At 42.9% G+C, this 56,731-nt stretch carries 65 protein-coding genes (2 of these 65 cut by a window edge); 2 read left to right on the top strand and 63 right to left on the bottom strand.

What is annotated here, in order from left to right; all coding sequences use genetic code 11:
* The 44 genes from flhA to AC4CV5_RS09145 all read right to left on the bottom strand — a co-directional run.
* Positions 1 to 146, bottom strand: the beginning of a protein-coding gene (gene flhA / locus AC4CV5_RS09360) for a flagellar biosynthesis protein FlhA (protein ID WP_166852942.1). Its footprint begins 1,888 nt before the window's first position; the window shows 146 of its 2,034 coding nt (coding positions 1–146); the start codon lies at positions 144 to 146; its stop codon lies beyond the left edge, outside the window.
* A 32-nt stretch (positions 147 to 178) separates the two neighbouring features.
* Positions 179 to 1,261, bottom strand: a complete 1,083-nt coding sequence (flhB, locus tag AC4CV5_RS09355; protein WP_222142832.1) for a flagellar biosynthesis protein FlhB — start codon at positions 1,259 to 1,261, stop codon at positions 179 to 181.
* Positions 1,261 to 2,040: a flagellar biosynthetic protein FliR gene (gene fliR / locus AC4CV5_RS09350; RefSeq protein WP_166852946.1), complete on the bottom strand. Its 780-nt coding sequence runs from the start codon at positions 2,038 to 2,040 to the stop codon at positions 1,261 to 1,263. The genes flhB and fliR overlap by 1 nt, the downstream gene beginning before the upstream one ends.
* Positions 2,041 to 2,047: 7 nt before the next feature.
* The gene (gene fliQ, locus AC4CV5_RS09345) at positions 2,048 to 2,317 is read right to left on the bottom strand and encodes a flagellar biosynthesis protein FliQ (RefSeq protein ID WP_166852948.1); all 270 of its coding nucleotides are present in this window, start codon (positions 2,315 to 2,317) and stop codon (positions 2,048 to 2,050) included.
* Between the two features lie 14 nt (positions 2,318 to 2,331).
* Positions 2,332 to 2,997 (bottom strand): flagellar type III secretion system pore protein FliP, encoded by a 666-nt coding sequence (gene fliP, locus AC4CV5_RS09340; protein WP_003245692.1) that lies wholly within the window; start codon positions 2,995 to 2,997, stop codon positions 2,332 to 2,334.
* Entirely contained in the window at positions 2,990 to 3,649 is a 660-nt protein-coding gene (gene fliZ / locus AC4CV5_RS09335) for a flagella biosynthesis regulatory protein FliZ (RefSeq protein WP_166852951.1), read from the bottom strand. The genes fliP and fliZ overlap by 8 nt, the downstream gene beginning before the upstream one ends.
* Before the next feature lie 14 nt (positions 3,650 to 3,663).
* Positions 3,664 to 4,026 (bottom strand): chemotaxis protein CheY, encoded by a 363-nt coding sequence (gene cheY / locus AC4CV5_RS09330; protein ID WP_014476812.1) that lies wholly within the window; start codon positions 4,024 to 4,026, stop codon positions 3,664 to 3,666.
* A 25-nt stretch (positions 4,027 to 4,051) separates the two neighbouring features.
* A complete protein-coding gene (gene fliY / locus AC4CV5_RS09325) occupies positions 4,052 to 5,185 on the bottom strand; it encodes a flagellar motor switch phosphatase FliY (protein ID WP_166852953.1) in 1,134 nt (377 codons plus the stop codon).
* A complete protein-coding gene (gene fliM / locus AC4CV5_RS09320) occupies positions 5,175 to 6,173 on the bottom strand; it encodes a flagellar motor switch protein FliM (RefSeq protein WP_003220879.1) in 999 nt (332 codons plus the stop codon). The genes fliY and fliM overlap by 11 nt, the downstream gene beginning before the upstream one ends.
* A gap of 33 nt (positions 6,174 to 6,206) precedes the next feature.
* Positions 6,207 to 6,629, bottom strand: a complete 423-nt coding sequence (fliL, locus tag AC4CV5_RS09315) for a flagellar basal body-associated protein FliL (RefSeq protein WP_166852955.1) — start codon at positions 6,627 to 6,629, stop codon at positions 6,207 to 6,209.
* Positions 6,626 to 6,841 (bottom strand): swarming motility protein SwrD, encoded by a 216-nt coding sequence (gene swrD, locus AC4CV5_RS09310; RefSeq protein WP_003220876.1) that lies wholly within the window; start codon positions 6,839 to 6,841, stop codon positions 6,626 to 6,628. Before swrD ends, fliL begins: the two co-directional genes overlap by 4 nt.
* 39 nt (positions 6,842 to 6,880) lie before the next feature.
* Positions 6,881 to 7,675 (bottom strand): flagellar basal body rod protein FlgG, encoded by a 795-nt coding sequence (gene flgG / locus AC4CV5_RS09305; RefSeq protein WP_166852957.1) that lies wholly within the window; start codon positions 7,673 to 7,675, stop codon positions 6,881 to 6,883.
* Positions 7,676 to 7,696: 21 nt separating this feature from the next.
* The gene (gene flgD, locus AC4CV5_RS09300; RefSeq protein WP_166852959.1) at positions 7,697 to 8,119 is read right to left on the bottom strand and encodes a flagellar hook assembly protein FlgD; all 423 of its coding nucleotides are present in this window, start codon (positions 8,117 to 8,119) and stop codon (positions 7,697 to 7,699) included.
* Complete coding sequence (locus AC4CV5_RS09295) at positions 8,116 to 9,579, bottom strand: flagellar hook-length control protein FliK (protein ID WP_490922589.1); 1,464 nt, start codon at positions 9,577 to 9,579, stop codon at positions 8,116 to 8,118. The genes flgD and AC4CV5_RS09295 overlap by 4 nt, the downstream gene beginning before the upstream one ends.
* Positions 9,580 to 9,591: 12 nt before the next feature.
* The gene (locus AC4CV5_RS09290; RefSeq protein WP_326220512.1) at positions 9,592 to 10,206 is read right to left on the bottom strand and encodes a MotE family protein; all 615 of its coding nucleotides are present in this window, start codon (positions 10,204 to 10,206) and stop codon (positions 9,592 to 9,594) included.
* An 11-nt stretch (positions 10,207 to 10,217) separates the two neighbouring features.
* Complete coding sequence (gene fliJ / locus AC4CV5_RS09285; RefSeq protein WP_003238536.1) at positions 10,218 to 10,661, bottom strand: flagellar export protein FliJ; 444 nt, start codon at positions 10,659 to 10,661, stop codon at positions 10,218 to 10,220.
* Between the two features lie 2 nt (positions 10,662 to 10,663).
* Positions 10,664 to 11,980: a flagellar protein export ATPase FliI gene (gene fliI / locus AC4CV5_RS09280; protein ID WP_222142828.1), complete on the bottom strand. Its 1,317-nt coding sequence runs from the start codon at positions 11,978 to 11,980 to the stop codon at positions 10,664 to 10,666.
* Positions 11,977 to 12,729, bottom strand: a complete 753-nt coding sequence (fliH, locus tag AC4CV5_RS09275; RefSeq protein ID WP_490922586.1) for a flagellar assembly protein FliH — start codon at positions 12,727 to 12,729, stop codon at positions 11,977 to 11,979. The genes fliI and fliH overlap by 4 nt, the downstream gene beginning before the upstream one ends.
* Entirely contained in the window at positions 12,722 to 13,738 is a 1,017-nt protein-coding gene (fliG, locus tag AC4CV5_RS09270; RefSeq protein WP_003220860.1) for a flagellar motor switch protein FliG, read from the bottom strand. The genes fliH and fliG overlap by 8 nt, the downstream gene beginning before the upstream one ends.
* A 12-nt stretch (positions 13,739 to 13,750) precedes the next feature.
* Entirely contained in the window at positions 13,751 to 15,361 is a 1,611-nt protein-coding gene (gene fliF / locus AC4CV5_RS09265) for a flagellar basal-body MS-ring/collar protein FliF (protein ID WP_490922584.1), read from the bottom strand.
* Between the two features lie 45 nt (positions 15,362 to 15,406).
* A complete protein-coding gene (fliE, locus tag AC4CV5_RS09260) occupies positions 15,407 to 15,727 on the bottom strand; it encodes a flagellar hook-basal body complex protein FliE (RefSeq protein WP_166852971.1) in 321 nt (106 codons plus the stop codon).
* An 11-nt stretch (positions 15,728 to 15,738) separates the two neighbouring features.
* The gene (gene flgC / locus AC4CV5_RS09255) at positions 15,739 to 16,191 is read right to left on the bottom strand and encodes a flagellar basal body rod protein FlgC (protein WP_490922581.1); all 453 of its coding nucleotides are present in this window, start codon (positions 16,189 to 16,191) and stop codon (positions 15,739 to 15,741) included.
* Positions 16,191 to 16,580 carry a flagellar basal body rod protein FlgB gene (flgB, locus tag AC4CV5_RS09250; protein ID WP_222142825.1) on the bottom strand — a complete coding sequence of 130 codons (390 nt, stop codon included), beginning with the start codon at positions 16,578 to 16,580 and terminating at the stop codon, positions 16,191 to 16,193. The genes flgC and flgB overlap by 1 nt, the downstream gene beginning before the upstream one ends.
* A 381-nt stretch (positions 16,581 to 16,961) precedes the next feature.
* Positions 16,962 to 17,741: a GTP-sensing pleiotropic transcriptional regulator CodY gene (gene codY / locus AC4CV5_RS09245; RefSeq protein ID WP_003220850.1), complete on the bottom strand. Its 780-nt coding sequence runs from the start codon at positions 17,739 to 17,741 to the stop codon at positions 16,962 to 16,964.
* Positions 17,742 to 17,780: 39 nt separating this feature from the next.
* Positions 17,781 to 19,184, bottom strand: a complete 1,404-nt coding sequence (gene hslU, locus AC4CV5_RS09240; protein WP_166852976.1) for an ATP-dependent protease ATPase subunit HslU — start codon at positions 19,182 to 19,184, stop codon at positions 17,781 to 17,783.
* 16 nt (positions 19,185 to 19,200) lie between these two features.
* Positions 19,201 to 19,746, bottom strand: a complete 546-nt coding sequence (clpQ, locus tag AC4CV5_RS09235) for an ATP-dependent protease subunit ClpQ (RefSeq protein ID WP_166852979.1) — start codon at positions 19,744 to 19,746, stop codon at positions 19,201 to 19,203.
* A 12-nt stretch (positions 19,747 to 19,758) separates the two neighbouring features.
* Complete coding sequence (xerC, locus tag AC4CV5_RS09230; RefSeq protein ID WP_490922577.1) at positions 19,759 to 20,673, bottom strand: tyrosine recombinase XerC; 915 nt, start codon at positions 20,671 to 20,673, stop codon at positions 19,759 to 19,761.
* 66 nt (positions 20,674 to 20,739) lie between these two features.
* A complete protein-coding gene (gene trmFO / locus AC4CV5_RS09225; protein WP_166852985.1) occupies positions 20,740 to 22,047 on the bottom strand; it encodes an FADH(2)-oxidizing methylenetetrahydrofolate--tRNA-(uracil(54)-C(5))-methyltransferase TrmFO in 1,308 nt (435 codons plus the stop codon).
* Between the two features lie 75 nt (positions 22,048 to 22,122).
* Positions 22,123 to 24,198 carry a type I DNA topoisomerase gene (gene topA, locus AC4CV5_RS09220; protein ID WP_490922574.1) on the bottom strand — a complete coding sequence of 692 codons (2,076 nt, stop codon included), beginning with the start codon at positions 24,196 to 24,198 and terminating at the stop codon, positions 22,123 to 22,125.
* A gap of 184 nt (positions 24,199 to 24,382) precedes the next feature.
* Positions 24,383 to 25,276 carry a DNA-processing protein DprA gene (gene dprA / locus AC4CV5_RS09215; RefSeq protein WP_490922572.1) on the bottom strand — a complete coding sequence of 298 codons (894 nt, stop codon included), beginning with the start codon at positions 25,274 to 25,276 and terminating at the stop codon, positions 24,383 to 24,385.
* 60 nt (positions 25,277 to 25,336) lie between these two features.
* Positions 25,337 to 26,239 carry a succinate--CoA ligase subunit alpha gene (gene sucD, locus AC4CV5_RS09210; RefSeq protein WP_024572248.1) on the bottom strand — a complete coding sequence of 301 codons (903 nt, stop codon included), beginning with the start codon at positions 26,237 to 26,239 and terminating at the stop codon, positions 25,337 to 25,339.
* 28 nt (positions 26,240 to 26,267) lie between these two features.
* A complete protein-coding gene (gene sucC, locus AC4CV5_RS09205) occupies positions 26,268 to 27,425 on the bottom strand; it encodes an ADP-forming succinate--CoA ligase subunit beta (protein WP_166852996.1) in 1,158 nt (385 codons plus the stop codon).
* Positions 27,426 to 27,598: 173 nt separating this feature from the next.
* Complete coding sequence (locus tag AC4CV5_RS09200) at positions 27,599 to 27,880, bottom strand: FlhB-like flagellar biosynthesis protein (RefSeq protein WP_222142821.1); 282 nt, start codon at positions 27,878 to 27,880, stop codon at positions 27,599 to 27,601.
* On the bottom strand, positions 27,877 to 29,607 hold the full coding sequence (locus AC4CV5_RS09195; protein ID WP_490922569.1) for a hypothetical protein: 1,731 nt from the start codon (positions 29,605 to 29,607) through the stop codon (positions 27,877 to 27,879). The genes AC4CV5_RS09200 and AC4CV5_RS09195 overlap by 4 nt, the downstream gene beginning before the upstream one ends.
* Before the next feature lie 29 nt (positions 29,608 to 29,636).
* On the bottom strand, positions 29,637 to 30,404 hold the full coding sequence (gene rnhB, locus AC4CV5_RS09190; protein ID WP_490922567.1) for a ribonuclease HII: 768 nt from the start codon (positions 30,402 to 30,404) through the stop codon (positions 29,637 to 29,639).
* A gap of 70 nt (positions 30,405 to 30,474) precedes the next feature.
* Positions 30,475 to 31,323 (bottom strand): ribosome biogenesis GTPase YlqF, encoded by an 849-nt coding sequence (gene ylqF, locus AC4CV5_RS09185; protein ID WP_009967235.1) that lies wholly within the window; start codon positions 31,321 to 31,323, stop codon positions 30,475 to 30,477.
* Between the two features lie 144 nt (positions 31,324 to 31,467).
* The gene (gene rplS / locus AC4CV5_RS09180; protein WP_003220825.1) at positions 31,468 to 31,815 is read right to left on the bottom strand and encodes a 50S ribosomal protein L19; all 348 of its coding nucleotides are present in this window, start codon (positions 31,813 to 31,815) and stop codon (positions 31,468 to 31,470) included.
* A gap of 139 nt (positions 31,816 to 31,954) precedes the next feature.
* Positions 31,955 to 32,686 (bottom strand): tRNA (guanosine(37)-N1)-methyltransferase TrmD, encoded by a 732-nt coding sequence (trmD, locus tag AC4CV5_RS09175; RefSeq protein ID WP_490922564.1) that lies wholly within the window; start codon positions 32,684 to 32,686, stop codon positions 31,955 to 31,957.
* Positions 32,683 to 33,207: a ribosome maturation factor RimM gene (gene rimM / locus AC4CV5_RS09170; RefSeq protein ID WP_326220532.1), complete on the bottom strand. Its 525-nt coding sequence runs from the start codon at positions 33,205 to 33,207 to the stop codon at positions 32,683 to 32,685. The genes trmD and rimM overlap by 4 nt, the downstream gene beginning before the upstream one ends.
* 4 nt (positions 33,208 to 33,211) lie before the next feature.
* Positions 33,212 to 33,598, bottom strand: a complete 387-nt coding sequence (locus AC4CV5_RS09165) for a YlqD family protein (RefSeq protein WP_014113772.1) — start codon at positions 33,596 to 33,598, stop codon at positions 33,212 to 33,214.
* Positions 33,599 to 33,720: 122 nt separating this feature from the next.
* Entirely contained in the window at positions 33,721 to 33,966 is a 246-nt protein-coding gene (locus AC4CV5_RS09160; protein ID WP_075746093.1) for a KH domain-containing protein, read from the bottom strand.
* Positions 33,966 to 34,238, bottom strand: coding sequence for a 30S ribosomal protein S16 (gene rpsP / locus AC4CV5_RS09155; protein ID WP_003220815.1), 273 nt, complete (start codon positions 34,236 to 34,238; stop codon positions 33,966 to 33,968). Before rpsP ends, AC4CV5_RS09160 begins: the two co-directional genes overlap by 1 nt.
* A gap of 105 nt (positions 34,239 to 34,343) precedes the next feature.
* Entirely contained in the window at positions 34,344 to 35,684 is a 1,341-nt protein-coding gene (gene ffh / locus AC4CV5_RS09150) for a signal recognition particle protein (RefSeq protein WP_166853017.1), read from the bottom strand.
* A gap of 13 nt (positions 35,685 to 35,697) precedes the next feature.
* Entirely contained in the window at positions 35,698 to 36,030 is a 333-nt protein-coding gene (locus AC4CV5_RS09145; RefSeq protein ID WP_166853020.1) for a putative DNA-binding protein, read from the bottom strand.
* A gap of 178 nt (positions 36,031 to 36,208) precedes the next feature.
* Here AC4CV5_RS09145 and AC4CV5_RS09140 point away from each other — a divergent pair, with 178 nt between their 5' ends.
* Positions 36,209 to 36,694, top strand: a complete 486-nt coding sequence (locus AC4CV5_RS09140; RefSeq protein ID WP_490922559.1) for an Ig-like domain-containing protein — start codon at positions 36,209 to 36,211, stop codon at positions 36,692 to 36,694.
* Between the two features lie 35 nt (positions 36,695 to 36,729).
* Here AC4CV5_RS09140 and ftsY read toward each other — a convergent pair whose 3' ends face one another.
* The 13 genes from ftsY to AC4CV5_RS09075 form a co-directional block, all read right to left on the bottom strand.
* Positions 36,730 to 37,719, bottom strand: coding sequence for a signal recognition particle-docking protein FtsY (gene ftsY / locus AC4CV5_RS09135; RefSeq protein WP_166853026.1), 990 nt, complete (start codon positions 37,717 to 37,719; stop codon positions 36,730 to 36,732).
* 19 nt (positions 37,720 to 37,738) lie between these two features.
* A complete protein-coding gene (gene smc, locus AC4CV5_RS09130; protein WP_490922556.1) occupies positions 37,739 to 41,299 on the bottom strand; it encodes a chromosome segregation protein SMC in 3,561 nt (1,186 codons plus the stop codon).
* A 101-nt stretch (positions 41,300 to 41,400) separates the two neighbouring features.
* Positions 41,401 to 42,150: a ribonuclease III gene (rncS, locus tag AC4CV5_RS09125; RefSeq protein WP_014113767.1), complete on the bottom strand. Its 750-nt coding sequence runs from the start codon at positions 42,148 to 42,150 to the stop codon at positions 41,401 to 41,403.
* 139 nt (positions 42,151 to 42,289) lie between these two features.
* Positions 42,290 to 42,523 (bottom strand): acyl carrier protein, encoded by a 234-nt coding sequence (gene acpP / locus AC4CV5_RS09120; protein ID WP_003154310.1) that lies wholly within the window; start codon positions 42,521 to 42,523, stop codon positions 42,290 to 42,292.
* 84 nt (positions 42,524 to 42,607) lie between these two features.
* The gene (gene fabG, locus AC4CV5_RS09115) at positions 42,608 to 43,348 is read right to left on the bottom strand and encodes a 3-oxoacyl-[acyl-carrier-protein] reductase (protein WP_326220540.1); all 741 of its coding nucleotides are present in this window, start codon (positions 43,346 to 43,348) and stop codon (positions 42,608 to 42,610) included.
* A complete protein-coding gene (fabD, locus tag AC4CV5_RS09110) occupies positions 43,341 to 44,294 on the bottom strand; it encodes an ACP S-malonyltransferase (RefSeq protein ID WP_326220542.1) in 954 nt (317 codons plus the stop codon). Before fabD ends, fabG begins: the two co-directional genes overlap by 8 nt.
* 18 nt (positions 44,295 to 44,312) lie before the next feature.
* A complete protein-coding gene (plsX, locus tag AC4CV5_RS09105) occupies positions 44,313 to 45,314 on the bottom strand; it encodes a phosphate acyltransferase PlsX (protein WP_166853038.1) in 1,002 nt (333 codons plus the stop codon).
* Between the two features lie 13 nt (positions 45,315 to 45,327).
* Positions 45,328 to 45,894, bottom strand: coding sequence for a transcription factor FapR (gene fapR, locus AC4CV5_RS09100; RefSeq protein WP_166853041.1), 567 nt, complete (start codon positions 45,892 to 45,894; stop codon positions 45,328 to 45,330).
* 108 nt (positions 45,895 to 46,002) lie between these two features.
* Complete coding sequence (recG, locus tag AC4CV5_RS09095) at positions 46,003 to 48,051, bottom strand: ATP-dependent DNA helicase RecG (RefSeq protein ID WP_490922551.1); 2,049 nt, start codon at positions 48,049 to 48,051, stop codon at positions 46,003 to 46,005.
* A complete protein-coding gene (sdaAA, locus tag AC4CV5_RS09090; protein ID WP_166853047.1) occupies positions 48,029 to 48,931 on the bottom strand; it encodes an L-serine ammonia-lyase, iron-sulfur-dependent, subunit alpha in 903 nt (300 codons plus the stop codon). The genes recG and sdaAA overlap by 23 nt, the downstream gene beginning before the upstream one ends.
* Before the next feature lie 23 nt (positions 48,932 to 48,954).
* A complete protein-coding gene (gene sdaAB / locus AC4CV5_RS09085; RefSeq protein WP_490922549.1) occupies positions 48,955 to 49,617 on the bottom strand; it encodes an L-serine ammonia-lyase, iron-sulfur-dependent subunit beta in 663 nt (220 codons plus the stop codon).
* A 138-nt stretch (positions 49,618 to 49,755) separates the two neighbouring features.
* On the bottom strand, positions 49,756 to 51,414 hold the full coding sequence (locus AC4CV5_RS09080; RefSeq protein ID WP_166853050.1) for a DAK2 domain-containing protein: 1,659 nt from the start codon (positions 51,412 to 51,414) through the stop codon (positions 49,756 to 49,758).
* A 15-nt stretch (positions 51,415 to 51,429) separates the two neighbouring features.
* Entirely contained in the window at positions 51,430 to 51,792 is a 363-nt protein-coding gene (locus AC4CV5_RS09075; protein ID WP_166853052.1) for an Asp23/Gls24 family envelope stress response protein, read from the bottom strand.
* A gap of 278 nt (positions 51,793 to 52,070) precedes the next feature.
* On the opposite strand from AC4CV5_RS09075, the gene rpmB reads away from it, so the two are divergent.
* The gene (rpmB, locus tag AC4CV5_RS09070) at positions 52,071 to 52,259 is read left to right on the top strand and encodes a 50S ribosomal protein L28 (RefSeq protein ID WP_003221548.1); all 189 of its coding nucleotides are present in this window, start codon (positions 52,071 to 52,073) and stop codon (positions 52,257 to 52,259) included.
* Positions 52,260 to 52,331: 72 nt separating this feature from the next.
* On the opposite strand, the gene spoVM is transcribed toward rpmB, so the two are convergent.
* From spoVM to prpC, 6 genes are all read right to left on the bottom strand, one after another.
* A complete protein-coding gene (gene spoVM, locus AC4CV5_RS09065) occupies positions 52,332 to 52,412 on the bottom strand; it encodes a stage V sporulation protein SpoVM (RefSeq protein WP_003221545.1) in 81 nt (26 codons plus the stop codon).
* A 70-nt stretch (positions 52,413 to 52,482) separates the two neighbouring features.
* The gene (locus tag AC4CV5_RS09060; RefSeq protein WP_166853054.1) at positions 52,483 to 53,127 is read right to left on the bottom strand and encodes a thiamine diphosphokinase; all 645 of its coding nucleotides are present in this window, start codon (positions 53,125 to 53,127) and stop codon (positions 52,483 to 52,485) included.
* Positions 53,128 to 53,196: 69 nt separating this feature from the next.
* The gene (rpe, locus tag AC4CV5_RS09055) at positions 53,197 to 53,850 is read right to left on the bottom strand and encodes a ribulose-phosphate 3-epimerase (protein WP_166853056.1); all 654 of its coding nucleotides are present in this window, start codon (positions 53,848 to 53,850) and stop codon (positions 53,197 to 53,199) included.
* Positions 53,851 to 53,854: 4 nt separating this feature from the next.
* Positions 53,855 to 54,751: a ribosome small subunit-dependent GTPase A gene (rsgA, locus tag AC4CV5_RS09050; RefSeq protein WP_166853058.1), complete on the bottom strand. Its 897-nt coding sequence runs from the start codon at positions 54,749 to 54,751 to the stop codon at positions 53,855 to 53,857.
* Positions 54,752 to 54,765: 14 nt separating this feature from the next.
* A complete protein-coding gene (gene prkC / locus AC4CV5_RS09045; protein WP_373923568.1) occupies positions 54,766 to 56,712 on the bottom strand; it encodes a serine/threonine protein kinase PrkC in 1,947 nt (648 codons plus the stop codon).
* Positions 56,706 to 56,731, bottom strand: partial view of a protein-serine/threonine phosphatase PrpC gene (gene prpC, locus AC4CV5_RS09040; RefSeq protein WP_222142811.1) — the final stretch only. The gene runs 739 nt beyond the window's last position; the window shows 26 of its 765 coding nt (coding positions 740–765); its start codon lies beyond the right edge, outside the window; it ends in the stop codon at positions 56,706 to 56,708. Before prpC ends, prkC begins: the two co-directional genes overlap by 7 nt.

Below are 56,731 nucleotides of genomic sequence, written 5' to 3'. Positions count from 1 at the left end.
ATATTCATTGTGGTGAGAAGCACGATCAACGCAAGAGAAATATTAATAATGATCAAAATACTTAACAGCCATGGAGGAAATGGAATCACCAGCATCGCCACAATGAGGACAACACTTATTAAAACGGATAAATCTCTTGTTGACATGCTGTTTTTTCTCTCCTTTTAAATCGAAAAATTCAATATACTTTTTGTTTTGTTTTATATACGTAAGCTAGAATTTCTGCTAAAACTTTAAAAAATTCTTCCGGCACTGTCTGGTCGATTTCTACCTGATCATATAACGCACGGGCAAGCGGCCTGTTTTCTACCATCATGACATCATGCTCTTTAGCAATTTTCCTAATTTTTAACGCTAGGTGGTCTACACCTTTTGCAACAATATAAGGAGCGTCCATTTTTTCTTCATCATATTTTAGGGCAATCGCATAATGGGTCGGGTTTGTGATAATGACATCTGCTTTTGGAACTTCCTGCATCATCCGCCTCATCGCCATTTCCCGCTGCCTTTGTTTAATTTTAGACTTGATAATCGGGTCTCCTTCAGATTTTTTGTACTCATCTTTTATATCCTGCTTTGACATTTTGATATTTTTCTCATAGTCAAATCTCTGATATAAATAGTCGAGACCAGCAAGTATCAACAAAACCCCCGCACCGCTCAGTCCCATCCACAAGGTGAGTTTTGAAACAAAAGAAAGTGCCTCTTCGGGTGTCAGGAGCGGGAGCCGGAGAATTTCTCCATAATGCAGCCAAAGCACAGCGAAAGCTGCAAAACCGACAATTGTGATTTTCAATATGGATTTAATCAGCTCTACAATCGCCCTCATACTGTATATTCGTTTAAAGCCTTTGATCGGGTCCAGCTTTTCAAGCTTAGGCTGTATCACTTCAGTAGAAAACAAGAACCCTACCTGCACATAGTTGCTGACGACCCCTGCAACAAGGGCTACAAGTAAAATCGGTGCAAGTATCATGCCCATATCCTTTAATAAGCTGATAAACAGTGTATGAACATTGGATTCTGAGAGCTTCATTGTGAGCGACTCGGTATAAAATGTTTCTAAAAATGACAGCAGCCTGTCTCTCATATACGGGCCAATGGCAATAAACGAAAGGAATACTACTAGTAAAGAAATAGCGGTATTGACATCCGAGCTTTTGGCTACCTGCCCTTTTTTTCGCGTATCCTTCCGTTTTTTCGGAGTGGCTTTCTCCGTCTTCTCTCCCGCAAAAAACTGCAGGTCAATTCTAAGCTTCATTAAGAAACACCGACCAATGCTAAAAGATTCCGCATCGTTTCAATCGTTAAACTGAAGACATTCCGCACAACGACGAACATAACGGACATACACACAATGAGCATGATGAAACTGACAGCGATCTTTAAAGGCAGACCGACCACAAATACATTTAATTGCGGAACAGTTCGAGCCACGATACCTAATGCTAAATCAACAAGAAACAAACTGGCCACAACAGGCGCTGACATTTGAAAAGCGATAATAAACATCGCATTAAAGCTTTTCGCGATAAAATAAGCAAACTTTTCATCGCCGAAATTCGGAAATGCCTGATCAACAGAAATATACTGAAAGCTGTAGTAAATACCGTCCAGCAGCAAATGGTGGGCATTGACACTCAGCATAAACAAAAGTGCCATCGTATAGATAAACTGGCCGATTAATGGACTTTGTGCACCGGTTTGCGGATCAATAACGTTCGCAATTGAAAATCCCATTTGAAAATCAATAAACGAGCCGGCAATCTGCACTGCAGCAATCATCATATAAGCTATTAAGCCTAGACAGAGACCAACCAAAGCTTCTTTAAACGTCAAGAGCATATATTGCCCATCTATCTCCAAAGAGGGAGGTTTATCAATGGTGCTGAAACAAATGACCGCGAGAAAAAAAGCAAATCCAATACGATGAACAGCTGGAACATTCCGGTGTCCAAATAACGGAATCGTTACAAAAAAAGCAGAGATTCTAATAAAAACCAATAAAAAAGCAGGAAATAAGTCAATAATTGAATTCATCTCTACATTACCCTGCAAAACGATTTAAATTAGAAAAGAGCTCTGTTGTAAATGAAAGAATGGTGGACAGCATCCATGGGCCAAAAAAAATCAGGGCCAGGAGAACCGCCACGATTTTTGGAATAAACGCCAAAGTCTGTTCCTGGATTTGAGTTGTTGCCTGAAATACGCTGACGATTAAACCGACCAGTAAAGCAATAGCCAATAATGGCCCGCTGATCATCAGCGTTACGTATACAGCTTTTTCCGCCATAGAAATTACAAATTCTGAACTCACGTTTAGCACCTACCCTAAAAGCTCTGAAGTAAAGATTTCACAATTAAATACCAGCCGTCTACTAAAACAAAAAGTAATATTTTAAAGGGCAGAGAAATCATAACTGGAGGGAGCATCATCATTCCCATTGACATTAAGACGCTCGCCACTACCATATCTATAATTAAAAATGGGATAAAAATCATAAAACCTATTTGAAACGCTGTTTTGAGCTCCGATATGGCAAAAGCGGGAACCATTGTAGTTAGCGGAATATCCTTTAATGATTCGGGTTTATCCATTTTCGCGTAATTCATAAACAGCGCCAGATCCTTCTGCCTTGTGTGTTTACTCATAAATTCTTTAATCGGTTCCTCAGCTTTCGTATACGCTTCGTCCAAGCTGATTTTGTTGTCCATCAATGGAGTTAGCGCTTCTTTATTAATCTCTGAAAAAGTAGGAGCCATAATAAAAAACGTTAAAAACAGCGCAAGTCCGATAAGAACCTGGTTTGGCGGCATAGATTGCGTCGCCAGTGAAGTCCTGACAAATGATAGAACAATGACGATGCGAGTAAAACAAGTCATAAGGATCAATATTCCAGGCGCCACTGAAAATACAGTTAACAATAATAGTAATTTAACAGTTGAACTTACGTTTTCCGGATCACTTGAACTGAAAATATTTATAAACTCATTCATGATGACGTGGGCCTTTCTTCTTTCCTTCAGAACGGTTTTGTTTTAACTCTTCAAGCTGCTCTTTTAATGCTTTTGAAAATGAAGGCAGTTTTTGCTGCGGCTGATGTTCAGAACCCTTCAGCGGTTTCACAAATTTTTGCCACTCTATTTTGCTTGACATCGCCTCTTCATGCTGGCTGAGAATCACTTCAATCTCTGTTTCATCCTCAATTTCTTTCAGCAGTTGGATCGTCTCTCCTACACCGACGACGAGCACGCTTTTTCCAACTTTGATCAATTGGATGGATCTGTTTTGGCCGACCGATGTGCCGCCAATATTTTCAACATATTGAAAAGGCTTTAGGAGCCTATTTCTTTTGTTCATGAGCTTGACCAACCCGTAAATCAGCACGATAACAAACAATAAAGCGAAAATCATCTTCACAAAATCAAAAGCTGAGACAGAAGGAGCAGCCGCTCCCTCCGTCTCATCAGCAGTTTGTGTTGTTTTTTCTTCCTTTTGCTCTGACTTATCTGCAGTTTTTTCATCTTTCTTTTGAAACCATTCGTTTACAGTTGAATTATCAGAGTCTGCCGCGGCAGCAGCAATCGGATGTACACTGGATAAAACGAAAAAACAGATAAAAGCGATGAAATATTGACTCTTTTTCAACAGTCGTACACCCTTTAACTTAATGTTTTGTTGATTGCTTCAAGCACACGGTCTGCCTGGAAAGGTTTTACGATAAAATCCTTAGCGCCTGCCTGAATAGCATCGATAACCATTGATTGCTGTCCCATAGCAGAACACATAATGATTCTTGCCTGTGCATCAATTTGTTTAATTTCTTTTAATGCTGTAATCCCATCCATTTCTGGCATTGTAATATCCATAGTAACGAGGTCAGGAGAATGCTCTTTATATTTTTCTACTGCTTGTGCTCCATTTTCAGCTTCCGCTACTACTTCAAAACCGTTTTTCACCAAAATATCTTTAATCATCATTCGCATAAATGCTGCGTCATCTACAATTAAAATTCTGTGTGCCATACTCTATCTCTCTCCTTGTATTTCGTTATTTTAAATTATTAATGCGCTCTGCCTGGCTTAAAATGTCAGTGACTCTTACACCGAAGTTTTCTTCAATGACAACGACCTCGCCTTTGGCAACGATACGCTGATTAACTAGAATATCTACCGGCTCACCGGCTAATTTATCAAGCTCAATAATACTTCCGGCAGAAAGCTCCAAAATCTCTTTTACGCTTCTCTTCGTTCTGCCAAGCTCAACAGTGATCGAAAGCGGGATATCCAAAAGCATATCCAGATTGTTAATAGGAGCTTGTGAAGCCTCGTTTGGGTCAAACGCGGAAAATTCAACCGGTGAAACCTGAACTGGCGCTGTTTTTTTCGGTGTTCCCTGCCTTTTTGGCGGCTGTTGCTGCTGTGGTTCAATACGTGGCTCTGGCGTCACAGGCTCTTTCGGCTGCTCATATGTAACATCAGGCTGCGGCTTTGTTTCTTCCTCTGCATTTCCTGTATTCATAAGGCTTGAAATTAAATCTTTCGCAAATGTCAGCGGGTAAAGCTGCATAATGCTGGAGTCTATTAAATCTCCCACCTTTAAGTTGAAAGAAACTTTCACCAGCATTTCATCATCAGGAATACGGTCAGTTCCCTTTTCTTCAGTGACATCAAGCAATTCAACCCGAGGCGGTGAAATATCAATTTTTTTACTGAATACAGTAGACATTGATGTAGCTGCCGAACCCATCATTTGGTTCATCGCTTCTTGAACCGCGCTTAAATGGATTTCACCCAGTGAAGGGTCCGCGCCTTTTCCGTCTCCCCCAATCATTAAGTCAGCAATGATTGCAGCGTCATTTTGTTCCACGACCAACAGATTGCTGCCGCTGAAGCCCTCCGTATAATTCACTTCAATCGCTACATACGGTTCAGGAAACGCATCGCTGATTTTACTTTTAGGAATGACAGTTACGCTCGGAGTCGTAATATCGACCTTTTGATTTAATAACGTTGACAGTGCTGTCGCAGAACTGCCGAATGAAATATTTCCGATTTCACCGATCGCGTCACGCTCCATTTCCGATAAGTCATGTATTTCCGGAACCTCTGGCTCATCCGGCGTGCTGCCTGTGCCGTTAAGAAGCGCGTCAATCTCATCTTGAGATAATCTATTATTCTCCATCTTGTTCACCTCTTATGTCGTGATCTAATATTTGCACTGCCTGTTTTCGATTCACCCGGCCGGCTTGTCCTAAAAATTTCGGCTTATCTCCGACCAATACAGTAAGAGGATCCGTGACTGATTTGTCCAAAGTTATGCAGTCTCCGACTTCTAAACTTAAAAACTCTTCTATTGTCAGTTCAGATGTGCCGAGCTCGGCCACGACAGGTATTTGTGCTGTCATGATACGTTTTTCAAGCGACTTTGTTTCCTCAGGCTTTGGCTCATTTCTATCTGATTGCATCCAATAGTGGACTGAAAGCTTCGGTATGAGCGGCTCGAGGACGATATGCGGGATACAGAGATTTATGACACCGCTGATTTCACCGATTTGGGTATTGAGTGAGATTACCACGACCGTTTCATTAGGAGATACCATCTGAACGAATTGCGGATTCACTTCAAACTCAGTCATTTCCGGTTCAATATCAGCAATTGACTGCCAAGCCTCTTTATAATTTCCCAGTGCATTTTCAAATAAATTAGAAATGATTTTCGTTTCAATTTCTGTCAAGCTGTCTACCTTATTATGACTGATTCCTATTCCGCCCATTACCCGATCCATCATCGTATATGCAATCGTCGGATTAACCTCCATCATAATTCTGCCTTCCATCGGATGGACGTCAAACAGATTTAAAATCGTCATGTTCGGGATGGATCTGATAAATTCCTCATAAGGGACCTGGTCAACAGAGCTGACAGATATGTGAATATAGGTTCTGAGCTGAGCAGAAAAGTGAGTAGTAAGAAGTCTTGCAAAATTGTCATGAATTCTCGTTAAACTGCGGATCTGATCCTTAGAAAACCGCAGCGCACGTTTGAAATCATAAACTTTCACTTTCTTCTCTTTTTCTTCTTTTTTCAGCTCTTCAGCGTCCATTTCACCAGTTGATATTGCAGAAAGCAGTGCATCTATTTCATTTTGGGAGAGAACTTCTCCTGACATTTTCCTCACCTCCGTATTCTGTCAAATTATTGTTTATTGCAGATTAAAGGAGGTAATATACACTTTTTCTACTTTTCCTTCTTGGAGGTAGCTATTTATTTTATCTTTTAGTTCCTTCTTAAAGGCTTCTTTTCCCTTGTCTCCCTCAATCTCATTAGCATTCGTATCAGCCAGCAGTGATATTACAGCGTCCTTTACTTGAAAATCCCGCTTTTCAAGTTCTTCTTTTGATTTATCAGAGTCAGTTTCAAGTTTAATAGCAAGCCGGATAATGTTATCAGACTTTAAGTTTGTTGTGATCTCTTCTACATCAACAGAAGATGCAACGATTTCATCAATACTTTTTTTCGCTTCACTTTTTTCGGACTTTCCGCCTAAAACAAAATAAGCCGCCGCCCCGAGACCACCAATTACAATAAGAATAATTAGTAAAATGATCATTAATTTTTTCTTCATTCCGGTTCCTCTATTCCTTGATCCATTGAAAATATTTGTATTTTTCGGTAGAAAGATGCGATCTTTTCCAGAACAGCTTCTTCATCTTCTTTTACTACAAACTTCTTACCGTTTGACAGAGTGATTGTAGTATCCGGAAAACATTCAATCTGTTCAATAAATAACGCATTCAGTGTAAAAGGCTGCCCATTCAAACGGGTTACTTTAATCATAAAACAGCGGAGAAGCGATTACTCGCCTCCCCTCCCTCCTTAACGTTTAAGGTTAACCAGTTCTTGAAGGATTTCATCAGATGTTGTAATAATTTTTGAGTTTGATTGGAATCCACGCTGGGCAACGATCATTTCAGTAAATTCGTCAGTTAAATCAACGTTAGACATTTCGAGAAATCCTGATTTAAGTGAACCTGTACCTCCATCACCTGGCTGGTTGGCTGGACTGGCAGTCCCAGAGTTTAAAGATTCACGGTATAAGTTACTTCCGATTTTATCCAAACCGTCGCTATTTGCAAAAGTAACAATCCCGATTTGTCCGCCGTCTTGTGTTTGACCGCCTGCGTCAACAATTGACACCTTTCCATCAGAACCAATACTAAAACTTTGTGCATCTGTAGGAATTTGAATAGTTCCACCATCCATATTTAATACATGGTAGCCATCACCTGTAACCAATGTTCCGGTATTATCTAAATAGAAGTTTCCTGCTCGTGTATAAGCCGTTCCGTCGCCTGTATCAATTCTAAAGTAACCATCGCCGTCAATCGCTAAATCAAGTGTTCTTCCTGTGCTTTGTGTTGCGCTTGTTGAATGAATTGTATCGATTGTGCCTGAAGATGAACCTAAACCGATCTGCTTAGAGTTCGTACCGCCTATAGTTGCACCAGCCGCAGAACCGCCGGCAATCGTTTGGCTTACCATATCTTTAAAGGTAACACGGCTCTTTTTGAATCCTACTGTATTCACGTTGGCTATGTTGTTGCCGATAACGTCAAGCTTTGTTTGAAAGTTTTTCATACCGCTGATTCCAGAATAAAGTGAACGTAACATTATAAATTCCCCCAGATTTTTTTATTTAGAAGACTGTGCTACAGACATTACATTCCACGGGTTGATCTCGGTCCCATCATCAAGAATGAGATAATAGTTTCCTTTAGAATGTTTAACAGAGCATACAGTGCCAGTTTTATCTGTTGTACTTTGACCATCAGTCCAAGATACTTCTTTTCCCAACCAATCAACATACGAAGTAAACGGATCTTGATTCTCAACGAATTGAGTCATGGTCTTATTCATGTTCATCATTTGCTCCAAGCTTGAAAAAGTCGCCATCTGACTGATAAATTCTTTGTCATCAACCGGGTTGAGCGGATCTTGGTTTTGGACTTGGGTCATTAATATTTTTAAGAACTCATCTTTCCCCAAGCTGCTATTGCTAGTCGTCACAGTGTTTGTTTTTTCAGGCAGTTTATATTCTGAACTTATAGAAGTCATTCTTCTTCCTCCAATTCAACCATCGATACTTCATCGAGGATATCGCCGAAATCATTTGATTGCTTTTTCTGTCTTTGCTGTCTCTGCCCTTCTTGCTGCTGTTTCTGTTCATCTGCAAGCTGGCCATAGATCGGCTGATCCCCGTTTTGGACAGGGAGAGTAAAACGGTCAATTTGGACGGCCATATTTGGTAATGATTGCTTCAGCTGAGGAAGATGCTGTTCAAGCAGTTCTTTTGCTGATTGGCTCGATGCGATGATTTTACTCTGAAACATTCCATTTTCATTTGTCAGCTTGATTGTGACAAACCCTAAATGCTCAGGGTTCAGCCGAATAGTGAAACTTCCCGTCGATCTGCCGAAAGGCGTATACTTCATCTGCTTCCACGCATTGATCACTTGATCAGCCACCGTTTTTGTTTCAGCAGTCGGTAAATCAGATGAAAGCTGCTGCAGATCAAGTGTTTGCACTCCCCCAGTGCTCCGGTATCCTGAAAACAGCATTTGGAGTCCTGATTTTCCATCTACAGGCTGAAGACTTCCAGAAACATCCGATGCACTTTTGCTGGATGAACTCTGCGAGAGCGGTGCGAAGACACGCTTTCCAAAGTCTTGCGATGATTCGGATGATTTCGATAACAAGAACGCTTTCAGCTGACTTTCAGCTAAATTCCATTCTTTGGTCCCTTTTTGAGGAAGCATAGACATTTGTTCCATTAAGCTTTGAAAGCTTTTCAGCTCTGACGCTGTCATCGAATAAAGTTTTGAACTGGACTTTTCTTTAGTGAATATTTGCTGTTTAAGATCCTGAATCAGCTGTTGAGCTACGCCCTTTTTTTCTAATGCAGAAAGAAATTGATCTCCATTTTGATAAATGTCATGAGCTTCATTGACATTCCCGCGATCAGACAGCTTATTCCCTTCTAGCAGCTGACTAATGAACATGTGGAGAAGGACAAGTACTTTACCATTCTCAGATACTTCATTCTCCTGATTTGATTGCTCTGTATCAGACTTCAGTTCTCCATTAATGTCTGCAGCAGAATCATTGACTCCTAGGGCCGTTTTACCTTCTGAAATGATTTTCTCCGCTTCTGTGAGTAATTGATCCATCTCGCCGGACATTTTTGATTCAACCGCTTGCAACAGATTCTGCAGCGCTTGCTGAGCAGTTTCATCCAACTGCTTCCCTGTTAGTTTGCTTAATGTTTGCAGAAGTTCCGCTTTTTGTTTGTCTTGATCTTCAGGATTTGCATGTAGCCATTCACTAATTTTTTTAAGCGCACCTGCTAAAAGCTGATCACTGGTATCAGGAGTTCCTTTTCCTTGTTCTGAGAGTTCCTTCAATCCGGTCTCAGACATAAGCCAGTTTTGAAAAACTCCCTGGTTACTTTTCATGGTTTTAGCTGCAGTACCCGCCGTGGTTTGCAGCAAAGGTCCCGCTAATTCAAGCAGCTTCACCTTTAATTCCCCCTATTCTTGGCTGGCAGCAATTTTTTCTGTATAAGTTGCTGCTTGCTCAGGAGTCATTTTCGCCAATATGTCAGCAAGCTGCTTTTTGCTTAGGCCATTCAATATTTTCAGCGCTTCTTGCTCCTTTAATTGGGCAATAATTTTAGCTGCCTTTCCGCTGTCCATGCTTTTATATACACTGATCACTTTGTCATTTCCAGAAGAAGAATTCGAGCCTGATGCATTTTCAGTATTATCTTCAGATGCCTTTTTTTGATCCTCCGCTGTCTTTTCAAGTGAACGGATCTTTTGATTGAGCCTGTCGATTTCAGATTTACTCGTTTCTAAGTCTTTATTCAATATACTGATTTCACTTTTTTGATCCGTAATGGTCTTTTCCAGAGCTGCCGTATTACTGCTATCCTTACTTGATGCTGTGTCTTTTTTATTTTCGGTTTCAGGAACCAATTCTTTTAGAACCGGCGTTTTTGCCGCAGCTTCCTGTATCGGCTTTAAAACATTGACACCAGCAGCCCAAAGAACAATTCCCCCTGCGATTAAAAGAAACATCAGCGGAAGGATAATGATAAGCAAAACCGAGCGGAACTTACCTGATTCTTTCTTTTTGCCGGACATTACATTCGCTCCTAATGGCCTTGAATCATAAACTGCTTAATCGAAATATCATCCATTTCTTTCATCTCTGCAGCTTTGTCTTCAAGAGCAAACATTTTAAACTGTTTTTCACGCATTTTTTCAAACTTTTTCACTTCAATATTTTTCTCTGTCAAAATTTCTTGTTTTTGATTCATTTGATTTCTTTTCATGATGACAAGCTTTTGATAGTGATAAATCGTATTTTCAAGATTTGAGACAAATTGCTGGTAATGTCTCATTTCTTGTACACTCATGCCGCTTTTCAATTTCTTTTCCTTATTTTGTTCAAGCAATTCCTTTTTGCTCATATTCTCATATAATTTTTCAGCAACATTTTCAAATTCAGAGACAGATTGCTGATACTCGGATAAGGATTGATCTTTCTCATTTTCTTTTAGTTCCAGCAGCTTTTGGAATCTAAATTGATAAGCCACGTTTATTCCTCATTTCCTGTCAAACTAGTTAACGAAGCAATACTTTCTTCCAATAATGCTGATTCGTCTGTTCCCTGTTTTAAAAATTGAATAAGCTGCGGATAATATTGTATCGCTTCATCGATTTCTCTTGAGGATCCTCTTTTATAAGCACCGATATTAATGAGATCTTCCGAATTTTGATATGTCGATAAAAGTTCACGGAATTTATTTGCTGCATCCAGGTGTTGTCTTGTCGATATGTTTGACATCACCCTGCTGATGCTTTTTAGTACATTTACTGCAGGAAACTGGCCTTTATTAGCAAGCGCCCTGTCCAACACAATATGCCCGTCTAAAATTCCGCGAACAGTGTCAGCAATCGGTTCATTCATGTCATCCCCGTCTACCAATACTGTATAAAAAGCCGTAATGGTTCCATGTTCATTAGCACCTGTTCGCTCTAATAAACGAGGTAAAATAGCGAACACAGACGGTGTATAGCCTTTTGTCGTCGGAGGCTCTCCGGCAGCCAGTCCAATCTCACGCTGCGCCATTGCCACCCTTGTAACAGAATCCATCATAAACATGACATTCCGGCCTTTATCGCGGAAATACTCAGCAATTGCCGTTGCTGTATATGCCGCTTTCAATCTCATTAATGCTGGCTGATCTGAGGTGGCAACGACTACAATCGATCGTTTCAGCCCCTCTTTTCCAAGATCTTTTTCAATAAACTCCCGAACCTCTCGCCCGCGTTCCCCAACAAGTGCAATGACGTTTAAGTCAGCCTCTGTCTGCTTGGCGATCATCCCCATTAATGTGCTTTTTCCGACACCGCTTCCTGCAAAAATGCCAATCCGCTGGCCTTTACCGACTGTCAGCAAGCTGTCAATTGATCTGACTCCGACACCCATCTTTTCACGGATAGGCGGCCGTTTCATCGGATTGGGCGGTGATTGCTCCGTCGATACAGGCGAAAGCCCTTTCGGCAAAAGCTTTCCGTCAAGCGGCTCGCCAAAAGCATCGATGACTTGTCCAATCAGTCCGGCTCCAACTTTAACCCGAAGAGATTCACCAGTGGCTTCTACAATGCTGCCGGGCGCAATGCTTGCAGCCTCTAAATAAGGCATAAGCAAAATATTTTCTTCCTGGAAGCCGACAACCTCAGCTTTAATGACTTTCCCAGATTGCCCTTTTGCATAAATCAGGCACACATCGCCAATTGAGCTTGCAGGTCCTTTTGATTCAATCATCAGGCCGATCACCCGCTTGACTTTTCCGTACCGTTTATACGAGTCCGTCATTTCTATACAATCTATCAGACTCTGTGTCTTCATTCAGCTGCACCCGCTTCCAGCGCTGTCAGAAGTTTATCTTTCAATTGCATCAATTGAGTGTCAACACTCGCATCTACCCTGCCAAAAGGGGTTTCAATATAACAGGATCCTTTTTGAGCTTTTTCATCAGCATATATACCAAGCCGGCATTCTTTATAAAGAAGCTGCTTAATCTCATCTTTTTGCTGAAAGACCGTCTCATAGTAATATGGATCAACATATATTGATATATCGTCATATTCCTTTACTTCGTTTATGACCTGTTTCACTAGCAGAAGAAAAGCCTCTTTATCATCAGACTTTTGCTGCCAAACTTTTTTAGCTAGTGCAACAGCAAGCTCAACGATTTCTTCATTAGCGTCTTCAAGCTTATCCTCAACAGCTTTTCTGGACATTTCAGTTATGCTGTTTGCTTGGTCGAACAGCTCGGCATACTGCTGCATAGCCTCAGCTTTGCCTAATGCCATACCTTGTTCAAAGCCCTCGGCTTTTGCTTCCTCAATAAGCCTCTGTTTTTCAGCCGCCCAATCATTTTTTTCCTGCTCAATTTGACGGCGAATAGCTTCTATATGGCTGTTTGCTTTCTCAGATATCCGGTCAGCTTCCTCTTTCACTCGGGCCATAAGCGTTTCTGGGTTCTCTTCAGCCTGCAAAAGGTGAGAATGCTCGATACGCACCTCTTGTACAGAGAGTTTTCTTCTTTCTTTTTTTGGAGAAAAAGATGATTCTTGTTTAATGATATTAGACAATAATATCGTCCCCTCCGCCTCTTGCTATCACAATTTCACCGGCTTCTTCAAGCTTTCTGACGATGCTTACAATTCTTGATTGAGCTTCTTCTACATCTTTCAAGCGTACAGGGCCCATGAATTCCATTTCTTCTTTAAAGGTTTCAACCATACGCTGTGACATATTGTTGAATACAATTTCTTTGACTTCCTCGCTTGCAACCTTTAATGAAAGGAGCAGATCGTCGTTTTCAACATCGCGAATGACTCTCTGAATTGCGCGGTTATCAAGTGTAACAATATCTTCGAAGACAAACATCCGCTTTTTAATTTCTTCAGCAAGATCGGGATCCTGAATTTCCAATGAATCTAAGATCGTCTTCTCTGTTCCTCTGTCTACCCCGTTTAACACTTCAACAACAGCTTCAATTCCGCCTGTTTGTGTATAATCCTGAGTAAATGCAGAAGATAATTTTTGTTCCAGAATTCGTTCTACTTCATTAATAATTTCAGGTGACGTTCTGTCCATGACCGCGATTCTTCTCGCAACCTCAGCCTGTACCTCAGGATTCAGCTCGGATAAAATCTGCCCGGCTTGCACAGGATCTAAATAAGACAAGATTAAAGCCATCGTCTGTGGATGCTCTTGCTGTATAAAATTCAAAATTTGTTCGGGCTCCGCTTTTCTGGCAAAATCAAATGGTTTAACCTGTAAAGAAGAAGTCAGCCTGTTAAGAATGTTTTCCGCCTTATTCTCTCCAAGCGCCTTCTCAAGAACTTGTCTCGCATAGCTTAGACCGCCTTGAGAAATATAATCTTGCGCAATGGCTATATTATGAAATTCTTCTATAATTTCATCCTTTTTTTGATGATCGACACTTCGAACACCTGATATTTCCAGGGTAAGCCTTTCAATTTCTTCATCGGTTAAGTGCTTATATACAGAAGCTGACACATCTAACCCCAAGGAAATCATGAGAATGGCTGCTTTTTGTTTTCCTGTAAGCTTATCTTGATCACGTCTCGCCATTTCTAATTCCTCCTAATCCTCGGCCAGCCAGCTTCTCAGCAGTTTTGCAAAATCCTCCGGCTTGTCTTTCGCCATCTTTTCAAGCTGTTTTCGTCTGACTGTTTCCGCTGTTTCATTTTCCTCTTCATTGATATCAGGCAAATTGATTGGTTCTTGAGGAACCTCATACTCATATTCCTCAAATTCATCCTCTTGCGCCCGTTTCTTTCTGACAAGCATAATGATCAGAACAATGATCGCTGCGATTAAAACACCGCCTGCGATATATGCCCATAGCGGGATACCTGAGGATTTTTCCGTATTTGTATTCAAGTTGACTTTCCCGTCAAATGGCTGAACGGAGACCACAATTTTATTATTAATATCTTCATCAGAAAGGTTCTGGTTCTGTGTTGCATCCTTATCCAATGATGTTCTGACTACAGTTGAGAGGATTTTTTGTATATCATCCTGTCTTTCAGTTGATAGCGACGCTGTATTTTTGGCATCAGGCGGCTCTACCATTACTTGAATCCCTAAATCTCTGACCTTATAAGGGCTTTCAGCGATTTCCTTGTGGATTCGGTTAACCTCGTAATTGATTTTATTGCTGCTTTTTTCATAGTTTCCGCTTTCGGCATTTTCACCGTCAGCTTTATAATTTGTTACATCTTCGTCACCGGTTCCGGCAGTTCCACCGTTGGCTGCGCCGTCACCCTGGTATGTTTCAGATACCTTTTCCGCGCTTACTGCAATGCCTTCCATGTTTTCTTTATCAACAGGTTCGACAATGTCTTCTGTGCGATTTTCTTTGGTGAAATCAATGTCTGCTGTAACAGAGACAACGACTTTATCTTGGCCCATCATCGTACCGAGCAGTGACTGAACATGTTTTTGAATGTCTTTTTCAACTTGAGACTTAATTCCTTGCTGAGAAGAATAACTATCCGCATAGGACCCTGCATCGCTGTCTGATTTGTCGTAGTATGTAGAGTTTTGGTCCATGATGACGATGTTATCTTCTTTTAGGTTCGGCACGCTTTTTGATACCAGATGATACAATCCGTTGATCTGGCTTTGATCAAGTGTATAGCCCGGTTGAATCTGCAGAACGATTGATGCAGATGCTGCAGATTGTTCCTCACCGACAAACACAGCGTCTTTCGGGAGATTAATCATTACTTTTGAGTTTTTGATACCGTCCATTTCATTGATCAAATTTGACAGTTCCGTCTGTGTTGCTTTCACTTTCACCATATCAAACTCATTGTCTGTCAAACCAAAGCCGGCATTCTGCCCAAAAAATGTATAATCAATTGATCCGGTTTTAGGAAGTCCTTCTGCAGCCAGCTGCACTTTCAATGAATCAACCTGATCCTCCGGAACGCTAATCACTGTACCGCCATTCGAAAGCTCGTTCGGCACTTTTTTCGCATCCAGTTCTTCTTTGATTTGCCCTGCTTCTTCGGCAGACAAATCTTTGTACAGCGGCGCCATTTTAGAACTTGAAGCAAAAACGCTAATAATAATTCCAATAATAATAATTGCCGCTAAAGCACTAACCATTAAAATCTTTTGTAATTTAGATCTATTTTTCCAAAACTCGCTCGTTTTGTTTTTCATTTGCATTAGAGTACGATTCATGTTAACCCCCGGTCATTCCACTCTTTCTCTTAATCGTCAGACCCCCTACATTTGCATTCTCATAATCTCCTGATAAGCTTCCACTGCTTTATTGCGGAACTCTGTTGCTGCAGTTAGAGAGATGCTTGCTTTTTGAGCGGCGATCATGACCTCATCAAGATTTACATCTTTTCCTGCAGCCAAGGCATTAGTCATGTTGTCAGAAGTTACTTGGGACTCATTTAACGAACTAATAGAGTTTTTTAAAAGCTCCGAAAAGCTTGTTTGATTTGAAGAATCTGTTTTTTGACTATTGTTTACTTGATTTGTTGCATTTTGAGTGTTTTGAGTATTTTGAACCTGAAAAGGAGAAATTGCATTAATCACATTCATTCACCTTACTTTCCGATTTCTAACGCCTTCATCAGCATTCCCTTTGTGGCATTCATCGCTGTGACATTCGCCTCGTATGATCTTGTGCTGCTGACAAGGTCAACCATTTCTTTCAACGGATCTACATTAGGCTTTTGTACATATCCTTCAGCGTTTGCATCAGGGTCTGTCGGATCATATACAAGATTAAATTCTGAGTCATCTTCCGTAATTTTAGAAACTTTCACACCGTTTCCAGCATTGCCGCTTCCGCTCATTTGAGAATTGAGAATGGAAGAGAACGATTCACCTTTTGACTGCAGGGAAACCATTTTTCTTCTGTAAGGGACCCATTCTCCGTTCACCTGCTTAGCTCTTGTCGTATCCATATTTGCCAAGTTAGACGATACAACGTCCATTCTGACTCGCTGAGCTGTTAAAGCAGATGCTGAAACATTTATGCTATGAAAAGCTGTCATCATTTTCCTCCTGTTAATACGGTCTTCAGCGAATTAAATTTACCGTTCATTCTTTCAACTAAAGCTTGATAGTTGATTTGATTTTGTGCCAATTCTGTCATCTCTTTGTCAACGTCAACATTGTTTCCGTTTTGCTGATACGATGTATCTCCGCTCGTTACAATTGAATAATTCGAATCAGTGCCAGAAAAATCAATATGACGATAGTCTGTTTTTATCGCTTCAAGACGAGAGGATTCTTGATCTAATAAATTTTGGAAAGAGACTTTTTTTGCCTTATAGTTCGGTGTATCTATATTGGCGATATTATTAGTTATGACTTTTTGCTTAATATCCGCTCTGCTCAAGGCATTTTCAAGATTTTGTATCGTTCCAGAAAATAAGCTCAAATCCACTTACCTCCATTTCAGTTTTTTTCACCCTCAATATCCTTGTCGAGAATTGTAAAACTATATGCTTATTGTAAGAAATAACAGGCATAAAGTCTATGAAGATCGTGTAAAAAAATGTCCTCACAATTATCTATTTTACAACTAGGTACATAGTCCTAGATTGTTAGAACTACATTTTCCGCCTTAATATAAGCCTGAAAATAGCAGAATTTCTGTTTTTTCTATATTCTTTTCGTCATTTTTAAGCCTTTTTCAAGAAATTTGCGAGATTTATTAAAATTATTACAAAGAAAGACTTTCATCCCAGGAATTAAAGCTTATTGATTTCCTTTATTTGAAATAAAAAAAGAACCCCTTATAAGGGGTTCTTTGGCATGATTAATGAGATTTTAGATTTTCTAATTCAATTAGGAATTTGTTGTTTAGGACTTTGATATAAGTACCTTTCATTCCTAATGATCTTGACTCGATAACACCCGCGCTTTCCAGCTTTCTGAGTGCGTTCACAATAACAGAACGGGTAATGCCGACGCGATCAGCGATTTTACTTGCAACAAGAAGACCTTCGTTTCCGTCAAGCTCTTCAAAAATGTGCTCAATTGCTTCAAGCTCACTGTAAGAAAGAGAACTGATAGCCATTTGAACGACAGCTTTGCTTCTTGCTTCCTCTTCGATTTCTTCTGCTTTTTCTCTCAGGATCTCCATTCCAACAACTGTAGCGCCGTATTCAGCGAGGATTAAGTCATCGTCATTAAACTGATCCTGTAAACGTGAAAGAATGAGTGTTCCTAATCTTTCTCCGCCACCGATGATCGGCACAATTGTTGTTAAACCAGCTTGGAACAAGTCTCTGTTTTCAACAGGAAAAGCAGTATATTCACTATTAATATCCAAGTTAGAAGATGTTTCAGGGACATTAAACAGATTTTTCGTATATTCTTCAGGGAATTGACGATCCTCAAGCATTTTTTTCATACGATCATTTTCAATTTGCTGGTTAATAGAATATCCAAGGAGTTTGCCTCTGCGGCTTACAACGAAAATATTGGAATCAATTACATCCCGCAGCGTCTCCGCCATTTCCTTGAAATTTACCGGTTTCCCTGCCGCAGCTTGCAGCATGGAGTTAATAATTCTTGTTTTTTGTAATAAAGCCATGATAAATAATCCTCCTAAACATTCCTCTTATTAAATTTTTCACAATATAAATTGACTTAAATCTTTGTTTTTGGCTATCGTTCCGAGCTTTTCTTCGACATACTGTGGTGTAATCGTTATTTTCTCCATTGTTACATCAGGAGCTTCAAACGATAAATCTTCTAATAGACGTTCAAGTATTGTATGAAGGCGTCTCGCACCGATATTATCTGTGTCCTGGTTCACATGATAAGCCACTTCAGCAATCTTATGAATAGCTTCGTCAGAAAATTCAAGAGATATACCTTCAGTCTCTAATAATGCCTGATATTGTTTCAGCAGCGCATTATCCGGCTCAACCAAAATTCTTACAAAGTCGTCTACCGTGAGTTTGCTCAGTTCTACACGAATCGGGAAACGCCCCTGCAGTTCAGGAATCAAATCAGACGGTTTGGCCATATGAAACGCTCCTGCTGCAATAAATAACACATGGTCCGTTTTTACCGAACCATATTTAGTGACAACGGTAGAACCCTCAACGATTGGGAGAATGTCCCGCTGAACGCCTTCTCTAGATACATCGGCAGAGGATGACGCCCCACCGTTTTTTGCAATCTTATCAATTTCGTCGATAAAGATAATCCCACTCTCTTCTGCTCTTTGAACAGCTTCCTGGCTGACTTCATCCATATCGATGAGTTTGCTTGCTTCTTCATTCGTCAGGACTTTTCTGGCTTCTCTGACTGTCATTTTGCGCCGTTTCTTTTTCTTTGGCATTAACCCGCTCAGCGCATCCTGCATATTCATGCCCATCTGCTCCATACCCGAGCCCTGCAGCATGTCAAACATAGAAGGCTGCTGCTCTTCGACTTCTACTGTTACATAGTGGTCTTCCAGCTCTCCTAAAGCCAGCTGATGTGCCATGCGTTTTCTTTTTTCTTCAATGTTTGCTTCTTCCTGGCTTTCCGCCTCATCTTCACCGTTCGGTTGGCTGCCGCCAAAAAACATTTCAAACGGATTTTTAACGCCTGATTGTTTTTTCTTCCCAGGAACTAACAGACGAACAATGCGTTTGTTTGCATTTTCTTCTGCCTGCTCCTTTACTTCATTCATTTTCTCTTCTTTTATAAGCCGTACAGAAGTTTCCACAAGGTCTCTAACCATTGATTCAACATCTCTGCCTACATAGCCGACTTCGGTAAATTTTGTAGCTTCAATTTTGATAAATGGCGCTCCTGAAAGCTTAGCGATTCGTCTTGCAATTTCAGTTTTTCCAACGCCGGTAGGCCCCATCATTAAAATGTTTTTCGGAACGACCTCGTCCTTCAGCTTTTCATCCAGAAGACTTCTTCTATAGCGGTTTCTTAATGCCACGGCGACAGCTTTTTTCGCGTTTTGCTGACCGACAATATATTGGTCTAACCGATCTACAATCTGTCTTGGTGTTAACGATTGTTTTTCCATGCGCCTCAAGTCCTTTCTATTCAAGCTCTTCCAGTATGATTTGATCGTTCGTGTAAACACAAATTTCGCCTGCTGTTTCTAACGCGGCTCTAGCAATTTCACTTGCAGACATAGTTTCACCGGCATGTTTTTTCAAAGCTCTTCCGGCTGCCAGAGCGTAATTGCCTCCTGACCCAATCGCGAGGATGCCGTCATCTGGTTCGATTACCTCGCCTGTTCCCGATACGAGAAGCAAAGTATCCTGGTTCATAACAATCAGCATGGCTTCAAGCTTTCTAAGCACTTTATCACTGCGCCATTCCTTCGCAAGCTCAACAGCTGCCCGTTTTAAGTTGCCGTTATATTCTTCAAGCTTAGCTTCAAACTTTTCGAATAATGTGAAAGCGTCTGCAACAGATCCCGCAAACCCGGCAAGAACCTTGCCGTTAAACAGTTTTCTCACCTTTCTTGCAGTGTGTTTCATGACAACAGCCTGACCAAATGTCACTTGGCCGTCTCCGGACATAGCGCTTCGTCCCTTATGCTGTACGGCAAATATTGTGGTCGCATGAAAAGATGACATAAAGGGCCTCCTTTAATTTTTCTTAAAAGCTCTTGGATGGTGAGACATATATGTGTTTCTCAACATTTCCTTCGAAACGTGCGTGTATATCTGTGTCGAAGACAGATTGGAATGCCCGAGCAGTTCCTGAACGCTTCTCAAATCTGCTCCTTCGTTTAACAGATGAGTGGCGAACGTATGTCGAAGCATATGCGGATGGATATGTAAAGTGCCGGACGCTTTTTGAACAAGCCCGCTTAAAATATGTCTGATACCTCGGGCTGTAAGCGGTCCGCCTCTTTGATTTACGAATAATAGATCATGAGGTTCTTTTGCTTTCCTCAGCAAGCACTGTCTTCCGCTATTCATATATACCTTCAACGCTTCGCGGGCGTAAGACCCAAAGGGGATATAGCGCTGCTTCTTGCCTTTACCGTGAACAAGAACAGTGTCCATAAATAAGTCAACGTCGTTAACCGTTATGGAACAGCATTCACTGACCCTCATTCCGGTAGCATAGAGAAGCTCTAACAGCGCTTGATCCCTCAATCCGGTCGGCTGGCTTATATCTGAAACTTCAAACAGCTCCTCAAGCTCTTTTTGATATAGAAACTTTGGTATCCGTTTCTCTTGTTTCGGCAGATGAACAAGCTGAAACGGATTTTCTTCAACAAGCTTTTCCCGCATCAGAAACTTATAAAAGCTTCTTAATGCAGATATCTTTTTGCTTATTGTTCTTCTCGATAAACCTTTTTCATAAGCTTCTGTCAAAAAAATCCTAGTATCTTGATATGCAGCTTTTTCAAATCCATTTATACCTTGAACGCGCAGGAAAGTCTCGAATTCTTCAATTGAATCCACATAATTCACAATAGTATATTGTGAATAATTTTTTTCAATTTGTAAATATTCAACGAATAACTTTACGAAATTCTTAACATTCTCCATGCCTAATACCTCCCCTGAAGGGCTTTTAAATGGTATCACAAATCGCGTTCAGGTTGCAATCAATACCTATATTGTTTTCGAAATTGTTTGAATTGTCTCAATCGCACGGTTCGCATATTGTTCATTACGCTCTTTTTTATTTTTAATTTTAACAGGCAATTCTTTTAAAAGCCCAAAGTTTGCATTCATCGGCTGGAAGTTCTTCTGGTTTGTTGTTGTAATATAGTGAGCCATACTGCCTATTGCTGTTTCCTGAGGAAAAGTGACAAGCTCTTCTCCTAAAACAAGTTTAGCCGCATTAATTCCCGCTACCAGTCCTGAGGCAGCTGATTCTACATATCCTTCTACTCCCGTCATTTGGCCTGCAAAGAATAGATCACTGCGGTTATTAAATTGATAAGTCGGCTTTAACAGGCTTGGAGAGTTAATGAACGTGTTTCTGTGCATCACGCCGTATCTGACGATTTCTACATTTTCAAGCCCAGGGATCAATTTGAGAACTTCCTTTTGGTCTCCCCATTTTAAATGTGTCTGGAATCCTACAATATTATAGAGTGTTCCCGCAGCATCATCCTGTCTGAGCTGAACGACAGCATGTGGACGTTTTCCTGTAACAGGATGCTCTAAACCAACCGGTTTCATCGGTCCGAATAGCATTGTTTTCTTTCCCCGTTTTGCCATGACTTCAATCGGCATGCAGCCTTCAAAGAAAATCTCTTTTTCAAATTCTTTTAACGGAACTGTTTCTGCTGATGTTAATGCTTCATGAAAACGGTCAAACTCCTCTTCTGTCATCGGGCAGTTCAAGTATGCCGCTTCACCTTTATCGTAACGGGATTTCAAGTATACTTTATCCATATCAAGGCTGTCTTTTTCTACAATTGGTGCCGCTGCGTCATAAAAATACAAATAGTCTTCGCCAGTCAGCTCCTTCAACTGTGCAGACAGTGATTCAGATGTTAACGGACCCGTTGCGATAATTGTAGGGCCTTCAGGAATTCCTGTCACTTCTTCATTAATAACAGTTACGTTTGGGTGATTTTTAACCCGATTTGTTACACTTGCGGCAAATTCATGACGGTCTACTGCGAGAGCTCCGCCGGCAGGCACCGAACATTCGTCAGCAGCCGCGATGATGGCTGAATCAAGCGCCCGCATTTCTTCTTTTAATACACCGACAGCGTTAGCAAGCGTATTGGAGCGCAGAGAGTTGCTGCACACAAGCTCGGCAAATTTATCTGTATGGTGCGCAGGCGTTTGTTTAACAGGGCGCATTTCATATAATTTGACTTGAATTCCCCGTTTGGCAAGCTGCCATGCTGCTTCACTTCCTGCGAGTCCGGCTCCGATTACATTCACTGTTTGTTGGTTCATCTTTCACATCTCCTAGTTTATTATTCAAGGCCTTCTTTTAACACACAAAGAAGGTGAGCAAGACCCTGCTCACCGCTACTTCTGTGGTTCTTCCTTATAATCGCATTCCACGCATTGGACCTGTATGCCTTTTTTGAGTTTTTTCTCGACGAGCATTTTCCCGCATTTCGGGCATTTTCGTTCAATTGGTTTGTCCCAGGAAACGAATTCACAGTCCGGATAACGGTCACAGCCGTAAAAAACCCGTTTCTTTTTCGATTTTCGCTCAACAATATTTCCTTCACCGCAGCTCGGGCACTTCACGCCGATTTGTTTCACAATCGGTTTTGTGTTCCGGCAGTCCGGGAAGTTGGAGCAAGCTAAGAATTTACCGTATCTACCCATTTTATATACCATTGGAGAACTGCATAATTCACAATCTTCCCCTGCATATTCCGGTTCGATTTCAACTTCCTTCATTTCCGATTCGGCTTTTTTGACGCGTTTTTCAAAATCGGTGTAGAAGTTATCAATAATCTTGACCCATTCGGTATTGCCTTCTTCAACATGATCAAGGTCTTTTTCCATTTTCGCTGTAAACTCAACGTTAATGATTTCAGGGAAAAATTCCATGATCAAGTCAAGGACAATCTGTCCCAGTTCAGTCGGAACAAAGCGTTTATTATCCAAAGACACGTAACCACGCCGCTGAATGGTATCAAGCGTCGGTGCATATGTGGAAGGACGGCCGATGCCGAGTTCTTCAAGAGTTTTCACAAGCCGTGCCTCAGTATAGCGCGGAGGCGGCTGGGTAAAATGCTGCTCCGGTTCTATATCTTTTGATAATACCGTGTCGCCTTCCTGTAAGTCAGGCAGCATCCGGTCTTTTTCTTCCATTTGGTCGTCTTTTCCTTCGACATACACCTTCATAAACCCGGAAAACTTGACTTTACTTCCATTTGCACGAAATGTCAAACCATTGTTTGTCAGGTCAACACTCATTGTATCAAGAACAGCAGGTGCCATTTGGCTGGCAACAAAGCGCTCCCAAATTAATTTATACAATCTCATTTGGTCTCTTCCAAGCACTGCTTTTAATTCACTTGGTTTTCTGAGAACTGATGTCGGGCGAATTGCTTCGTGAGCGTCCTGAGCATTTTCATTCTTTTTCGCAGGCTTTCGTTTGCCGCCTAAGAACTCTTTGCCGTATGACTGATCAATAAATGCAGCTGCTTCATCAACCGCCGTATTAGAAATACGGGTTGAATCCGTTCTCATATACGTGATCAGACCGACTGTTCCTTCTCTTCCAAGATCAATTCCTTCATATAATTGCTGTGCAATCATCATCGTTTTCTTCGCTCTGAAATTGAGCTTACGCGCAGCTTCCTGCTGCAGGGTGGAAGTGGTAAAAGGCAAGGCCGGATTACGTTTGCGTTCCTTTTTCGTTACTTTTTCAACTGTATATTTATTGCCTTTGAGCTGAGAAAGAATGTCTTTTACATCGGCTTCACTTTTTAAAGGAAGTTTTTTGCCGTTTTTTCCGAAAAAGCTCGCTTCGAACGTTTCCTGTCCTTTTAAGAACGTACCGTCAATTGTCCAATATTCCTCTGGCTTAAAGTCGTTAATTTCTTTTTCACGGTCAATAATCAAACGGAGGGCAACAGATTGTACGCGGCCTGCGCTAAGCCCTTTTTTGACTTTTTTCCATAGGATAGGACTTATCTTATATCCGACAAGCCTGTCTAAAATACGTCTCGCTTGCTGTGCATCCACTAAATCCATATTGATCATGCGAGGATGCTTAAATGATTCCTTAATGGCATCTTTTGTAATTTCATTAAACACCACACGGCAATCTGAATTGAGATCTAAATCAAGGCTGTGTGCCAAGTGCCATGCAATCGCTTCCCCTTCTCTGTCGGGGTCGGCTGCAAGATACACTTTTTTGGCTTTTTTCGCAGCCGTTTTCAGCTCTTTTAATACCGGCCCTTTACCTCGAATGGTAATATATTTCGGTTCAAAATTCTGTTCTATGTCAACTCCCATTTGACTTTTTGGAAGATCCCGGACATGTCCCATTGATGCTTTCACTTTATATTTTTTACCTAAGTAACGTTCAATCGTTTTCGCCTTAGCGGGCGATTCCACGATGACTAGATAATCAGACATTTTCATCCCCCTCAAGAGGTGTTCTCTCTCTTCAAGTATTTCAATTTTGTTTTTGCAGCTGTCTTTATTTGGCTTTCAACATTTCATTCTTTATGATGAACGTCTTTATTTAAATAGAAAACAATATGCAACTTTAAATCCTCACTATTATTAAATATTACAATGCTGTTTGTCAAACGATAATTCAAAAGGGTTCCGTATATTGAACGTTTCTCTCAGGAAGCTCCTCGAAAATATCCTCTGCTGACCTTATTGCTTTTGCCCCCTGCTGGATCAGTTTTATAGGACCTCCGGCGTAAGGGTCAAATAATGAACCGGGTACGGCAAATACTTCTCTCCCTTGTTCCAGTGCTTGATATGCAGTAATCAATGAACCGCTTTTTTCTTTGCCCTGCACGACAATAACTCCTTCACTTAGTCCGCTGATGATACGGTTTCTCATAGGGAAATGCCATTTTTGGGGTTTGGTTTCAGGTGGGTGCTCTGACAGAAGGATATGGTGTTTAGCCATGTAATCAGCTAACTGAAGGTTTTCCCGGGGATAAATGTGTTGAAATCCACCTGCAATGATGCCGATTGTCCGTCCCTTCGCCTTAATACTTGCAGCATGGGACATTCCGTCTATTCCAGACGCCAGTCCGCTGACAATCACCCAATTTTTACGGCAAAGCTCTTTTGTAAGATGATTGACAACTTGTATCCCATAAGCTGTTGGATTTCTTGTCCCTACAATTCCAATTTTCCTCCCTTTAGAAAGAAGGGTCATATCACCCTTTGCAAACAGGACGGCGGGGGGATCATAAATGGTTTTCAGCCAGAAAGGATATTGCTTTGAAGAAATCGGGATGGTGTTAATGCCTTGCTCATGGTAAGCAGCAAGTACACGCTGAAGTTTTGGATAATGTTCTTCTATTTTATTTTTTAATGCAGCTGCCTTTATTTTACCTCGAGTAACAGTTTCTAACACAGGTGACGTCAGCGACATAGACGGGTCGGCTTTCCACCATTTTAATAGAAGGGATGGGGATAATAATTGATTGATTCTGCAAATCATTAAACAGGCAGCAGCCTGATCCAATATATTGACCTCCTTTTGACAGAAAAAGCAGGAACAGCCTTGACGGCTGTCCCTTCTTTATTAATGCGTTTTGCAAGTTTCGAACAAGTTCTTCTCTTTCAGCACCTTAATTAGGGTTTCACCCATTACAGAAGGTGTCTCTGCAACTTCGATACCGCATGCATTTAGGGTTTTGATTTTTTCATCAGCTGTCCCTTTTCCGCCGGAAATAATGGCGCCTGCATGCCCCATGCGCTTCCCTGGAGGTGCTGTTTTCCCGCCGATAAAACCAACTACCGGTTTTGTCATGTTGGCTTTTACCCACTCTGCCGCTTCTTCTTCGGCAGTACCGCCGATTTCGCCAATCATGATGACAGCATGTGTGTCAGGATCTTCGTTAAACGCTTTTAAAACGTCAATAAAGTTTGTTCCATTTACAGGATCACCGCCGATTCCAACAGCTGTAGATTGTCCTACACCCGCTTCTGACAGCTGGTGCACCGCTTCGTATGTTAATGTTCCTGAACGCGATACAACGCCTACATGACCCTTTTTATGGATATATCCAGGCATAATGCCGATTTTACATTCCTCAGGCGTAATGACACCAGGGCAATTGGGCCCTATCAGTCTCGTTTTCTTGCCTTCCATAAAGCGTTTGACCTTCACCATGTCCAAAACCGGAATGTGCTCTGTAATACAAATCACGAGATCAAGCTCCGCATCTACAGCTTCCATAATCGCATCAGCTGCAAACGGTGCCGGCACATATATAACAGACGCGTTAGCGCCGGTCGTTTGAACTGCTTCAGCCACTGTATTAAATACAGGAACACCTTCCACTTCAGTTCCGCCTTTTCCAGGTGTTACACCGCCTACGATATTTGTGCCGTATTCGAGCATCTGCTTCGTATGAAATAAAGCGGTAGAACCTGTAATCCCTTGCACAATAACTCTTGTATCTTTATTAATAAAAACACTCATTATCTGGTCCCCTGCCTTTCATTCTTTCCTAAACTAAGGATACGATTTTCTGCGCGCCGTCAGCCATTGATTCCGCAGATGTAATATTTAATCCTGATTCACTAAGGATTTTCTTCCCTAGGTCCACGTTTGTGCCTTCAAGACGGACAACAAGCGGCAATGTCAAACCGACTTGTCTTGTCGCTTCAACAACCCCTTCTGCGATGACATCACATTTCATAATGCCGCCGAAAATGTTGACAAAAATCCCTTTAACGTTTTGATCAGAAAGAATGATTTTAAATGCTTCCGTGACTTTTTCTGCGGTTGCACCGCCTCCAACATCAAGGAAGTTGGCCGGTTCTCCTCCATAATGTTTGATAATATCCATTGTGGACATTGCAAGTCCCGCGCCGTTTACCATACAGCCGATATTTCCATCAAGGGAAATGTAGCTTAAGTCATATTTGGACGCTTCGATTTCTTTCGGATCTTCTTCATCCAAATCTCTGTATTCCATAATGTCCTTTTGTCTGTACAACGCGTTGCTGTCAAAATTCAATTTGGCATCAAGCGCCATCACATTTCCGTCGCCGGTAACAACGAGCGGATTGATTTCGGCGATTGAGCAGTCCTTCTCAACAAACGCTTTATATAGTCCAAGCATAAATTTAGCAGCTTTCCCCACAAGCTCTTTTGGAATATTAATAGCGAATGCGATTTCTCTGGCTTGATAGCCTTGGAGGCCGACAGCCGGATCAATGACAGCTTTCTTGATTTTTTCCGGTGTTTTCTCCGCTACTTCTTCAATTTCCGTTCCGCCTTCTTCAGAAGCCATCAGAACGATTCTAGAAGTGGCGCGGTCAAGCACAAGCCCCACGTAGTATTCTTTTTTAATATCGCAGCCTTCTTCAATAAGTAAGCGTTTTATTACTCGGCCGTCCGGACCCGTCTGATGTGTAACTAGGGTTTTCCCTAAGAGTTCTTCGGCATACACTTTCACTTCGTCTAATGATTTTGCTATTTTTACCCCACCAGCTTTGCCTCGACCGCCAGCATGAATTTGAGCCTTTACGACATAAACCGAGCTGGATAAGCTCTTTGCTTTCTCAACTGCTTCTTCTGCTGTAAAAGCCACTTTACCTTCAGGAACAGATACCCCATATTTTCTGAGGACTTCTTTTCCCTGGTACTCATGGATATTCATTTCCCATCCTCCTAACTTATGTAACAAAACTAAAATAGACTGCGCTTTCATTCTATAATAATACTGGAAGAATTGTCTAGAGTTCGATGTAAAATCTTTAAATCCTTCTAAACATTCAAACTTTTATTTTATTAAAAACATAAATTTCAAACGGAGGATGGGGAATATTTTAGCTATTTTTTGTTTTTTACGCTTTCATCCAATCTGTAAATAAACGAAAAAATCTCAGCTACTGTTTCATAAAGAGCCTCCGGGATTTGATCATCTACAGTCAAATGGCGCATTAATTCGACAAGGGTCCGATCTTCTTGAATCGGGACCCCTGCCTTTTTCGCTTCTTTGATAATGTTGTCAGCTACATGGCCCTTTCCTGTTGCAATCACTTTCGGGACCTTGTCTTTTTGTTCGTCATAATGGAGAGCCACAGCTTTTCTGATCGGCGTCTGCTTTTTCATATTTTCACATCCACTTCCTGATCACTGATGCTTGTTACATATTGATCAATTGCAGCCTTCCCTTCGGAGTGAATCCTTTTTTTAGCATTTACTCCTGAAAGACTGTATCCCATTTTCTTCAGACCCTGTTTAAGCGCGGGCACCATCGGATCGATCGCGGCCTGAAGCTCAAAATCAGTCTCAATTGTAATTGTCATGACTTTTTGCTGTATCAAACAGTCGACGACCGTTTCTTTTAACGTATCCAGCTGCAGCAAAAACAAAAGACGGCAATGAGAAGGATCAAGTTTTCCATCCGCTTCTTTCTTTCCTTTAAACAGAACAGTCATGTCCTGAACCCCTGACTTCGAAAACAGCGGAAATGACATCACAATTTGGCTGTATGACGGGTGGTCCTGCTGCATGAAAAGCTGGCCGTTTAATTTATGAAAAAGCTGATCGGCTTCCTGTTTGACAGGTTCAGCTACCTCGTGCGACGCTCTTGCGGCATGAAGAGCCAGCTTGATGGATTGTATTTCGTCAGGGGTGACTGCGCTTCCGTGTTCAAACGCTTTAATGAATGCAAGCTCGTCCCTTGCACCGATTGCTGTTTTCACTTTGGATAAGAAAGAATGAACATCTGCTTTATCCGCCAAATTAGGTGCTGTCTGCTGAACAGCCTTTAAAAAGACTTCGGCTTCCTGATCTGTGACTTGTGCCGCCTGTAAAACAGCTGAAGCTTCTGGTGACTTCCTATCACCCGATGAAGCAACCGCTTTAATCCAATTTGCTGCTTCTTTCACAATTTGAAGACTGTTTTTTTCAGCAGATTCCGTTAGCTTTGTCAGCAGCTGGCGGGCTTCTTTGATTGGAATGTCTGCTGCTGTTTTAACTGGCTCTCCTTGTATGTTTTTCTGTTCCGCTGTGTGGTTTACAGGCATCAAGTTGGTCTTTCCGGGAGGGCCGGCTGGTGCGCTAAGTTCCCTGTTTCCAGCTGTATTCCTTAAAGAAGCTGCTTTGGTATTGTCTGTTAAAGAGACAAGTTTATCGATCAGACGTTCTGCATGGACATCGATTTCACTATTAAAAAGTGCCGTAACTGCTTCTTTTAGCTTTGACGTCATTTGGCTCTGCTGAGGGTTTTGATTGATTGCCTGAAGCAGCCTGGATACGTACTGATGCAGCGGAACAGGCGATTTCACAGCATGAACACCGCTCAAAATCTCGGGGTGAATGGGAAGCTCGCGCTTTAAAGCGAACAGAACGGTTTCAATCGCTTTTTTTGCATCTGGCGCTGGCAACGTCTCCATCCAGCGGACAGCTGTTTTGATATCATTTTCTGTTACGGGCGTTTTGCTCTTCAGCATCGCTCCCGTCATCATTAGAGCAGCGTTTGAAGGTTTTACCGAAATGGCATTTAAAAGCTTGCCAGCTGCATCCTGAATTGTTTTGGGGTTTTGCTCGAAGCTTTGAACGACCTGAAGACGGCCTGTCTGTTCTGCTGTTGTTTTTTCGTAGGAAAACCAATAGTACGCCTGTGGGCGAAGCTGGGTTTCAAGTTTTCCCTGGACAGTTTGATTGCCGACTTGGATCAGCGCATGCTGATCTCCTAATAAACGAAGCACCTTTCCTAAAAGGAGACGCTTCTCCCCGTTTAGCGCTTCGCTGACATTTGATGTTTCCTGCGGGACTGCTGTATTTCCCAAAAGGTGCTGCAGCGCCTTTTGCACATCATTTCGTATATTCATTTAAAAAAGGTGCCTCCTTGTCCATCGGTTTATCTGAAGGATTGAACAGGAGCGAAAGTTTTGCGGTGCAATTCAGTTGGGCCGTATGCGGCGAGAGCTTCCAGATGCTCTTTTGTCCCATAGCCTTTATTTTTTTCAAAGCCGTACATGGGGTATGTTTCGGCATAAGCGCTCATCATCCTGTCCCTCGTCACTTTCGCGATACACGCACCTGCAGCAATAGACACGCTTTTGGCATCGCCTTTTATAATTGACGACTGCTCCGTGTCGAGCGGCAGCGTCATTGCGTCAACAAGCAAATAATCAGGTGTATCTGACAAATCGTGTATCGCTTTCACCATTGCCATCCTTGAAGCTTCATATATATTGATTTCATCAATGACAGAAGCTTCTACAATTCCTATCCCGACCGACAGTGCTTCTTTCATAATAAGCTCGTAATATTCCTCACGCTTTTTTTCTGAAAGCTTTTTGGAGTCTGTCAGCCCAAGTATTTCACATTCCTCTGGAAGGATGACTGCGCTGGCGACAACGGGTCCTGCCAGTGGCCCCCGGCCGACCTCGTCAACACCTGCTATCAAGCGAAATCCTTTGTTTCTTGCCAGCCTTTCATAGGAAGTCATATTCACCCATTGTTCTTTCAGCGCTTTTTCTTTCGCCTGCCTTTTAAGCCACTGCTCTACAAGCGTTTGAACGCTTTTTCTGGGGTCGTTTTCGCATTGGGCAAGAAATGGGTCTTGCTCATCCTTCACTTCCTGTAAACGGTCTTTAATGTCCTTTACGGTTAATGTATTCACTTTCTCTTCTCCCTTACTATATGTATCGGTTCGGTCAGGAAAAAATAAAGACCCGCATTTCTGCGCGCCTTTACATAGTCGGCTGTTCAAATGACAGCCTGCCGAACTTTTCAGTGCGGATATCGCGAATGATGACCTCAGTCGTTTTATCGTAGTTAATGAGCCCTCCGCTCATGAGACAGCCGCGCTTTTCACCTATAGCATCAAACAGCTCTGCAATGTCCTCTGGGATCTCATCAAGGCCGTAACGCTCTTTCAGCCGTTCAGGATAATGTTCTTCGAGAAAACGAAGACCAAACACGGCCACATCCTGCAGGTTAATAATCGAGTCTTTAATAGCCCCGGTGACGGCCAGCCTTAAGCCGACAAGCTCATCCTCAAATTTAGGCCATAAAATCCCGGGTGTATCTAATAGCTCTAATTCTTTTCCAACTTTGACCCACTGCTGTGATGTCGTAATACCAGGTCTGTCTCCCGTTTTTGCTATGTTTTTCTTTGCCAGCCGGTTGATAAGCGTTGATTTTCCTACGTTTGGAATACCAATAATCAAAGCGCGAATTGCTCTCGGCTTCACACCTTTTGCCCTCATCCGGTCAAATTTTTCTTGAAGGATCTCTTTTGATGCCGGCACAATTTGATTTAAGCCTTGTCCGTTTACAGAATTAATGGACAGGGAGCGGATCCCCTGGTTCTCAAAATGCTCTTTCCACTGCTGTGTAACTGCCGCATCTGCTTTGTCAGCCTTGTTTAACAGCATAATTCGTGGCTTGTTTTTTAGAATATCTTCAATCATTGGGTTTCTTGATGACATTGGAATTCTAGCATCTACCAATTCATATACAATATCGATTAATTTTAATTTTTCGGTTACTTCCCTTCTTGCCTTTGCCATATGGCCCGGGAACCATTGAATTGTCATGTGACACGAACACCGCCTTTATCTCTTCAGTATGCATGATTCTTTGTTGTCCTTTATGTATTTTACGATGCTTGTCCGGCATTTTCAAATTCTGTATAAAAAAAGAGCTTGTTACAGGTAACAAGCTCTTTTCGTTCGTTATCATTATCGTCTGATCTCTTTAATACGAGCCGCTTTTCCGCGAAGTTCACGCAGGTAGTAAAGCTTAGCACGGCGTACTTTACCGTAACGTACAACTTCGATTTTCGCGATTTTTGGTGTGTGTACAGGGAAAGTACGTTCAACGCCAACACCGTAAGAAATCTTACGAACTGTGAACGTTTCGCTGATTCCACCACCACGACGCTTAATCACAACACCTTCAAAGATCTGGATACGCTCACGGTTACCCTCAACAACTTTAACGTGTACACGTAAAGTGTCACCAGGACGGAACGCAGGAAGATCAGTACGAAGCTGTTCTTTTGTGATATCTTCAATTAGTTTTTGCATCGTTTTCAACTCCTTCCAACAGATGCTCTTGACCACAAAACCCGGCACAGCGGAACATCGTTTTCAAGCTTGCAGCGGATAAGCCCGCTTAAGCCACAAGTAGTATCTTATCACAATTTCATAGGCTATGCAATAAAATCTATTCTTTTTCCCATTCAGAAATCCATTTTCTTTGCTGCTCTGTAAGCGGGTAGTCTTTCAAAAGATCCGGACGCCTTACATAGGTCCTCCTGATCGATTCTTTATTCCGCCATTCTTCGATTTTTGCATGGTTTCCTGATAGAAGTGTTTCAGGCACTTTTAGACCTTTGTAATCTGCCGGTCTTGTATAATGCGGGTGTTCTAAAAGACCGGTGCTGAATGAATCCTCAATATGGGAAGCTTCTTTGCCCAGCACACCCGGAAGCAGTCTGACCACACTGTCTGCAATCATCATGGCAGGAAGCTCACCGCCCGTCAGAACAAAATCACCAATGGATATTTCATCCGTCACCAGATGCTCGCGAATGCGTTCATCATAGCCTTCATAGTGGCCGCAAATGAACAGCAAATGCTCTTCCTTCGCTAATTGTTCGGCTTTTTTTTGGGTAAAACGCTCACCTTGCGGGCATACGAGGATAATACGCGGAGCAGCTGCTGCCTTTGATGTCAGGTCATCGACAGCGTCAAAAACAGGCTGAGGCTTGAGAACCATGCCAGCGCCGCCGCCATAAGGATAATCATCAACAGTATTGTGCTTGTTATCAGAATACTCCCGGAAATTTACGACCTGAAACTGCACCGCATCTTTGTTCTGGGCTTTTTGAAGAATTGATGAACCAAGCACACCTTCGAACATTTCGGGAAACAGCGTCAAAAAGTCGATTTTCATTCGTCTATTAATCCTTCCATGAGTTCAATCTCAATTTTCTTTCCGCTGACATCGATATGTTTGACCACCGATTCAATGTAAGGAATTAGCGCGTCTTTTTTCCCTTTTCGGCCGATGACCCATACGTCGTTAGCTCCCGGCGTCAAAATTTCCTTGATCTTTCCGATTAGTTCGCCGTCTTCGGTAAATACTTCGCACCCAATGATTTCGTGGAAATAAAATTCTCCCTCATTCAGCTCTCCTAAATCTTCTTCAGGAACTTTAATGATTGCGTTTTTCAGTTCTTCTACATCATTCAGGCTTGGTCTTTCTTTAAACTGCAGCAGATGAAATTGCTTATGCAGTCTGTGCGTGTTAACCGTTACTTCTACTGGTTCGTTACGGCCGTCTATAAACAAATAAAGCGTGTTGCCCGGCTTGTACCGTTCCTCGGCAAAATCTGTTTTCGAGATCACCCGCACTTCGCCTTTAATTCCGTGGGTATTTACGATTTTACCTACATTAAACCATCGCTTTGTCATATAATCACCTCTGGCGAATTTCAATTACTTTTCCGTCTTTTATGACGATGGTGTTTGCTGCTGTTTTCTCATGCCAGTCATCACCGGCTTCAATCGTCAGCAGCGCATCGACTTCCTTTTCTTTCATCTCACTGCCAAGCGGCAATGTATGTACTTGAGCAATTTGAAAATCGATTATTTTTATGTTATCTTTTCGCTTTTCTATTGCCTTTTTAAATTGTTCTATCATATCTGGGTTTTGCTGTTCTTTCTCATGTTTTCTAAGCTGAAAATAGAGCTGGCTGCATTCTCGTTCAAGCATTTGTTTCTTTTCGGCAAAAGAAGCTAAAAGCTTTTCTTTGCTGCGCTCGGTTAAGACTTGCATAACGGCTACACGGTGAATAATTTGCATCGCACCAAGCTCCCCGCTTTTAAAACTTTTTTTGGCTCAGGGCTTTTTTATTCTGCCTAAGCTTCTATCAGTTTACCCTTTTTTTGCGTGTAAAAAAAGGGGAGGTGCCGGCCCTCTCCCTTTTAGTCAAATATCTCAAATTGAACTTTCTTAGAAGACTGTGCGCCAGCTGCAAATACAGCTGTTCGAATCGCTTTTGCAGTCCGGCCTTGCTTTCCGATAACTTTACCGGTATCTGACTTATGGACAGATAAGCGCAGCGCAATCTTTTGATCGGTTTCTTCTCTTATGACGCGAATGTCATCTGGATGATCAACAAGCGGCGTCACAATTTGGACAATCAAATCTTCCAAGTGTTGATCGGTCATTACTTGCCTTGTTTAGCGTTGTGGAATTTTTCCATGATTCCTTGGCTAGAGAACAAGTTGCGAACTGTATCAGATGGTTTCGCTCCAGTTTGAAGCCATTTAAGAGCAAGCTCTTCGTCGATTTTTACTTCCGCTGGTTTTGCAACCGGGTTGTAAGTTCCGACTGTTTCGATGAAACGGCCGTCACGTGGTGAACGAGAATCTGCTACAACAATACGATAGAAAGGAGATTTTTTTGCTCCCATACGTTTTAAACGAATTTTTACTGCCATTTTACTAGCACCTCCGAAAATATTTCAACAAGATAGTATATTAACAATGATAAAAGTGTTTGTAAAGTGTTTTTTCTTAACAACGGTTTTATCATGTATAACCGATTACATAAAAGGTAGCTTAAACCCTTTTTTCTTACCTTTTGACATGTTTGTCATCTGCTTCATCATTTTTTTCATTTCGTCAAACTGCTTAAGCAGACGGTTGACTTCCTGCACGGATGTCCCGCTTCCTTTTGCAATCCGCTTCCGCCGGCTGGCATTGATCACCTCAGGCTGTTCTTTTTCAAGAACAGTCATTGATTTGATAATCGCTTCCACATGATTCAGCTGCTTTTCATCAACTTGGATGTTTTTCAAGCCTTTCATTTTACCTGCACCCGGCATCATCTGCAGTAGCTCATCAAGCGGCCCCATGTTTCTGACCTGCCCGAGCTGCTCCAGAAAATCGTCCAATGTGAAGCTCATCGTTCTCATTTTTTGTTCCAGCTCTTTGGCTTTGTCTTCATCGACGCTGGCCTGTGCTTTTTCAATCAATGTCAGCACGTCGCCCATGCCGAGAATCCTTGATGCCATGCGTTCAGGATGGAACGATTCTAATGCATCAAGTTTTTCGCCTAAACCAGCGAACTTAATCGGCGTGTTTGTGACTGCGCGAATAGAAAGCGCAGCACCGCCGCGTGTGTCTCCATCAAGCTTAGTTAAGACAACACCGGTCAAACCGAGCTGTTCATTAAAGCTTTTGGCAACATTTACAGCGTCCTGACCGGTCATTGAATCGACAACCAGGAAGATTTCTTCCGGATTCGCGATTTCTTTCACGTTGGTCAGTTCATCCATCAGTTCATGGTCAATATGCAAGCGGCCTGCCGTATCCAAAATGACATAATCATAATGTTCTTCCTTGGCTTTTTCAATAGCCTGTTTAGCTATTTCTACAGGACTGACCTGATCACCAAGAGAGAAAACAGGCATGTCAAGCTGTTTGCCGAGCGTTTCCAGCTGCTTAATCGCAGCCGGACGGTAAATATCGGCAGCAACCAGCATCGGTTTGCGATTATGCTTTTTGCGCAGCAGATTCGCCAGCTTACCGCTTGTTGTCGTTTTACCGGCACCCTGGAGACCGACCATCATAATAACAGTCGGCGGCTTTTTTGCGACGGCGATTTTGCTCTCTTCGCCGCCCATCAGCTCAGTCAGTTCCTCTTTAACAACTTTAATGACCTGCTGGCCAGGCGTCAGGCTTTTCATGACGTCTTGGCCGATAGCGCGTTCACTTACTTTTTTGACAAAATCCTTGACTACTTTAAAGTTAACGTCAGCCTCAAGCAGCGCAAGACGAACCTCACGCATCATATCTTTTACATCTTGTTCGCTGACTTTCCCTTTTCCGCGGATTTTAGAAATCGTCTGCTGCAGTCGGTCGGCTAATCCTTCAAATGCCATAGTTTGCCGCCTCCTAATCTAATTTCTCAAGCGCTTCAATCAGAGCTGTAATTTCTTCCTCTTCGTTTGAACCGGAAGCAAGCTCCTTCAGCTTATTAAACATCTCTTTACGCTCCTGAAACTTTTTCAAAAGGAGCAGCTTTTCTTCATATTGTTCAAGCATCGCTTCTGTTCGTTTGATGTTATCATAAACAGCTTGTCTTGAAACCTCATATTCTTCGGCTATTTCGCCTAGGGAGAAATCGTCCAAATAATAAAGCGACATATAGCTCTTCTGTTTTGACGTCAACAACGACTGATAAAAATCAAACAGATAGTTCATTCTCGTTGTCTTTTCGAGTGACATTTGAGCTCTCCCCTTTGTTAAGTCAAATCCCTTTACGATAACTTAGTTTACACGGTTTTATTGAGACTGTCAAGTTTTTATCTTGTCAAAGCAGCGATTACTTTTTTCCAAAATACGCTAAATATAATCCAATTTATTCCGATGTTGTATATGAACCCTATTTAAAGGAGGATATTTTATGAAAAAAATCAGTTTATTGTTTATGTTGTGCCTGGCAGCCGTGTTTACAATCATTGCCCCGGCACAACAAGCAGACGCTGCTGAGGCGCCTTATAAGGCTTCAATCACAAATATCAGCACAGATGGAGGGGTTTACGGTAAAATCAATTACGGCCAAGGCCAATTTTGGCGAGTCAAATACAATATTACAATAAGCGGAAAATTACTCGACCAAAACGGACAGCCGGTGCCGAACGCTCCAGTACGATTTGAAGCAGATACGAAAGTCGGAAATACAACACAAACAGCTTCAGGAACAACCGATGTAAACGGAACGTTTGAGGTTCCAATGTATTTGGGGCCGGCTGCTGGGTACTACACATATTACACATCTGTTTCCGTTCATTACTATGACATCATCCCATTCAGAGTTTATTCAGGAGATTCAAGACTGGTATCCACTGATAACAGCCTTTATCATTTCGCCTATCAAGTGAGAAGATAAAAAAGAAAAAGGCCCCCAAATGCGAGGGCCTTTTCTTAATCGTCGGCTTTTTCCACTAAATCTGAAAAGAGGCCGTATACATACGATTCAGCATTAAATTCCTGGAGATCATCAACTTTTTCACCTAACCCGACTAATTTAACCGGGATTTGAAGTTCGTTGCGGATCGCGAGGACGATACCGCCTTTTGCCGTACCATCAAGTTTTGTTAATGCAATGCCAGTAACGTTTGTTGCTTTAGAGAACTCTTTCGCCTGCGCCATTGCGTTTTGGCCGGTTGTGGCATCAAGGGCAAGCAGCACCTCATGCGGCGCTTCAGGCACTTCTCTTTCGATAACGCGCTTCACTTTTTCAAGCTCTTTCATCAGGTTTACTTTGTTTTGGAGACGCCCTGCCGTATCACAGATTAATACATCGGCATTTCTTGCTTTTGCAGCATGTACAGCATCGTAGATGACAGCCGCAGGATCGCTTCCGGCCGCCTGCTTAATGACAGGCACTCCCGTACGCTCTCCCCATACTTCCAACTGTTCAATGGCTCCCGCTCTAAATGTGTCTCCGGCAGCAAGAACAACAGATTTTCCTTCTTGCTTCAATTTATGAGCAAGCTTTCCGATTGTTGTCGTTTTGCCGACTCCGTTTACACCTACCAAAAGGATTACATTTAAACGCCCATCCTGAATGTTCAACTCAGAAATTTGCTCATCTCCGCTGTTATAAATCTCAACCAGTTTCTCAGAAATAACAGACTGGACTTCCATCGGATCTTGAATATTTCTTCGTTTCACTTCTTTTTTCAGCTCATCTATTAATTCCATAACGGTTGTAAAACCGACATCCGCGCTGATGAGAACCTCTTCAAGCTCTTCGAAGAAATCCTCATCCACTTTACGGTAACGGGATACAAGATCATTCACTTTGTTTTGAAAGGAGTTTCTTGTTTTTTCAAGGCCATCCTTAAACTTTTCAGATACGGAATCTGTCTGTTTTGTGATTTTCTCTTTTAATTTTTTAAAAAAGCTCATCTTTTAACCTCTTTCCTCGTTACTGAACGAATTCTTTTGTTTCTTCCAGCTTAACTGAGATTACCTTGGAAACACCGGATTCCTGCATTGTTACACCGTATAGCACATCCGCTTCCTCCATTGTCCCTTTTCTGTGGGTAATCACGATAAACTGGGTATCGCTGCTGTATTTTTTTAAATACTGCGCAAATCGGAACACATTCGCTTCATCAAGCGCAGCCTCTACTTCGTCAAGGACGCAAAACGGCACAGGACGAACCTTTAAGATTGAGAATAAGAGCGCTATAGCAGTAAGCGCACGCTCTCCTCCTGACAGAAGATTTAAGTTTTGCAGTTTTTTCCCCGGCGGCTGTGCGATAATCTCGACTCCTGAGTGAAGCAGATCATTAGGATCGGTGAGCCTCAGTTCAGCTCGCCCTCCTCCGAATAAGGAGCGGAAGACTTGATCAAAGTGTGAACGGATTTGAACGAATGTGTCGTTAAAGCGTTTCGTCATTTCTTCATCCATTTCTTCAATCACTTGGAACAGGGTATTTTTCGCTTCTGTCAAATCTTCTTTTTGCTCTGACAGAAACTTATACCGTTCGTTGACCCTCTCAAACTCATCTATGCTTCCGAGGTTTACGGTGCCCAGCTCTTCGATTGCGAGCTTAATCAGCTTCACGCGCTTTCTGGCTTCCTCTGGATCAGTTTCAAGCTGATATTTCTCTTTTGCCCCCTCAAAGGACAGGCTGTATTCCTCCCGCAAGTACTGGAGTAAATTATCGAGCTCAACTTCCATCCGGCCGAGTTTGACTTCTTCGTCTTTTAAGAGCGTTGTTTTTTGTTTATACAGGCGTTTCATTTCTTTCAGCTCACGCTCATATGTATCAAGCCCATGCTGAAGTTTGATACGCTGATCGCGTCTTAACGCAATCAGTTCGATTGTTTTCGTTTTGTCATTCAATTTATGTTTTGCGGCTTCTTCAAGCTTTTCTTCACCGCTGGTGCTTGATGACATCTCTGACGTTAAGAAGCTTAAGTCCTCTTTCGCTTCTTTTAACGCAAACTCTGTTTCTGTGAGCTCTTTTTTTAATCTAGCAAGGTTGTCCTCTTCACCCTTACATGCCTGCTCTTTTTTGGCAGCTGTGATTTTCAGCTCAGTCAGCTCGTTGGAGAGAGACTCTTTTGTTGAAGATTGTGTTTGTTTTTGTTTCGTTAGTCTGTCAATATCCTCTTCAAGCAGTTTCATCTTTTCTGATACGGCGGAAAGTTCTTCTTCCAGCTTGCGTTTGCGCGTTTTCTTCTCTTCATCGCTTTCTGCCAGAGCAGATTTTTCTTGATCATAGAGCTCTAAATGGGTGTTGATATTTTTCTCAGCAACTTGAAGTTCGTACAGCTGGCCTTTTACATCCTGCTGCTTTAATCTTAAACCTTCCCCGGTCTCTCTTAAGTCAGCCAGTTTTTTCTCCATATCCTGAATGGATTGCTTAAGGGTTTTGACTTCTTGTTCAAGCAGTGCTGTTTTCTCTTCCATTTCAGCGAGCCGTTTCGTCACATCTTCAAGCTCCCTGCTTCTTCCTAGCAGCGAGTTATTTTTCTTTTTAACCGCGCCGCCCGTCATTGATCCCCCCGGATTCACGACATCTCCCTCAAGGGTTACGATGCGGTACCGATGCCCGAGAAGCTTCGCTAGTTCGTTTGCTCCCTTTAAATCCTCTGTGATCAACACGGTTCCCAGAAGGTTCTGGATGATGCGCCGATACGCAGGATCAAATGTGACAAGTTCACTGGCAACCCCTAGAAATGACGAGTGCTGGGCTGCTGTTTCCGCGTCCCGGCTTTGAAGCTGGCGGTCTCTAATAACTGATAGAGGCAAAAACGTCGCTCGGCCGAAGGAATTCTGTTTTAAATATTGAATCGCTTTGCGGGCAGACTGTTCATCGTCGGTCACAACATGCTGGGCAGAAGCGCCGAGCGCAATTTCAATGGCCGTTTCATACTTCTGTTCTGTTGAAATCAGCTCAAGGACCGCTCCGCGAATCCCACCAAGGCGCTCTTTCGCTTTCAGCACTTCTTTAACACCTTGATAAAAGCCGGAGAAATCCCCCTGCATCGTCTCAAGCATGTCCTTTTTCGATCTCGCTTGCTGAACGTATTGGTACGCCTGATACAGAGCGGATTCATTTTTTTCATATTGTCGCTTTTTATGCTCATATTTTGTTTGCATATCACGATATGCGCCCACTTGGCTGTGAATCTCCTGCTCAATTCGGGCAAACTCCGTTTCACATGCAGCTTTTCGCGCAGAAATATCGCGCCGTTCCTGAAGATGCTTTTCATTGTTGTCCGCAAGCCTCTGCAATACAACAGCCGATTGGGACATCTGGTCATCCAGCAGCTGAAGCTCATTGCGAATCGAAGCCTGACTGTTCAACAGCTCAAAGTAATCGCTTTTCAGCTGCTCGATTTTCTCTTCGACATTTTCATTATGAAGACTGAGAGCCTGCTGCTTTTCTTTTACCTGAGCCCTTAACTGTCTCACCTCTGCCTGAAGCGTTTCGAAGACAGCTTCCTGCTTAGCGAGCTCTTGTTTCAGCACCGTTTCCTTTTGCTGAAACTGAACGATAGCTTCTTCAAGCTGTTCTTGGTTTTGCACAGCGTTTTTCTTGCGCTCTTTCAGGACTTCTTTACGGCCTTCAAGCTTTTCCAGCTCTTCACTCGTCACCAACAAGACTTGCTGGAGCTCATTTACTGATTCATCAAGCGCATGAATTTTGTCTCGCGTATCCTCAATCTTTGCTTCTTTCGCAGAAATCGCAGACGATTCAGCAAGCTCTTCTTCCTTTGCGAGCTGTACTTTCTCTTTAAGAGTTGACCATTTACCATGCAGCTCTTCGATATCATAGGCCGTCAACGCAATTTCAACATGCTCCAGCTCTTTCTTTTTCTCCAAATAGTCTTTCGCGATTGATGCTTGAATTTTAAGAGGTTCAACCTGTCCCTCGAGTTCATGTAATATATCTTCTACCCGGTTTAAATTGTCCTGTGTCTCAAACAGTTTATTTTCTGCTTTTTTCTTTCTCGTTTTATATTTAAGCACCCCGGCTGCTTCTTCAAAGATACTGCGGCGATCCTCCGCTTTGCTGCTAAGGATCTCTTCCACTTTCCCTTGGCTGATAATAGAAAATGCTTCTTTACCCAAGCCAGAGTCCATAAATAAATCAATAATATCTTTTAAGCGGCACGGCTGATTGTTAATCAGAAACTCACTCTCGCCTGATCTGTACACACGTCTTGTGACACTGACCTCATGGAAGTCAATCGGCAAGAAATGATCATCATTATCAAGAGTAAGCGTAACTTCAGCTAGATTTAATCGCTTTCTCGAATCGCTGCCGGCAAAAATGATGTCTTCCATTTTTCCGCCGCGAAGAGACCGTGCCGATTGTTCTCCGAGAACCCAGCGAATGGCATCTGTGATGTTGCTTTTTCCGCTTCCGTTTGGGCCGACAACCGCTGTCACGCCTTTAACGAAGTCTACGGAAATCCGTTCTGCAAATGATTTAAATCCTATAACGTCTAAACGTTTGAGGAACATAGCGATCCTCCTTATGTAATAAGTATTTCAATTCTATCATAAAACATGGATAAAATAAGACGGCATACATACTGAAATCCCCCTTATGATTCAGGGGGATTTTATTGTCTCGTATGGTGTTTTTGCAATTTAGCTAAAGCTTCCTGAGCAGCGTGCTGTTCGGCTTCTTTCTTTGAACGGCCGTTTCCGACTCCGAGTGGTTCACCTTTTAGAGATACGATGGCTTCAAATTCACGGTTGTGCGCAGGTCCTTTTTCGTTGGAGATTTTATACTCCAAAGAGCCTTTGCCGTCCCGCTGCACATATTCCTGCAGCTGGCTTTTGAAATCCATCACATGAGAAAAAGCACCATCGTTAATTTTAGGGAACACATAGACTTTTAAGAAACTTTCGACCGGCTCTAACCCCTGGTCAAGATACAAGGCTCCGATAAATGCCTCAAAAACATCCGCCAATAGTGCGGGACGCTTTCTTCCGCCTGTCATTTCCTCACCTTTACCCAACAGGACAAGGTCGCCGAATGACAGTTCGTGAGCCAATGAAACGAGAGACGGCTCGCATACAATCGCGGCTCTCAGCTTCGTCAAATCTCCTTCACTCATAGCCGGGTACTTGGCAAATAAGAATCTGGAGATCGTCAGTTCCAAAACAGCGTCACCTAAAAATTCAAGCCTTTCATTATCCTCATACGGCTTTTTCCGATGCTCATTCACATAAGATGAATGTGTAAATGCTTGATACAAAAGCTTTTCATTTTGAAAGTGAACCGAAATCCGTTCTTGAAACTCTTTAAACTGTTCTACTTTTTTATAGAACTTTTTTTTATCTTTATAATGTGAGTGTTTTGACATAGTAACCTCCATAGGCACATCAGGTTCACCGCGCTTCTCTGACTAAACCGGATACAGCGCGCGTAAAAGCGGCATGCTGTAGTAACTGCACGAATAAAGGGCTAAAGCCCCGCGTTTCGGCGGGACTTTTAGCATCAGCTTATTGCTGGTTTTGTATGTAGTTCACAGCGTCGCCGACTGTTGCAATCTTTTCAGCATCTTCGTCAGAAATTTCCATATCAAACTCGTCTTCAAGTTCCATAACAAGCTCAACTACATCTAGGGAATCAGCACCTAAGTCTTCCTTGAAAGAAGCTTCAAGTTTGACGTCTGCTTCATCAACGCCAAGGCGATCTACGATGATTTTCGTTACACGCTCTAATGTGTCTGCCATAGCAATTCACCTCCCCTCAAGTATTATAGTGGATTCGTTTTTAAAAAACTAGAGAAACTATGATGAAATTTTTGAGAAAAAAACTTACATCACCATTCCGCCGTCAATATGAAGCGTTTGGCCAGTCATGTAACGAGCTCCCTCAGAAGCAAGGAACGTGACAACGCTGCTGACGTCGCCAGGTTCGCCAAAGCGCGAGAGCGGAATTTGTTTCAGCATTTCGTCTTGAACGTCTTTTGTAAGCTTATCTGTCATATCAGTGGAGATAAATCCAGGCGCAATCGCATTTACCGTAATATTGCGGCTTGCAAGCTCTTTAGCAGAAGATTTTGTTAAACCGATCACGCCGGCTTTTGCAGCCACGTAGTTGGCTTGTCCAGGATTTCCGCTGACGCCGACGATAGACGATACGTTAATAATCCGGCCTGAACGCTGTTTCATCATCTGTCTTGTAACAGCTTTCGTGCAGTTGAAAACACCCTTCAGGTTAATGTTAATGACATCATCCCATTCATCTTCCTTCATTCTCATGATGAGATTGTCTCTTGTAATTCCGGCATTATTAACTAAAATATCAATCGTAGAAAAAACAGAAAGCGTTTCTTTTATCATGTTTTGTACATCTTCGGGATTTGATACATCCGCTTTGACAGCAATTGCTTTTCTGCCCATTGATTTGATTTCATCTACCACTTCATTTGCTTTCGCTTCATTGCCGGAGTAGTTGACGACAACATTCGCGCCGCTTTTTGCCAGGTCAAGGGCGATTGAGCGGCCGATTCCGCGGGATGCGCCAGTAACAATAGCCGTTTTGTCATTAAGCATTTTCATTCTCCTCCTTAAGCGTTTGAATTGCCAGCTCGATCGTTTCCGGATCTGATACAGCAATTGTTTTTAATCGTCTGTTTACTTTTTTCACAAGTCCTGAAAGCACTTTTCCGGGGCCGATTTCAATAAAAGTCGTAACACCCTCTGCAATCAGCTTGTTAATGCTTTCCTCAAAACGAACCGGAGAGTAGAGCTGCTCAATGAGTTTCTCTTTAATTTCAGCTTTATCAGTCATGACATCGGCAGAAACATTTGAGATGACCGGAACGCCAGCGTCTTTTATGTCACAGGAGTCCAATACTTCTTTCAGCTTTTCCGCAGCAGGCTTCATCAGTTCGGAATGGAACGGACCGCTTACTTCAAGCGGAATGGCGCGTTTTGCACCGTTCTCTTTTGCCTGTTCAGATGCAAGCTCTACACCTTTAGCTGTTCCGGAAATAACGATTTGTCCGGGACAGTTGAGATTTGCAAGCTGTACAAGATGGCCTTCCTCCGTGACTTTATCGGTTACTTGCTTTAATGCTTCAGCGTCCATGCCGAGAATCGCAGCCATAGCTCCTTCGCCAGCCGGCACTGCTTCATTCATAAACTCTCCGCGTTTTCTGACGGTATAAACAGCATCTTTGAAAGACAGTGCGCCAGACGCAACCAGTGCGGAATATTCACCAAGGCTGTGTCCTGCTGTGAAATCAGGTGTAATACCAGATTCTTTAAATTTCTCAAGAACAGCAATGCTTGTCGTCAGCAAAGCAGGCTGTGCATTGTATGTAAGTGTTAATTCTTTCGCATCACCTTCAAAAATCAGGGAGCTAAGTTTTGTTTCCAATGTTTCATCCGCTTCATCAAACAGACGTTTTGCAGCAGGCACCTGCTCATAAAGCTCTTTCCCCATGCCGATAAATTGTGATCCTTGACCTGGGAATAAAAATGCAATCTTACTCATGATGTAAAAACCTCCAGACTACTCATCTGTTTTTTCTTCTTTAACTTCTTCCTGAATGAGCGCAGCCACATTTTGGCTGACCATCTCTCTCGCTTGCCGAATCGCATGAAATACAGCATTAGAATCTGATGAGCCGTGCGCCTTGATCACAGGCGCTTTTAAGCCAAAAAGACTTGCTCCGCCATAATTCGAATACTCCATTTTCATTTTCATTTCTTTCAACTTTGGCTTCAGCACAGCTGCTGCAAGCTTTGATGTGAGATTAGACGTCATTACTTCTCTCATCATTTTAAAAATAGATAACGCAGAGCCTTCCAGCGTTTTGAGTGTAACATTCCCGGTAAATCCGTCTGTTACTACAACATCCGCCACATCATCTAAAAGGTCTCGCGCTTCCACATTTCCGATAAAATGAATGTTTGCTGTTTCTTTTAATATTTGAAACGTCTGCTTTGTCAGTTCGTTTCCTTTTTTATCTTCTGTTCCGACATTTAAAAGCCCGACTCTCGGTGAAGTGACACCGCGCACTTGCTGAGAATAAACAGAACCCATGATGGCGTATTGAACGAGGTGCTCCGGTTTGGCGTCGACATTGGCGCCGACATCAAGGAGAAGAAATCCGTCTCCTGAAACGGTCGGAAGTGTCGGGGCAAGCGCCGGGCGGTCAATCCCTTTAATTCTTCCGACAATAAACAGACCGGCTGTCATTAATGCACCGGTATTTCCTGCTGAAATGCAGGCGTCAGCTCTGTTTTCGGCAACTTCCTGCGCCATAAGGACCATAGATGAGTTCTTTTTTCTACGCACGGCGCGGACCGGTTCATCCGTAGGCTCAATCACTTCATCTGCGTGCAGCACCGTGATGCGATCTGATGTTGTTGTTAAATGTGATTCTATCGTTGTTTTGTCACCGACAAGTGTGATATGGAGATCATCAAATGCCTCTATACCCTTTATAACTCCGTCAATAACGGCTTTGGGAGCGTGGTCTCCTCCCATTGCATCTACAGCTATTCTCATGCATGCTCCACCTTTATGAATGTTTTGAACGGTACATGTCAAAATGTCCAGAAAAAACAATTTCTTCGCCAACGTAGCTGTTCACTTCGACAACCGTTCTCCCTTTTTCTTTTTCGACGGCCGTCACTTTCGCTTTCGCTACGACACGTTCACCCTGCTTTACCTGTCTTGTAAAGCGGATGTCTGCACTTGCAGTCAGCGCCAGCTCGTCATCAATGACTGCAACAGCCAAAGAATTCGCCTGTGCAAATAAATGGTGTCCTCTCGCAATCTGATTCCGGCTGAACACATGCTCCTGTTTTATTTCTAAAATAGATATCGCCTGATCATCCAGCTCAAGGTCAATAATTTCTCCGATAACTTCATCAAGTGACAGGGATTTCACTTCATCTTCAAGCGTTTTCTCTGCCACGTTCTTAATTCTTTCTCTCAGCTCCGGTATGGAAAGCTCTAAGCGGTCCAAACGTATCGTCTGGATGCTCACCCCGAATTTACCCGCTAATTCTTCATCTGTAATAAAGGGGGTTACTTGAATCGTCTGCTGAAGTAATTCCTGGCGTTCTTTCTTATTTCTTCTCATATCTAAACACCATCCGGACAATTAAGACTAGGTACTAATAGTAGTATATAATTTCATAGATTGGAATGCAACGATTGTTTCTGACTGAACACCAAAAACTTCTGGTGCTCAGCTTAATTTTTCCCCGTCCATTACTCCGCTCTTCAGCAATTGCTCTCTCAGCGCACCGTATTCCGGCTCCTTCCAGAACGCGTCAGAAGCCACAAGATTCGCAGCATCCTGCCTTGCCGTTTCAAGTGCCCTGTAATCATGAACCATGTCCGCCACCTTGAATTCAGGCATTCCGCTTTGTTTTTTGCCGAAGAAATCACCGGGACCTCTCAGTTCCAGATCCTTTTCAGACAGCTCGAAACCGTCATTGGTCTCCGACATGATCCTCATCCGTTCTTTCCCTGTTTCTGATTTAGGATCGGCCATCAGAATGCAGAAAGATTGATGCTCCCCCCGTCCGACACGGCCGCGGAGCTGGTGAAGCTGTGACAGCCCGAAACGGTCGGCGTCATAAATCACCATAATGGTTGCATTCGGAACATTCACGCCAACCTCAACAACAGTGGTTGATACAAGAATTTGACAATGATTCGCACTGAATTCTCTCATGACCTGATCTTTTTCATCGGAATGCAGCTTTCCGTGCATAAGGCCGACGTTCCATTTCCCACGAAAAATATCAGAAAGCATATTGTACACGTCAATGGCGTTTTGCACATCAAGCTTGTCTGATTCTTCAATCAGCGGGCAGATGATGTAAGCCTGTCTACCCTGCTTTAATTCTTTTTCGACAAATGCCAAAATACGATCCAGCATGTCATGCTTTACCCAATAAGTTTCGATTTGTTTTCGTCCCGCCGGCATTTCATCAATGACAGATACATCCATTTCACCGAACACTGTGATGGCTAACGTTCTTGGGATTGGAGTTGCTGTCATAAAGAGAACATCGGGATCCTGCCCTTTGTTCCGAAGCTTTTTACGCTGCTCAACTCCAAATCGATGCTGTTCATCCGTAATGACAAGACTCAGCGCCTTAAACTCCACCTCATCCTGAATTAAAGCATGAGTTCCTACAAGAATATCAATCTCTCCCGCCGCGAGACGCTCAAGCAGTTCTTTTCGCCGCTTCCCTTTAACAGAGCTTGTCAAAAGGGCGACGCTGACATCCCACTTTTCAAATAGTGAAACGAGCGAATCAGCATGCTGTTCGGCCAGAATTTCTGTCGGCACCATGAGCGCTCCCTGGTATCCGGATAGGATCGCGGCATACAGCGCAATGGCGGCAACTGCCGTTTTTCCTGATCCAACGTCCCCTTGAAGTAGACGGTTCATTCTGTATGGAGAAGACATGTCTGCTGTTATTTCGCGGAGCACGCGCGACTGGGCGTTTGTGAGGGGAAACGGGAGGCTTTTAATAAATCCCATGAGTTCTTCGTTTGAAAAACGCTGCCATATCCCTTGTGTCTGCTCTCTTTCCGCCTTTCGGAACGCCTGCATTTTCAACTGAAACAACAAAAATTCTTCGTAAACAAACCGGCGTCTGGCAAGCTTTAACGCTTCTCTTGTTTCGGGCTGGTGCATTGCTTGTAACGCCTGCTGATAGTCTGGCAGCTTATAGCGTGTTTTTAGCCTTTCCGGCAGAGGATCTGAAAGTGAATCTGCATATTGGTTCAGCGCCTGCTGAATAAAGCGTCTCATCATTTTGACGGTAACATTTTCTTTCACAGAATACACAGGTTCAATACTCTTATCCTCTTGGTGCGGACCGTTTTTTAACTCCTGAACAGAGATGGTTTGGCGGTGCTTGTCCCATTTACCGGAGACCGTCACAACAGAGCCCAGAGAAAGCTTTTTCTTCAAATAAGGCCGGTTGAAGCATACAGCTGTGACTAAATAGTTGCCGACAAGAACCCTAAATGTCAGCCTGTTTCGTTTCTTTCCGTAATAGGTAAGAGAAGGCTCTGAATGAACCTTCCCTTCGACTGTGACTCTTTCATCATGCTTCACTTCTTCTAAATCCCTCAGCTCGTAGTCATCATAACGATAAGGGAAATAATTCAGAAGATCAGAAATGTCATAAATACCGAGTTCATTTAATGTTTTTTCTGTTTCCGGCCCAATACCCTTAATGTTAGCTATACTAGTTTGCTGATGTTGTTTCACTTGAACCTAGCGCTCCTCCGAAAATTTTTTTCTCTAATTCTCTTCCTGTCGGTGTTGCTGCTAAACCGCCCTGGCCTGTTTCTCTAAGTGCAGTGGGCATCGTTTGGCCAATTTTATACATGGCATCGATAACCTCATCACATGGAATGCGGCTTGTAATGCCTGCCAATGCCATATCAGCTGCAATCATCGCATTTGACGCGCCCATTGCATTCCGTTTCACGCAAGGTACTTCAACAAGCCCCGCAACAGGATCGCACACTAGGCCGAGCATATTTTTTAATGTAATGGCCATGGCCTCCGCGCTTTGTTCGGGTGTTCCGCCTGCCATTTCAACAATCGCCGCAGCAGCCATGCCTGATGCTGATCCAACCTCTGCCTGACAGCCCCCGGCGGCACCGGAAATACTTGCGTTATTAGCCACAACAAATCCGAAAGCCCCGGCTGTAAATAAAAAGCGGATCATTTGTTCTCTTGTTGGGTTCAGCTTTTCTTTTACAGCAAATAACGTGCCAGGCACCACACCGGCAGAACCTGCAGTTGGTGTCGCACAGATCGTTCCCATGGCTGCATTTACTTCATTTGTTGCAACAGCTTTCGATACAGCATCTAAAATCAGCGGGCCGGACAGGCTTTTACCTGATCGGATGTAGGCCTGTAATTTAACGGCGTCACCGCCTGTTAAGCCCGTTTGGCTCGTAACTCCCTCGAGTCCTTTCTGAACCGCAGCTTCCATAACAGTCAAATTATGATCCATCTGCTGAAAAATCTCTTCTTTTGTTTTTTCTGTTACCTCCATCTCTTGCGCGATCATGACATCAGAGATGGATATTTGCTTTTCTTTAGTAATCTCAATTAATTCATTTACATTACGAAACATAACTGGCTCCTCCTGACCTTTCGCTAGTCAGCAATCTTTGTCACTTGAATAATATTCGGCAGCTTTGACAGCTCGTCGAGAACGTGGTCGTCAATATTTTGATCGACTTCTATTGTCATCAAAGCAAGCTGGCCGATATCCTTTCGGGCTACTTCCATATGTCCTACGTTGATTGAAAACTTCGCCAGAACATTGGCAACACCGGCAATTGTGCCAAACTTGTCATTATGAACAACCAATATGGCCGGATGATTTCCGGACAGCCGGAGTTCAAAACCATTTAATTCTGTGATTTCAATCTTTCCTCCGCCAATCGAAATACCCGTCAGCTCAAGCTCTGCCTTTTCATCGGAGATAGTGATTTTGGCTGTGTTCGGATGGACCGGGACAGCGTCTTCCACCCGAAACTCTATATCAATTCCTTTATCCTCTGCAATTTGTATAGCGGTTTTAATCCGTTCGTCGAATGTATCAAAATCAAGCAATCCGCCGATAATCGCAACATCTGTGCCATGGCCCTTATACGTTTCCGCAAAAGAGCCGTAAAAGGATACAGTGATGCGCTCAGGCTCCCTGCCAAATAAACTTCTTGCCACTCTTCCGATTCTCGCCGCTCCCGCGGTATGCGAGCTGGACGGACCGATCATAACCGGGCCGATAATATCAAAAACGCTTCTGTATTTCATGCTATTCCTCCTTATGAACCAGAGCTTATAAGCGCTTTGCTTCTAGACTAATTGATCATATATAAAATGGCAAGCGGGCGCGTTACAGCGCTGCCGCACTTAAAAGCAGACATAAGAATAGAAGGGCAAATTGCCCTTCTATTCTACAGAAACTATATACGAATACAGCGGCTGTTTTCCGTTGTGGATCTCAACCTCAATCTCCTCGTACTTTTCACCGAGAAACGCTTCAAGCTCCTCAGCTTCTTCCTGAGACGCATCCTCACCATATAGGATGGTGACAATTTCGTCGTTTTCTCCGATCATTTCTGACAGCAGCATTTTCGCGGCTGACAGCTGATCTACAGCTGTGCCGATAATCGTTCCATTCAGAATTCCCATAAAGTCGCCTTTTTTAATGTCTTTGCCGTCAATATGAGTATCTCTGACTGAGTACGTCACCTGTCCGCTTTTCACTTGCTGAATGGCGCTGAGCATATTGGCTTCGTTGGCTTCAGCTTCCTGATCCGGATTAAATGCCAGCAGGGCTGACATCCCTTGCGGAACCGTTTTGGCCGGAATGACAAAAACCTGTTCATCCATTACACTGGCCGCTTGATTAGCTGCCATGATGATGTTGGAGTTATTTGGTAAGATGAACACCGTTTCTGCATTTACAGATTTCACGGCCTCGACAATATCCTCAGTGCTCGGGTTCATGGTCTGTCCGCCTTCGATCACAACAGAAGCACCGATGCTTTTGAATAAGTCCGAAATGCCTTCTCCCATCACCACAGTTACAATGCCATACGGCTGCTTCGCCGACGGTTTGTTGTCAGCAGGCTTGCTTTCCTGACTGATGATGGAGGTATGCTGCTCTCTCATATTTTCTATTTTAATTTTGATTAATTCACCGTAATGCTGGGCATAGTTTAACACGTTTCCCGGCTCTTCAGCATGAATATGAACCTTCGCCAATGATTCATCCGCAATAACCAACAGAGAATCACCGAACTGGCTGAGGTCTTGTCTGAACGCACCTTCGTCGAATTCTCTTTTTGTCTGATCGAGCTTTACCATCACTTCGGTACAAAAACCAAATTCAATATCTTCGGTATTCATCATGCTTTGCGCGCTCTTATGATGCTCTGCACTGACCATGTCATCAAGTGACGGAAGAACGGCTTTCTGAGACACAGTTTCACCTTTTAATGAAGCAAGGAAACCTTCATATACACAAAGCAGGCCTTTGCCGCCGCTGTCGACGACTCCTACTTCCTTCAGGACAGGAAGCAATTCAGGGGTCCGGTTTAAAGACGCCTCTGCTTCTTCTGTTACTGCAGTCATGAGCGCTATGATATCGGTTTCTTTTTCTGCCAGTGTTATCGCTTTTTTCGCAGCGTCTTTTGCTACTGTTAAAATGGTGCCCTCTACAGGTTTCATGACAGCTTTATACGCCATATCAACACCTGCTTGCAGTGAAGCGGCAAACTCCAGCGCATTAATTTCTTTTTTCGTTTCAATGCTTTTACTGAATCCGCGGAACAATTGGGACAGGATCACTCCTGAATTTCCGCGTGCTCCCATGAGCAATCCTTTAGATAACGCGGAGCCCACCTTTCCGATATCATCCGTATCCATTTGCTCCACTTCTCTTGCTCCGGAAGTCATCGACAGGTTCATGTTTGTTCCAGTATCGCCATCCGGCACCGGAAACACGTTCAGCGCATCAACCGCACTCGCGTTTTGAGACAGATTCTGCGCTCCCGCAAGAATCATCTCGGCAAAGGTTCTGCCGTCTAATGTTCTGATAGACAATCCTACTCCTCCTAACTACGGGTTCGTCACTCGGACGCCTTGGACATAAATATTAACAGAGTCCACTGCCAGCCCGATGGTTTGATTTACTGTGTACTTTACTTTTGTTTGGACATTATGTGCCACTTCAGAAATTTTCGTGCCATAGCCGACAATGATATACATGTCAATATGTATCTGTTCTCCTTCTTGGCGAACTTGGACACCCCTGCTGAAATTCTCTTTCCGAAGGATCTCAGTCAGTCCGTCTTTAATCTGTTTTTTAGAGGCCATGCCAACAATGCCGTAACAGTCAATCGCCGCGCCTCCTGCAACCATCGCAATGACTTCATTAGATATATCAATCTGCCCGTATTTCGTTCTTAATTCAATGGACACACTAGTTCCTCCTTCGAATGCATAGAGTTACAGCTATTCTACTATATGGTTTCCATTATGAAAAGAAAAGACCCGGCTATTGCTGCCCGTCCCTCTACATATACTATAGCACCGCTGTTTCCGCAAGATGTCAAGTGAATTTTCTTGAAAGATGATGAAACAATAGTTGCAAACGTTTTTTAGCTGTGGTAAATTATTTAAAGTATCCATATCGAAAGCATCTAAGATTATATGAATGTTAAAAAGTAGATGTTTTGTGCAAGTGAGGAGGGAAACAAATGGCACGTAAATGCGTTATCACAGGTAAAAAAACAACAGCTGGGAATAACCGTTCTCACGCAATGAACGCTTCTAAGCGCACTTGGGGCGCGAATCTTCAAAAGGTTCGTATCCTTGTGAACGGAAAACCTAAAAAAGTATATGTATCTGCTCGAGCTTTGAAATCCGGTAAAGTTGAGCGTGTATAACAAAATGAACGCCTGCCTCGATAAGTGGCAGGCGTTTTTATGTGGTGAAAGAGGGCTTTGAACCCCTGGGCATTAATCTTTTCTAAATGAGCCCAGCATCGCCCGGACAATTCCTCCTAAAAACTTCGGCAATTTAATGGTGTAAAATTTCATTTTTTGTCCCCTCCTATAACGTCCCGTAACCGCCTGTTCATTGATTTCAGCAAATGAATGAAAGCACATGCTAATCCGTGCTTCTTATCATTATTAATATGCCTTTTGCAAACGAAAAAGTACCTCGTGAATGAATGAGTTCGTTACTAATACATAGTGTTGAACCAAGCGGAATATGACACTTATTTAGCGGATATTTAAAATCGGTCAGGGTCAGTTCATGTATTTCTTCGGAAAACGGTATAAAGGAGATATATCGCTTGTTTTCATCCTTCTCAATATCATATTCACCGGGAGGGAACATTTGAATATGATTTTGTTTGTCTATCAGCCTAATTTTTATATTCGTTTTTACACCTCTATACAGAAGCTGAATGTTTCCTAAAAAATGATCAGCTCTGCCGCCTGTAATGCCGAAAATCTGAATGATATCCGGCTGTTTTTCCAGCGCCCAATCAAGGGCGAGGTCTAAATCTGTTTGATCTTTTTCTGCTTGATACACATGGAGAGCGGGAGCGGCTTTTTCAATCCGGCGGCGTTCTTGCTCTGTTATGCTGTCAAAATCTCCAAAGGCTTCATCAGGAATGATCCCGGCATCTAAGAGAGTGACGGTGCCTTTGTCAACACCGACCCAAAGGATGTGCTCAGCCGTATAGCTCGTTAGATCAGGAATGAGATCTTTAGGGCCTCCCGCAACAATATTGATTGTTTTCATCTCTGATTCCTTTCTCTGCATACAGGAAAAAGAGCTTAGGCTCTGTATGCCCAGCTCTTTTTTTGCTGCTTATTTACTTCCTCTGATTTCAGAAATTGCTTTTTTGCGGTCGGACTGGCCATAAACAGCTGAACCGGCAACGAGTAAATTTGCACCCGCTTCAATAACTAACGGAGCGGTTTCCTTGTTGACGCCGCCGTCTACTTCAATTAACAGCTCTTTTTTTCCTCTTTCATCCGCCATTCGCTTAACCTCTTTGATTTTAGGAAGGACGGAATGAATAAATTTCTGCCCGCCAAATCCCGGGTTCACCGTCATTAACAGAACAAGATCAAGGTCGTCGAAAACATGTTCGATGACTTGTACAGGCGTGTGCGGGTTTAGAACAACACCGGCCTTTACACCTTGTTCCTTAATGAGCTGGATAGTACGGTGCAGGTGCGGACATGCCTCAGCATGCACGGACAGGATATCTGCTCCGGCTTTCGCGAAAGCCGGGATGTAACGATCCGGCTCTTCTATCATTAAATGAACATCAAGCGGCAGATCTGTTACTGGCCGGACAGCTTCTACAATCAGCGGACCGATCGTGATATTCGGGACAAAATGGCCGTCCATGACATCAATATGAATACAATCGGCTCCGCCCTTTTCTACATCTTTAATCTCATTGCCTAAAGCGGCAAAATCAGCGGAAAGAATAGATGGTGCAACCTTTATCATTATGCTAATACCTCGGCTTTCTGTCTTTTATCTCCGTCATAAATTCAACATAATGGTCATAGCGGTACTGCTTTAATTCCCCGTCTTCAACGGCTTGTTTCACCGCACATTTTGGCTCTTTTAGATGTAAACAGCCTCTAAATTTGCATGAAGAGCTTTTTTCTCTGATATCAGGGAAGGTATAGCCAAGCTCTTCTTCCTCAATGTCTGTAAATTCAAGTGAGCTGAATCCCGGAGTATCCGCAACCAAACCTCCGGACGTGTGAATCAGCTCCACGTGGCGGGTAGTGTGTTTCCCGCGGCCCAAATGTTCGGAAATCTCGTTTGTTCTTAAACCAAGCTCCGGACTGATCGCGTTGAGAAGCGAGGATTTTCCAACACCGGACTGACCGGCAAATACCGTTGTTTTGTCTTGAAAATGCGGGATGATGTCCGCTAAACTGTCTTGGTTCTTAGAGGAGGTGAGATACACGTCATAACCAATATTTCGGTAGTCTTCTGCATAGGCTTGAATCGCATCTTGTGTATCTTGATCTTCAAGCAGATCCATTTTTGTAATGCATATAATCGGCTGAATATCATTGGCCTCAACGAGAACCAGGAAGCGGTCGAGCAATGCCGTGCTGAAAGAAGGCTGAACCGCTGAGAAAACAAGGACCGCTTGATCGACATTGCAAATTGGCGGCCTGATAAGCTCATTGGTTCTTTCTTTAATTTCTAAAAGATAGCCTTCTTTGTCATTTTCAGCCTGATATACAACGTAATCACCGACGAGAGGGGTGATTTTGTTTTTTCTGAAAATGCCTCTTCCTCTGCATTGTATTACTTTATCCGAATCCTCTGATTCATCCAGTACATAGTAAAAGCCGCTTAGCGCCTTAATAATTTTGCCCTCAGGCATATTTTCCCTCCTTGTTATTCATCTTTCGGATACTCAATGGTTTTGTAGCTGACGACTTTATTGTTTACCATTACTTGATAGTACCCTTTTTGGCCGGGTTCAATCTTTAGTTCAATCGTCCGTTCAGTCGGCTCTTTTATCTTAAATTCTTCGTAAGTGTCAGAGATGCTGTGATCCGCATCGTCAATTGCGATTTGCACTTCAAGCTCGTCCCCTTCATTTTCTGGCTCGTAGGGGATCTCGACCTTTTCTTTCACTGTTTTCGCAGGTTTTTTCTCAGGTCCCAGAGAGAATGTCACTTCAACTTCGTTTCCCGGCTTTACTGCCGCTCCTGCAGCTGGTTTTTGTTTGACAACCTGTCCTTCTGGAACGTCATCTGAGTATGCTTCTTTTTCTATCAATTTTAGTCCGTTGTCTTCCAGATATCCAGACGCTGCTTCTTTACTGTAAGTTTTCAAGTCTCTAAGCGTAATGTCTTCGGGTCCGATACTGACTGTGAGTTTGACTTGATCTTCACTCGGCACAAGCTCAGTCCCTGCTGACGGATTCTGTTCAATGACAGTGCCAGCGCTTTTCTCGTCATTCACTTCATTCACGGTTACATGTTTAAACCCTTGGTCCTTTAACGCTTTTTTTGCCTGATCGACCGTTTGGCCTGTAACATCACCGATCTCGGTTTTAGCTTTTCCGGTACTTTTATAAAGCGTGACCGTTGCGCCTTCTTTGACTGTGGAATCCGCTTTAGGATCCGTTTTTACCATCAGGCCTTCTTCAATTTTCTCATCTGAGATTTCCAAAACCTCGGAATCAACCTGCAAACCCTCTTTTTCCAAGAGGCCTGCCGCCTTTTCGTATTCCATTCCGGAGACATCAGGTATTTTGACATCTTCAGGCATAAAAAGCGACGGAAAAACGGTGACAGCGAGAATTCCAGCTGTAATGAAAACGATGCATATTGTGAGCAAAATCCATGGCCACTTTTTTCTTTTGCCGTTTTTCTTTGTTTTATTGTCTTGGGTGGATGTTACTTCAGCTTCTTTTTCGCCAGCAGCTTTAGCAAGCTCTTCATCTTTAATGATAGGAATCGCTTTTGTCATTTCTTCATCTTCTTGAACCGTAAATCTCTTTTCATTGAGTCTGTCGGCATCAAAAGCTGTTTGGATATCCGCTCCCATGTCTTCAGCCGTTTCGTAGCGATGAAAAGGATCTTTGGCAGTTGCCTTTAGTATGATGTTTTCAACGCTTTGGGGTACTGACGGATTCCACCTTCTCGCCGAAGGGGTTTCCGCCTGAAGATGCTTTAAGGCGATGCTGACTGCCGATTCCCCATCAAACGGGATACGGCCGGTTAATAGCTCAAATAGAACGATTCCTAGCGCATAAATATCCGATTTTTTTGTCGCCAAACCGCCCCGCGCCTGTTCAGGTGATAAGTAATGGACTGAGCCCAGCACAGAATTGGTATGGGTGATTGTGGTCGAACTTAGTGCTGTCGCAATTCCGAAATCCGTCACTTTGATATTTCCCATGTGGTCAATCAAAATGTTATGCGGCTTAATGTCTCTGTGAACAATCTGATTTTGATGGGCATGAGCGATAGCTGAGACAATTTGCTCCATGATGTTCAGCGCTTCTTTAGGGTGAAGCGGCCCGTTTGCTGTTATGTATTCTTTAAGCGTCATGCCCTCAACGTATTCCATGACAATATAATAGATATCATCTTCCTCGCCCAAATCGTAAATGCTTACAATATTCGGGTGATCGAGGCTTGATGCTGATTGGGCTTCTCTGCGGAAACGCCTGATAAACTCATTGTCGTTCACATAGTCAAACCGCAGGATTTTGATTGCGACTTCACGGTCTAGAATGATATCCTCAGCTAAATAAACGTTGGCCATTCCCCCGCCGCCTATAACGCGGAGAATTTGGTAACGTCCGCTGATCCGCTTGCCGATTAGCACTGATCTTCACCCTCTTCAA

The organism is Bacillus sp. NS1, from assembly GCF_058248265.1.
Note: the sequence above shows the minus strand (reverse complement) of the source record. Positions and strands in the feature narration are given on the sequence as shown.

Coding starts and splice junctions, on each gene's coding strand:
- fliM (WP_003220879.1), bottom strand. CDS start 6,173: ATGTCAGGAGAAGTTCTCTCCCAAAATGAAATAGATGCACTGCTTTCT.
- AC4CV5_RS09290 (WP_326220512.1), bottom strand. CDS start 10,206: ATGTCCGGCAAAAAGAAAGAATCAGGTAAGTTCCGCTCGGTTTTGCTT.
- sucD (WP_024572248.1), bottom strand. CDS start 26,239: ATGAGTGTTTTTATTAATAAAGATACAAGAGTTATTGTGCAAGGGATT.
- fliL (WP_166852955.1), bottom strand. CDS start 6,629: ATGAAGAAAAAATTAATGATCATTTTACTAATTATTCTTATTGTAATT.
- AC4CV5_RS09145 (WP_166853020.1), bottom strand. CDS start 36,030: ATGTCACTCGAAAAGACAACGAGAATGAACTATCTGTTTGATTTTTAT.
- AC4CV5_RS09195 (WP_490922569.1), bottom strand. CDS start 29,607: ATGAATATACGAAATGATGTGCAAAAGGCGCTGCAGCACCTTTTGGGA.
- fliI (WP_222142828.1), bottom strand. CDS start 11,980: ATGAAGACACAGAGTCTGATAGATTGTATAGAAATGACGGACTCGTAT.
- AC4CV5_RS09165 (WP_014113772.1), bottom strand. CDS start 33,598: ATGCAAATTATTCACCGTGTAGCCGTTATGCAAGTCTTAACCGAGCGC.
- fabD (WP_326220542.1), bottom strand. CDS start 44,294: ATGAGTAAGATTGCATTTTTATTCCCAGGTCAAGGATCACAATTTATC.
- rpmB (WP_003221548.1), top strand. CDS start 52,071: ATGGCACGTAAATGCGTTATCACAGGTAAAAAAACAACAGCTGGGAAT.
- codY (WP_003220850.1), bottom strand. CDS start 17,741: ATGGCTTTATTACAAAAAACAAGAATTATTAACTCCATGCTGCAAGCT.
- trmFO (WP_166852985.1), bottom strand. CDS start 22,047: ATGAACCAACAAACAGTGAATGTAATCGGAGCCGGACTCGCAGGAAGT.
- fliF (WP_490922584.1), bottom strand. CDS start 15,361: ATGAATCGTACTCTAATGCAAATGAAAAACAAAACGAGCGAGTTTTGG.
- AC4CV5_RS09200 (WP_222142821.1), bottom strand. CDS start 27,880: ATGAAAAAGCAGACGCCGATCAGAAAAGCTGTGGCTCTCCATTATGAC.
- smc (WP_490922556.1), bottom strand. CDS start 41,299: ATGTTCCTCAAACGTTTAGACGTTATAGGATTTAAATCATTTGCAGAA.
- flgD (WP_166852959.1), bottom strand. CDS start 8,119: ATGACTTCTATAAGTTCAGAATATAAACTGCCTGAAAAAACAAACACT.
- swrD (WP_003220876.1), bottom strand. CDS start 6,841: ATGATTAAAGTAACCCGTTTGAATGGGCAGCCTTTTACACTGAATGCG.
- ffh (WP_166853017.1), bottom strand. CDS start 35,684: ATGGCATTTGAAGGATTAGCCGACCGACTGCAGCAGACGATTTCTAAA.
- fapR (WP_166853041.1), bottom strand. CDS start 45,894: ATGAGAAGAAATAAGAAAGAACGCCAGGAATTACTTCAGCAGACGATT.
- rncS (WP_014113767.1), bottom strand. CDS start 42,150: ATGTCAAAACACTCACATTATAAAGATAAAAAAAAGTTCTATAAAAAA.
- AC4CV5_RS09140 (WP_490922559.1), top strand. CDS start 36,209: ATGAAAAAAATCAGTTTATTGTTTATGTTGTGCCTGGCAGCCGTGTTT.
- acpP (WP_003154310.1), bottom strand. CDS start 42,523: ATGGCAGACACATTAGAGCGTGTAACGAAAATCATCGTAGATCGCCTT.
- flgG (WP_166852957.1), bottom strand. CDS start 7,675: ATGTTACGTTCACTTTATTCTGGAATCAGCGGTATGAAAAACTTTCAA.
- rplS (WP_003220825.1), bottom strand. CDS start 31,815: ATGCAAAAACTAATTGAAGATATCACAAAAGAACAGCTTCGTACTGAT.
- fliP (WP_003245692.1), bottom strand. CDS start 2,997: ATGAATGAGTTTATAAATATTTTCAGTTCAAGTGATCCGGAAAACGTA.
- hslU (WP_166852976.1), bottom strand. CDS start 19,184: ATGGAAAAACAATCGTTAACACCAAGACAGATTGTAGATCGGTTAGAC.
- ftsY (WP_166853026.1), bottom strand. CDS start 37,719: ATGAGCTTTTTTAAAAAATTAAAAGAGAAAATCACAAAACAGACAGAT.
- sucC (WP_166852996.1), bottom strand. CDS start 27,425: ATGAATATCCATGAGTACCAGGGAAAAGAAGTCCTCAGAAAATATGGG.
- fabG (WP_326220540.1), bottom strand. CDS start 43,348: ATGCTTAATGACAAAACGGCTATTGTTACTGGCGCATCCCGCGGAATC.
- topA (WP_490922574.1), bottom strand. CDS start 24,198: ATGTCTGATTATCTAGTCATCGTGGAATCGCCCGCTAAGGCGAAAACG.
- cheY (WP_014476812.1), bottom strand. CDS start 4,026: ATGGCACACAGAATTTTAATTGTAGATGACGCAGCATTTATGCGAATG.
- AC4CV5_RS09060 (WP_166853054.1), bottom strand. CDS start 53,127: ATGAAAACAATCAATATTGTTGCGGGAGGCCCTAAAGATCTCATTCCT.
- fliR (WP_166852946.1), bottom strand. CDS start 2,040: ATGAATTCAATTATTGACTTATTTCCTGCTTTTTTATTGGTTTTTATT.
- xerC (WP_490922577.1), bottom strand. CDS start 20,673: ATGGAGAATGTTAAGAATTTCGTAAAGTTATTCGTTGAATATTTACAA.
- fliY (WP_166852953.1), bottom strand. CDS start 5,185: ATGGAGAATAATAGATTATCTCAAGATGAGATTGACGCGCTTCTTAAC.
- rpsP (WP_003220815.1), bottom strand. CDS start 34,238: ATGGCAGTAAAAATTCGTTTAAAACGTATGGGAGCAAAAAAATCTCCT.
- spoVM (WP_003221545.1), bottom strand. CDS start 52,412: ATGAAATTTTACACCATTAAATTGCCGAAGTTTTTAGGAGGAATTGTC.
- rimM (WP_326220532.1), bottom strand. CDS start 33,207: ATGACAAAGCGATGGTTTAATGTAGGTAAAATCGTAAATACCCACGGA.
- plsX (WP_166853038.1), bottom strand. CDS start 45,314: ATGAGAATAGCTGTAGATGCAATGGGAGGAGACCACGCTCCCAAAGCC.
- rsgA (WP_166853058.1), bottom strand. CDS start 54,751: ATGCCTGAGGGCAAAATTATTAAGGCGCTAAGCGGCTTTTACTATGTA.
- sdaAA (WP_166853047.1), bottom strand. CDS start 48,931: ATGTTTCGTAATGTAAATGAATTAATTGAGATTACTAAAGAAAAGCAA.
- fliG (WP_003220860.1), bottom strand. CDS start 13,738: ATGGCGAGACGTGATCAAGATAAGCTTACAGGAAAACAAAAAGCAGCC.
- flgC (WP_490922581.1), bottom strand. CDS start 16,191: ATGACAGCTTTTCATAGCATAAATGTTTCAGCATCTGCTTTAACAGCT.
- ylqF (WP_009967235.1), bottom strand. CDS start 31,323: ATGACAATTCAATGGTTCCCGGGCCATATGGCAAAGGCAAGAAGGGAA.
- trmD (WP_490922564.1), bottom strand. CDS start 32,686: ATGAAAATCGACTTTTTGACGCTGTTTCCCGAAATGTTCGAAGGTGTG.
- rpe (WP_166853056.1), bottom strand. CDS start 53,850: ATGATAAAGGTTGCACCATCTATTCTTTCCGCTGATTTTGCCGCTTTA.
- clpQ (WP_166852979.1), bottom strand. CDS start 19,746: ATGTCATCTTTTCATGCGACCACAATATTTGCCGTACAGCATAAGGGA.
- flhB (WP_222142832.1), bottom strand. CDS start 1,261: ATGAAGCTTAGAATTGACCTGCAGTTTTTTGCGGGAGAGAAGACGGAG.
- sdaAB (WP_490922549.1), bottom strand. CDS start 49,617: ATGAAATACAGAAGCGTTTTTGATATTATCGGCCCGGTTATGATCGGT.
- AC4CV5_RS09160 (WP_075746093.1), bottom strand. CDS start 33,966: ATGACCGATCAACACTTGGAAGATTTGATTGTCCAAATTGTGACGCCG.